The sequence below is a fragment of the Gottfriedia acidiceleris genome (genome assembly GCF_036421055.1).
GTDB classification, from domain to species: Bacteria; Bacillota; Bacilli; order Bacillales; family Bacillaceae_G; genus Gottfriedia; species Gottfriedia acidiceleris_C.
The window spans coordinates 115,344-173,014 of the sequence record NZ_JAZGQS010000005.1 but is presented as its reverse complement, the minus strand read 5'-3'; the positions used below and the strand labels follow the sequence as shown (position 1 = coordinate 173,014).

58 protein-coding genes and 1 other annotated feature (2 of these 59 cut by a window edge) are annotated in these 57,671 nt (G+C 32.4%); of the genes, 18 read left to right on the top strand and 40 right to left on the bottom strand.

Annotated elements, in window-relative coordinates; translation table 11 throughout:
- The 5 genes from putP to RAH41_RS09800 all read right to left on the bottom strand — a co-directional run.
- On the bottom strand, nucleotides 1–486 hold the start of the coding sequence (gene putP / locus RAH41_RS09820; protein WP_331222195.1) for a sodium/proline symporter PutP. Its footprint begins 990 nt before the window's first position; only the first 486 of its 1,476 coding nucleotides appear in the window; the start codon lies at nucleotides 484–486; its stop codon lies beyond the left edge, outside the window.
- Nucleotides 487–531: 45 nt separating this feature from the next.
- On the bottom strand, nucleotides 532–762 hold the full coding sequence (locus RAH41_RS09815; protein WP_331222194.1) for an excisionase family DNA-binding protein: 231 nt from the start codon (nucleotides 760–762) through the stop codon (nucleotides 532–534).
- 84 nt (nucleotides 763–846) lie between these two features.
- Complete coding sequence (locus tag RAH41_RS09810) at nucleotides 847–1,203, bottom strand: DUF4440 domain-containing protein (RefSeq protein ID WP_331222436.1); 357 nt, start codon at nucleotides 1,201–1,203, stop codon at nucleotides 847–849.
- A gap of 25 nt (nucleotides 1,204–1,228) precedes the next feature.
- Nucleotides 1,229–2,662 (bottom strand): proline--tRNA ligase, encoded by a 1,434-nt coding sequence (proS, locus tag RAH41_RS09805; protein WP_331222193.1) that lies wholly within the window; start codon nucleotides 2,660–2,662, stop codon nucleotides 1,229–1,231.
- Between the two features lie 145 nt (nucleotides 2,663–2,807).
- Nucleotides 2,808–3,019 (bottom strand) — a binding site (T-box leader).
- 83 nt (nucleotides 3,020–3,102) lie between these two features.
- Entirely contained in the window at nucleotides 3,103–4,023 is a 921-nt protein-coding gene (locus RAH41_RS09800; protein WP_331222192.1) for a DMT family transporter, read from the bottom strand.
- A gap of 350 nt (nucleotides 4,024–4,373) precedes the next feature.
- Here RAH41_RS09800 and RAH41_RS09795 point away from each other — a divergent pair, with 350 nt between their 5' ends.
- The 5 genes from RAH41_RS09795 to RAH41_RS09775 all read left to right on the top strand — a co-directional run bounded on the left by RAH41_RS09795 (nucleotide 4,374) and on the right by RAH41_RS09775 (nucleotide 9,589).
- Entirely contained in the window at nucleotides 4,374–5,450 is a 1,077-nt protein-coding gene (locus tag RAH41_RS09795; RefSeq protein WP_331222191.1) for a DUF3900 domain-containing protein, read from the top strand.
- Between the two features lie 601 nt (nucleotides 5,451–6,051).
- Nucleotides 6,052–6,630, top strand: a complete 579-nt coding sequence (locus RAH41_RS09790; protein ID WP_331222190.1) for a biotin transporter BioY — start codon at nucleotides 6,052–6,054, stop codon at nucleotides 6,628–6,630.
- Between the two features lie 49 nt (nucleotides 6,631–6,679).
- Nucleotides 6,680–8,146, top strand: a complete 1,467-nt coding sequence (locus RAH41_RS09785; protein ID WP_331222189.1) for an AMP-binding protein — start codon at nucleotides 6,680–6,682, stop codon at nucleotides 8,144–8,146.
- Nucleotides 8,142–9,242: an acetyl-CoA C-acyltransferase gene (locus RAH41_RS09780; RefSeq protein WP_331222435.1), complete on the top strand. Its 1,101-nt coding sequence runs from the start codon at nucleotides 8,142–8,144 to the stop codon at nucleotides 9,240–9,242. Before RAH41_RS09785 ends, RAH41_RS09780 begins: the two co-directional genes overlap by 5 nt.
- Nucleotides 9,243–9,280: 38 nt before the next feature.
- Complete coding sequence (locus RAH41_RS09775; protein ID WP_331222188.1) at nucleotides 9,281–9,589, top strand: CHY zinc finger protein; 309 nt, start codon at nucleotides 9,281–9,283, stop codon at nucleotides 9,587–9,589.
- Between the two features lie 119 nt (nucleotides 9,590–9,708).
- Here the strand turns inward: RAH41_RS09775 and RAH41_RS09770 are convergent, their stop codons facing one another.
- From RAH41_RS09770 to RAH41_RS09755, 4 genes are all read right to left on the bottom strand, one after another.
- Nucleotides 9,709–10,326, bottom strand: a complete 618-nt coding sequence (locus tag RAH41_RS09770) for a LysE family translocator (RefSeq protein WP_331222187.1) — start codon at nucleotides 10,324–10,326, stop codon at nucleotides 9,709–9,711.
- A gap of 134 nt (nucleotides 10,327–10,460) precedes the next feature.
- Complete coding sequence (gene ppsA / locus RAH41_RS09765) at nucleotides 10,461–13,073, bottom strand: phosphoenolpyruvate synthase (protein WP_331222185.1); 2,613 nt, start codon at nucleotides 13,071–13,073, stop codon at nucleotides 10,461–10,463.
- A gap of 187 nt (nucleotides 13,074–13,260) precedes the next feature.
- Nucleotides 13,261–15,099 (bottom strand): ABC transporter ATP-binding protein, encoded by a 1,839-nt coding sequence (locus RAH41_RS09760; RefSeq protein ID WP_331222184.1) that lies wholly within the window; start codon nucleotides 15,097–15,099, stop codon nucleotides 13,261–13,263.
- A 15-nt stretch (nucleotides 15,100–15,114) separates the two neighbouring features.
- Nucleotides 15,115–15,573 (bottom strand): MarR family winged helix-turn-helix transcriptional regulator, encoded by a 459-nt coding sequence (locus RAH41_RS09755; RefSeq protein WP_331222183.1) that lies wholly within the window; start codon nucleotides 15,571–15,573, stop codon nucleotides 15,115–15,117.
- A 238-nt stretch (nucleotides 15,574–15,811) separates the two neighbouring features.
- Between RAH41_RS09755 and RAH41_RS09750 the strand changes: the two genes are divergently transcribed.
- Nucleotides 15,812–16,147, top strand: coding sequence for a YciI family protein (locus RAH41_RS09750; RefSeq protein ID WP_331222182.1), 336 nt, complete (start codon nucleotides 15,812–15,814; stop codon nucleotides 16,145–16,147).
- Nucleotides 16,148–16,270: 123 nt separating this feature from the next.
- On the opposite strand, the gene RAH41_RS09745 is transcribed toward RAH41_RS09750, so the two are convergent.
- Entirely contained in the window at nucleotides 16,271–16,648 is a 378-nt protein-coding gene (locus tag RAH41_RS09745) for a DUF1259 domain-containing protein (RefSeq protein ID WP_331222181.1), read from the bottom strand.
- 266 nt (nucleotides 16,649–16,914) lie between these two features.
- On the opposite strand from RAH41_RS09745, the gene RAH41_RS09740 reads away from it, so the two are divergent.
- Nucleotides 16,915–17,115, top strand: coding sequence for a cold-shock protein (locus RAH41_RS09740; RefSeq protein WP_025568372.1), 201 nt, complete (start codon nucleotides 16,915–16,917; stop codon nucleotides 17,113–17,115).
- A gap of 646 nt (nucleotides 17,116–17,761) precedes the next feature.
- Here the strand turns inward: RAH41_RS09740 and RAH41_RS09735 are convergent.
- Nucleotides 17,762–18,229 (bottom strand): CarD family transcriptional regulator, encoded by a 468-nt coding sequence (locus RAH41_RS09735; protein WP_331222178.1) that lies wholly within the window; start codon nucleotides 18,227–18,229, stop codon nucleotides 17,762–17,764.
- Between the two features lie 280 nt (nucleotides 18,230–18,509).
- Between RAH41_RS09735 and RAH41_RS09730 the strand changes: the two genes are divergently transcribed.
- Nucleotides 18,510–18,710, top strand: a complete 201-nt coding sequence (locus RAH41_RS09730) for a cold-shock protein (RefSeq protein WP_331222177.1) — start codon at nucleotides 18,510–18,512, stop codon at nucleotides 18,708–18,710.
- A gap of 393 nt (nucleotides 18,711–19,103) precedes the next feature.
- On the opposite strand, the gene RAH41_RS09725 is transcribed toward RAH41_RS09730, so the two are convergent.
- From RAH41_RS09725 to RAH41_RS09715, 3 genes are all read right to left on the bottom strand, one after another.
- Nucleotides 19,104–20,348 (bottom strand): MFS transporter, encoded by a 1,245-nt coding sequence (locus tag RAH41_RS09725; RefSeq protein WP_331222176.1) that lies wholly within the window; start codon nucleotides 20,346–20,348, stop codon nucleotides 19,104–19,106.
- A 126-nt stretch (nucleotides 20,349–20,474) separates the two neighbouring features.
- The gene (locus RAH41_RS09720) at nucleotides 20,475–20,852 is read right to left on the bottom strand and encodes a VOC family protein (protein ID WP_331222175.1); all 378 of its coding nucleotides are present in this window, start codon (nucleotides 20,850–20,852) and stop codon (nucleotides 20,475–20,477) included.
- A 74-nt stretch (nucleotides 20,853–20,926) separates the two neighbouring features.
- Nucleotides 20,927–21,949 carry an ROK family protein gene (locus RAH41_RS09715; RefSeq protein ID WP_419471583.1) on the bottom strand — a complete coding sequence of 341 codons (1,023 nt, stop codon included), beginning with the start codon at nucleotides 21,947–21,949 and terminating at the stop codon, nucleotides 20,927–20,929.
- Between the two features lie 281 nt (nucleotides 21,950–22,230).
- Here RAH41_RS09715 and RAH41_RS09710 point away from each other — a divergent pair, with 281 nt between their 5' ends.
- The 4 genes from RAH41_RS09710 (at nucleotide 22,231) to dltD (ending at nucleotide 26,007) form a co-directional block, all read left to right on the top strand.
- Nucleotides 22,231–22,887 (top strand): phosphatase PAP2 family protein, encoded by a 657-nt coding sequence (locus RAH41_RS09710; RefSeq protein WP_331222174.1) that lies wholly within the window; start codon nucleotides 22,231–22,233, stop codon nucleotides 22,885–22,887.
- A gap of 516 nt (nucleotides 22,888–23,403) precedes the next feature.
- Nucleotides 23,404–23,559, top strand: coding sequence for a teichoic acid D-Ala incorporation-associated protein DltX (gene dltX, locus RAH41_RS09705; RefSeq protein ID WP_419471582.1), 156 nt, complete (start codon nucleotides 23,404–23,406; stop codon nucleotides 23,557–23,559).
- Nucleotides 23,560–23,591: 32 nt separating this feature from the next.
- Nucleotides 23,592–24,740, top strand: coding sequence for a D-alanyl-lipoteichoic acid biosynthesis protein DltB (gene dltB / locus RAH41_RS09700; protein WP_331222172.1), 1,149 nt, complete (start codon nucleotides 23,592–23,594; stop codon nucleotides 24,738–24,740).
- A gap of 34 nt (nucleotides 24,741–24,774) precedes the next feature.
- Nucleotides 24,775–26,007 carry a D-alanyl-lipoteichoic acid biosynthesis protein DltD gene (dltD, locus tag RAH41_RS09695; RefSeq protein ID WP_331222171.1) on the top strand — a complete coding sequence of 411 codons (1,233 nt, stop codon included), beginning with the start codon at nucleotides 24,775–24,777 and terminating at the stop codon, nucleotides 26,005–26,007.
- Nucleotides 26,008–26,155: 148 nt separating this feature from the next.
- Here the strand turns inward: dltD and RAH41_RS09690 are convergent, their stop codons facing one another.
- The 3 genes from RAH41_RS09690 to RAH41_RS09680 form a co-directional block, all read right to left on the bottom strand.
- A complete protein-coding gene (locus RAH41_RS09690) occupies nucleotides 26,156–26,635 on the bottom strand; it encodes a PaaI family thioesterase (protein ID WP_331222170.1) in 480 nt (159 codons plus the stop codon).
- 498 nt (nucleotides 26,636–27,133) lie between these two features.
- Nucleotides 27,134–28,156, bottom strand: coding sequence for a low-specificity L-threonine aldolase (ltaE, locus tag RAH41_RS09685; RefSeq protein WP_331222169.1), 1,023 nt, complete (start codon nucleotides 28,154–28,156; stop codon nucleotides 27,134–27,136).
- 115 nt (nucleotides 28,157–28,271) lie between these two features.
- Nucleotides 28,272–29,279: a helix-turn-helix domain-containing protein gene (locus RAH41_RS09680; RefSeq protein WP_331222168.1), complete on the bottom strand. Its 1,008-nt coding sequence runs from the start codon at nucleotides 29,277–29,279 to the stop codon at nucleotides 28,272–28,274.
- Nucleotides 29,280–29,563: 284 nt separating this feature from the next.
- Between RAH41_RS09680 and RAH41_RS09675 the strand changes: the two genes are divergently transcribed.
- Nucleotides 29,564–30,718: a tyrosine-type recombinase/integrase gene (locus tag RAH41_RS09675; RefSeq protein WP_331222167.1), complete on the top strand. Its 1,155-nt coding sequence runs from the start codon at nucleotides 29,564–29,566 to the stop codon at nucleotides 30,716–30,718.
- 124 nt (nucleotides 30,719–30,842) lie between these two features.
- Here RAH41_RS09675 and RAH41_RS09670 read toward each other — a convergent pair whose 3' ends face one another.
- From RAH41_RS09670 to RAH41_RS09635, 8 genes are all read right to left on the bottom strand, one after another.
- Nucleotides 30,843–31,097, bottom strand: coding sequence for a hypothetical protein (locus RAH41_RS09670; RefSeq protein ID WP_331222165.1), 255 nt, complete (start codon nucleotides 31,095–31,097; stop codon nucleotides 30,843–30,845).
- Nucleotides 31,098–31,115: 18 nt separating this feature from the next.
- Nucleotides 31,116–31,502, bottom strand: a complete 387-nt coding sequence (locus RAH41_RS09665) for an SHOCT-like domain-containing protein (RefSeq protein WP_331222163.1) — start codon at nucleotides 31,500–31,502, stop codon at nucleotides 31,116–31,118.
- Nucleotides 31,499–31,873: a DUF2089 domain-containing protein gene (locus tag RAH41_RS09660; protein ID WP_331222161.1), complete on the bottom strand. Its 375-nt coding sequence runs from the start codon at nucleotides 31,871–31,873 to the stop codon at nucleotides 31,499–31,501. Before RAH41_RS09660 ends, RAH41_RS09665 begins: the two co-directional genes overlap by 4 nt.
- Before the next feature lie 277 nt (nucleotides 31,874–32,150).
- Complete coding sequence (locus RAH41_RS09655; RefSeq protein WP_331222159.1) at nucleotides 32,151–32,996, bottom strand: MerR family transcriptional regulator; 846 nt, start codon at nucleotides 32,994–32,996, stop codon at nucleotides 32,151–32,153.
- An 80-nt stretch (nucleotides 32,997–33,076) separates the two neighbouring features.
- Nucleotides 33,077–34,240, bottom strand: coding sequence for an MFS transporter (locus tag RAH41_RS09650; protein ID WP_331222158.1), 1,164 nt, complete (start codon nucleotides 34,238–34,240; stop codon nucleotides 33,077–33,079).
- A 219-nt stretch (nucleotides 34,241–34,459) separates the two neighbouring features.
- On the bottom strand, nucleotides 34,460–34,759 hold the full coding sequence (locus RAH41_RS09645) for a hypothetical protein (protein ID WP_331222157.1): 300 nt from the start codon (nucleotides 34,757–34,759) through the stop codon (nucleotides 34,460–34,462).
- A gap of 138 nt (nucleotides 34,760–34,897) precedes the next feature.
- Nucleotides 34,898–35,284, bottom strand: a complete 387-nt coding sequence (locus tag RAH41_RS09640; RefSeq protein WP_331222156.1) for a cupredoxin domain-containing protein — start codon at nucleotides 35,282–35,284, stop codon at nucleotides 34,898–34,900.
- A gap of 120 nt (nucleotides 35,285–35,404) precedes the next feature.
- On the bottom strand, nucleotides 35,405–36,454 hold the full coding sequence (locus tag RAH41_RS09635; protein WP_331222155.1) for an LLM class flavin-dependent oxidoreductase: 1,050 nt from the start codon (nucleotides 36,452–36,454) through the stop codon (nucleotides 35,405–35,407).
- Between the two features lie 266 nt (nucleotides 36,455–36,720).
- On the opposite strand from RAH41_RS09635, the gene RAH41_RS09630 reads away from it, so the two are divergent.
- From RAH41_RS09630 to RAH41_RS09620, 3 genes are all read left to right on the top strand, one after another.
- Complete coding sequence (locus RAH41_RS09630) at nucleotides 36,721–37,704, top strand: glutathione S-transferase family protein (RefSeq protein ID WP_331222154.1); 984 nt, start codon at nucleotides 36,721–36,723, stop codon at nucleotides 37,702–37,704.
- 22 nt (nucleotides 37,705–37,726) lie between these two features.
- Nucleotides 37,727–38,236: a GNAT family N-acetyltransferase gene (locus RAH41_RS09625; protein ID WP_331222153.1), complete on the top strand. Its 510-nt coding sequence runs from the start codon at nucleotides 37,727–37,729 to the stop codon at nucleotides 38,234–38,236.
- 139 nt (nucleotides 38,237–38,375) lie between these two features.
- Entirely contained in the window at nucleotides 38,376–38,900 is a 525-nt protein-coding gene (locus RAH41_RS09620) for a GNAT family N-acetyltransferase (protein ID WP_331222151.1), read from the top strand.
- 104 nt (nucleotides 38,901–39,004) lie between these two features.
- Here RAH41_RS09620 and RAH41_RS09615 read toward each other — a convergent pair whose 3' ends face one another.
- The 6 genes from RAH41_RS09615 to RAH41_RS09590 all read right to left on the bottom strand — a co-directional run bounded on the left by RAH41_RS09615 (nucleotide 39,005) and on the right by RAH41_RS09590 (nucleotide 43,179).
- Nucleotides 39,005–39,199: a hypothetical protein gene (locus RAH41_RS09615; protein ID WP_025569137.1), complete on the bottom strand. Its 195-nt coding sequence runs from the start codon at nucleotides 39,197–39,199 to the stop codon at nucleotides 39,005–39,007.
- Nucleotides 39,200–39,419: 220 nt separating this feature from the next.
- Nucleotides 39,420–40,115: a helix-turn-helix transcriptional regulator gene (locus RAH41_RS09610; protein WP_331222150.1), complete on the bottom strand. Its 696-nt coding sequence runs from the start codon at nucleotides 40,113–40,115 to the stop codon at nucleotides 39,420–39,422.
- A 350-nt stretch (nucleotides 40,116–40,465) separates the two neighbouring features.
- Nucleotides 40,466–40,981 (bottom strand): YfiT family bacillithiol transferase, encoded by a 516-nt coding sequence (locus RAH41_RS09605; protein WP_331222148.1) that lies wholly within the window; start codon nucleotides 40,979–40,981, stop codon nucleotides 40,466–40,468.
- Between the two features lie 71 nt (nucleotides 40,982–41,052).
- Nucleotides 41,053–41,985: a manganese-dependent inorganic pyrophosphatase gene (locus tag RAH41_RS09600; protein WP_331222147.1), complete on the bottom strand. Its 933-nt coding sequence runs from the start codon at nucleotides 41,983–41,985 to the stop codon at nucleotides 41,053–41,055.
- 260 nt (nucleotides 41,986–42,245) lie between these two features.
- Nucleotides 42,246–42,419 (bottom strand): hypothetical protein, encoded by a 174-nt coding sequence (locus RAH41_RS09595; RefSeq protein ID WP_331222146.1) that lies wholly within the window; start codon nucleotides 42,417–42,419, stop codon nucleotides 42,246–42,248.
- A gap of 67 nt (nucleotides 42,420–42,486) precedes the next feature.
- Nucleotides 42,487–43,179 (bottom strand): SDR family oxidoreductase, encoded by a 693-nt coding sequence (locus RAH41_RS09590; RefSeq protein WP_331222145.1) that lies wholly within the window; start codon nucleotides 43,177–43,179, stop codon nucleotides 42,487–42,489.
- 107 nt (nucleotides 43,180–43,286) lie between these two features.
- Between RAH41_RS09590 and RAH41_RS09585 the strand changes: the two genes are divergently transcribed.
- Entirely contained in the window at nucleotides 43,287–44,636 is a 1,350-nt protein-coding gene (locus tag RAH41_RS09585; protein WP_331222143.1) for an MATE family efflux transporter, read from the top strand.
- Nucleotides 44,637–44,682: 46 nt separating this feature from the next.
- Here the strand turns inward: RAH41_RS09585 and gpmA are convergent, their stop codons facing one another.
- Together gpmA and RAH41_RS09575 are read right to left on the bottom strand one after the other, a co-directional pair.
- Nucleotides 44,683–45,474 carry a 2,3-diphosphoglycerate-dependent phosphoglycerate mutase gene (gpmA, locus tag RAH41_RS09580; RefSeq protein WP_331222141.1) on the bottom strand — a complete coding sequence of 264 codons (792 nt, stop codon included), beginning with the start codon at nucleotides 45,472–45,474 and terminating at the stop codon, nucleotides 44,683–44,685.
- Between the two features lie 171 nt (nucleotides 45,475–45,645).
- A complete protein-coding gene (locus RAH41_RS09575; RefSeq protein ID WP_331222139.1) occupies nucleotides 45,646–46,380 on the bottom strand; it encodes a GntR family transcriptional regulator in 735 nt (244 codons plus the stop codon).
- A gap of 391 nt (nucleotides 46,381–46,771) precedes the next feature.
- On the opposite strand from RAH41_RS09575, the gene deoD reads away from it, so the two are divergent.
- A complete protein-coding gene (gene deoD, locus RAH41_RS09570; RefSeq protein ID WP_331222138.1) occupies nucleotides 46,772–47,482 on the top strand; it encodes a purine-nucleoside phosphorylase in 711 nt (236 codons plus the stop codon).
- A gap of 99 nt (nucleotides 47,483–47,581) precedes the next feature.
- On the opposite strand, the gene RAH41_RS09565 is transcribed toward deoD, so the two are convergent.
- From RAH41_RS09565 to RAH41_RS09535, 7 genes are all read right to left on the bottom strand, one after another.
- The gene (locus RAH41_RS09565; RefSeq protein WP_331222137.1) at nucleotides 47,582–49,027 is read right to left on the bottom strand and encodes a DEAD/DEAH box helicase; all 1,446 of its coding nucleotides are present in this window, start codon (nucleotides 49,025–49,027) and stop codon (nucleotides 47,582–47,584) included.
- Between the two features lie 273 nt (nucleotides 49,028–49,300).
- Nucleotides 49,301–50,827: a DUF4127 family protein gene (locus RAH41_RS09560; protein ID WP_331222136.1), complete on the bottom strand. Its 1,527-nt coding sequence runs from the start codon at nucleotides 50,825–50,827 to the stop codon at nucleotides 49,301–49,303.
- A 34-nt stretch (nucleotides 50,828–50,861) separates the two neighbouring features.
- Nucleotides 50,862–51,815 carry an acetylxylan esterase gene (locus RAH41_RS09555; protein ID WP_331222135.1) on the bottom strand — a complete coding sequence of 318 codons (954 nt, stop codon included), beginning with the start codon at nucleotides 51,813–51,815 and terminating at the stop codon, nucleotides 50,862–50,864.
- A gap of 63 nt (nucleotides 51,816–51,878) precedes the next feature.
- Nucleotides 51,879–53,561 (bottom strand): ROK family protein, encoded by a 1,683-nt coding sequence (locus RAH41_RS09550; RefSeq protein ID WP_331222134.1) that lies wholly within the window; start codon nucleotides 53,559–53,561, stop codon nucleotides 51,879–51,881.
- Nucleotides 53,558–56,143, bottom strand: coding sequence for a glycoside hydrolase family 38 C-terminal domain-containing protein (locus tag RAH41_RS09545; RefSeq protein WP_331222133.1), 2,586 nt, complete (start codon nucleotides 56,141–56,143; stop codon nucleotides 53,558–53,560). The genes RAH41_RS09550 and RAH41_RS09545 overlap by 4 nt, the downstream gene beginning before the upstream one ends.
- Complete coding sequence (locus RAH41_RS09540; protein WP_331222132.1) at nucleotides 56,136–57,497, bottom strand: FAD-dependent oxidoreductase; 1,362 nt, start codon at nucleotides 57,495–57,497, stop codon at nucleotides 56,136–56,138. The genes RAH41_RS09545 and RAH41_RS09540 overlap by 8 nt, the downstream gene beginning before the upstream one ends.
- Before the next feature lie 105 nt (nucleotides 57,498–57,602).
- Nucleotides 57,603–57,671 carry the 3' portion of a carbohydrate ABC transporter permease gene (locus RAH41_RS09535; protein WP_331222131.1) on the bottom strand. 756 nt of this gene lie beyond the right edge of the window, so only the last 69 of its 825 coding nucleotides appear in the window; its start codon lies beyond the right edge, outside the window — the gene reads right to left on this strand; the stop codon is at nucleotides 57,603–57,605.

Genomic DNA, 57,671 nt, shown 5'->3' with positions numbered 1-57,671 from the left:
TCCTACTTTATAATCAATTCCGAAAGCTGACTCGAATAATGTACCACCCGATACAAAACCAGCTGAGCAATAAAGTGTAAAGAAAATGATAATAACAACAGCTGAAGTAATTCTTAAAATTCGAGTTGAATCTTGGAATCTTTTTTCAAAGTAATTTGGTATTGTAATTGAATTATCGGCTACTTCAGTAAACACACGTAGTCGGGGTGCTAAAAGTAAATAGTTTAAATATGCTCCAATCGTTAATCCAATAGCAATCCATGCTGATGAGATACCAGTTGCGTACATTGCACCAGGTAATCCCATTAACATCCATCCGCTCATATCGGCTGCACCAGCTGAAAGAGCAGTAACTGCAGGCCCAAGACCACGATCACCAAGCATATACTCGGATAAACTATCAGTAGATTTTTTATAAGCGTAAAAACCTATAGCTAACATAAAAATAAAGTAAATAGATATTGAAATGAGTACTTGCGAATCCATTTTATCCCTCCGTTATAGCAACCTCTTACAATCTGATTTTTTAGTTTAGTCTTCGTCCTTGACATCTATATCTTCAGGAATTGGTTCGTTATAATAATCAGCAATCATTTTTTTTGCTTTCTCCATTTGTTCTAAGTGGTTGTTAAATTGCTCTTTATAAATTAAATATTGTTCACCATCGTGGACTACTCTAATTTTTTGTTCTTGAATCAATTGTTTAATATAGGATTCATCAAGATCTAAATATTCCGCTGTTTCTTTAATTGTTAAATACATTTGGTTCACCTTACCTACTAATTTCTTACATTATCTTATTATTTATTTGAATCTGATCTTTGTTGGTTATTCTGTAACAATTACTTAAAACTCTGTTAGTGTGCCTTGGTGAAAATACATTTTCCAATGACCATCTTTAAACTTCCAAATTGAACTACGTATGGAATGTTGTTTTTTTATTTCATTAAATATTCGATAGGTTACTAATGTAATTTCGTTTGATAATGGATGAATTTCAAAATCACTTAATGTCATTTTTACGATTTCAATGCCATTTTCTAATTGATCATCTTTATATAAAACTCTACCTGAACTCCCGAATTCAAAAAATTCTTCGGCTAATAGTTTTTTAAGCTCAATTTGAGAGGTGCGAATTTCTGGTTTAAGTAATTTTTTTTCTAACGTACAAAGATGCTCTTTTAAAAAATCTAAACCTTCCATCATTCGTTCACCTTCTTAGTTTTAATTAGTAAGCTTTACCCCAATAGACCATTACATCCGTTTTCTTTCCACAGCATACACACGTATCAGCAATTCTTTCCTGTTCAAATGGAATACATCTTGAAGTTAAACTAGCTTCTTCTTTAATTTGTTCTTCACAAGCTAGATCCTGACACCACATTGCTTTAATAAAGCCTTGTCTTTCTTCACTGATTTGTTTCAGCTCTTCCATTGATTTAGCTTCATATGTTTTTTCTGTTCGATTATTTAATGCTTTTTCGTAAAGAGAGATTTGGATTTCTTCAAGTAATTTTGTAATATTTTCTTCTAAAGCGTCTAATGAAACGATTGTTTTTTCTCTCGTGTCACGTCTTACTAAAACTGCTTGATTCTTTTCAATATCTTTTGGCCCAATTTCAACACGTACTGGAATTCCTTTCATTTCATATTCGTTAAATTTCCAGCCTGGCATTTTATCAGAAGTATCAATTTTTACTCGAGCAATCTTTGAAATACGGTTTTTTAATTCAGTTGCCTTTTGGATAACACCTTCTTTATGTTGAGCAATTGGAATGACCATAACTTGTGTTGGAGCAACTTTTGGAGGTAATACTAACCCGCTGTTATCGCCATGAACCATAATTAAAGCGCCGATTACTCTTGTTGTCATGCCCCAAGAAGTTTGGTGTACATATTGTCTTTTTGAGTTTTTGTCTGTGTACTGAATATCAAATGCTCTTGCAAATCCATCTCCAAAGTTATGAGATGTACCACTTTGTAATGCTTTCCCATCATGCATTAAGCTTTCAATTGTATAAGTAGCTTTTGCACCTGCGAATTTTTCTTTTTCTGTTTTTTGCCCTTTAATAACAGGAATTGCTAAGAAGTCTTCTAAGAAATTAGCATAAACATTTAGCATTTGAATGGTTTCATTTTGTGCTTCTTCAGCGGTTGCATGTGCTGTATGACCTTCTTGCCATAAAAATTCAGTCGTTCTTAAAAATGGCCTTGTTGTTTTTTCCCAACGAACAACTGAGCACCATTGATTATATAATTTAGGTAAGTCATTATAGCTTTCAACTGTTTTTGAAAAATGCTCACAAAATAGTGTTTCTGAGGTAGGACGAACTGCTAATGGTTCTGCTAATTCATCATGCCCACCATGCGTTACCCAAGCAACTTCAGGAGCAAATCCTTCTACATGATCAGCTTCTTTTTGTAATAAAGATTTAGGGATAAACAATGGCATATAGACATTTTCATGTTCTGTTTGTTTAAATTGAAAATCTAATTCTTTTTGGATATTTTCCCATAATGCATAACCATAAGGTCTTAAAATCATACAACCTTTTACACTTGAGTAATCGACTAATTCTGCTTTTTTTACGATATCTGTATACCATTGTGCAAAATCAACATCCATATCTGTAATTGCTTCAACAAATTTTTTTGTAGTCATTTTCTCTACTCCTAATTAATTTTTTAGAAAATAAAAAAACGCGCGAGAATAATCTGTAAGGGACCATTCTCGGCGTTACCACCCTAATTACTATATAGAAAATACGAAATAAGCGGATGAAAAACAAAAAACGCCATGAATGATCAAAAGGGACCATTCATGGCGTTACCACCCTACTTATTATGTAAAAATTCTACATAATCTCTTAACATCTTTAACGGGAAAACCGCTGTAGCCTACTATTCTTTCGGTACAGAGACTCCAAGGCTGGTTCAGAATACTTGCTTTAGGAATTTGCACCGACCATTCCCTCTCTAAAAAGCTTATAAACCTACTATTCCTTTTCTAAGTCGTATATTAATTTAAAGTTATAATACGTGAACAAATTGTATCTGTCAATGTGTATTATATCCATTTTTTAAAATTTCTTACATTTCTTACTATATTGCCTCATTTTTTATTTCTTTTGTTCGTTTTTTTGGTAAAGGTACTTCAGATAACAACATGCCACCTACAATAAAGGTCCCACCGATAATTGTTTGGAAAGATAATGTTTCATTTGCAAAAAGTACTGCTGTAAATGCTGCAAAAACAGGTTCAAAAATAAAAATTAATGCTGCTTTTGTTGAAGAAATATGTTGTTGAGCAAACATTTGGACCCAAAATGCGATACTCGTACAGAATATTGCAGTCACAATCACTGCAAAAATAAATGTCGGGTTGACCCAAAGTTCCTTCGAAAATGAAACGGAAGTATCTTCAAATATTAGTGAGAAAATCGTACTACTAATGCCAACTGTTGCAAGTTGAATCGTTGTAAATGTGATTGGATCCATTTGCTTCGTATACTTTCCTGATAAAATAATATGGAAAGCAAATGCAACCGACCCAATAAGTGTCAGTACATCTCCAAGATTTACAGAAAATGAATCACCTAAAGTTAAGAAACTTAATCCTAGTAATGCAATTAAACATGCGATTACTGTAGACCAGTTGGACCGTTCTTTATAGACTAAATATAAAAGAACAGGTACTAATACAACACATAGACCAGTTATAAAACCTGATTTTGATGAAGTTGTATACTTCAATCCAAATGTTTGAAGTAAATACCCTAAAAACAACATGAATCCAATACCACTAGTTATAACGATTTGTTTAACCGTTAATTTCGTTTTTTGTCTTCTTTTTACTAAAAATGGCAAAAGGACCAAAGTTGCGAGGATAAATCGAAATGCGTTAAATGCAAACGGTTCAACGTATGCAATCGCATTTTGGACTACTACAAATGTTGTGCCCCAAAGTAATGTTACGATAATTAATGAGATGGTAGCTATTTTATCTATTCTCAGGTCTCTCATCCCCTCTCCATATAGTTGGTCCCATAAAACTGCAAGTAAAGAAAACTCGTTGATTGACGAGGCTAAATGGCGACTACGTTGAAATCACTACATTTCTGCCCATTTATTCCCACTTAACGAAAAAAAGATGTGAAATTACCACATCCAAGTACTTTAAATTTTATTGGTTCCACATTAAATTATATCTTTATTTTATCATAGTGTGTAATGAATTTGTCTCATAACTGTAAAATTTTCTATCTTATGATAATTTAGATGGAAATTTTACCCAAAACTTGATTTCTTTATAATTGACTCAACGAATCCTCATCCATATACTTAAATACAGGAAAATAGGAAAAGGTGATTGGATGGATTTTGAAATTACATATTTATCGTTTTATGTTGTTACTGTTGAAGGTAAAGGCGAACAATCCGATAAAAGATATAAACATTTTCAAACATTAGACGAATCAATGTTTGAAGAAAGCGAATTGAAAGGTTTTTTAGAAGGTGAACTTGAAAGAATTGTAAATCGAAAAGTTGAAAAACATCCAAAATCTGATTCTGTACCTACAAAATTAGGTCACTTTATCGTCGAAGAAGGCCACTCTTTAGACTCAAACCCAAATTATAATTTATTCCAGCGAATACGTGATGCGAAATCAATTGAAGATTTTAAAGCTGAAAATGAAACTTTAGTCATTAATTACATTGAAACTAGTGCAGTTCGCGGTGGAGCGTTTTTAGTTATTCAAGCGAAACTAAGAAAATATTTTGATGATCCATTCTTATTTGTACTAAAATGTGATTTTGAACCAAAAGTAGCCTCCATTTCAGATGAATCTACTCTCATAAAAACGGTTGAAATGGCAATAACAACGAAGAATATGAAATCGATTCAATACCCTTATATGGAAGAATTAGGGATGATCTCAGAAAGTGAATTAAAAATCCATCAAGCATCTCACGCCAGATATTTTGAAGACTTTTTAAAATTTGTTTCCTATTCAGAATCAATGCCTGAAATTGTAAAATCTCAAGTAATGGAAATGGTTTATGACAAAATTGAAGACGTTTTTGAAGAGGAAAGTGTTGAAAGACAACAATTTGATGCAGCAATGGAAGTGTGGGCAGCAAGTCCAAAACGTGAAATTCAAGAGCATTTTACACCCAATGAAGTAATCGAAGCAGCGGCACAAATCGTGGAACATACACCAGAAATTGAATTATCATTTAAAGCGGATCACTTTTCTATTAAAGGCTTACTAGCAGATTTCGGTGATAACCTCCATATTGCGAAAGTAAACGGTCGATATGTTGTCATTTTGGAAGCTGATACATTGCAATTTGAAAAGGGATTTTCTCCGATTGAGTTTTTGAAGCCGGACGAATTAGATGATGTAATTGAACGAATTGGTCAGAAAGTAAATATTCCAGGATATTGAACAATCGAAAAATTAAATGAATGTAATAAAAAATTAAGACAGTTGGCTATTACAAGCTTGCTGTCTTTTCTATTTCAACTAAATTGCTTTATAAAGTCAACAACTAAGTAAACGCCTTAGAATGCTAATAAAAAGGAAGTCCGAAACCAAATGGTAAAGTCATCAAAACATTCAGTAAAGAAGTCTCAAAGTCTTCATTGTAAGATTTATGAGAGTAACAAATTTAGATTTATTGATAGATCTAGCCCGATTATACTCCTGTATGTTTGAGATACTTAGATTGGAAATTGAGTATATTTTATAACATGGAACCTAAACTTCAAGCAAAAGTAGATTTACTCGCACCACCTGTACCAATCACACGATTTTCCTCATGAAAGTACTCCGTAAACACTTTTTTAATCAATAAATTTAACACAGTCCAACCATACATAAAATCTTGCCATTCCTACGTTTATCTTTAAATCTGTCTTCATAGATTTTCCTAGTTTTCTATCTTACTATAATATATGTTAACCAACCGAAATATTTAGTTGACATATATTTTAAGTTTCATTAATATGAAAGAAGTTATTAGAAAATTGACATTAGGAGAATTAAAATGAAAATCAAAGAAATTACATTTGTAGCAATGTTTGCAGCAGTTATGGGTGTCCTTGGACAAGTTCCTCCGATTATGTTATCCTTTACACCAGTTCCAATTACGTTACAAACTCTTGGTGTTCTTCTTACTGGTGGTGTTTTAGGTGCTAGATTAGGTGCACTAAGCCAAACGATTTTTTTATTACTAGTTGCAGTTGGAATGCCACTTTTATCTGGTGGTCGTGGTGGTTTTAGTGTATTTGCAGGACCAAGTGTTGGGTATTTAATTTCATGGCCAATTACTGCTTTTGTAATTGGGTATTTATTATCTCGTTTTAAAACGTTAAAATTAAAACATGTCTTACTGATTAACTTGACTGTTGGAATCCTATTAATCTACTTAATCGGTATCCCAATGCAAGCAGTTATGATGGGGATTCCAGTTATGACAGCGGTAAAATTAAGTTTAGTTTATATTCCAGGAGATGTAATAAAAGCGATTCTTGCTTCAATTTTAGTATTCAAACTTAGACAGCAACCAGTTTTTTCAAGCACATTGACAAAAAACTATTCGAATCAATCAACAGAAAATATGTAAAATTTTGGGACACTCTCGTTGTGTCTCTTTTTTATAGAGGTGATTTAAAATGGCAAATATTACAGAAACTTATCAGAAAAACGCTACAATATCGCCTGACAAAATTGCGATACATACGAGTAATCAACAAATCAATTATAAGGAATGGAATCAATTAATTCATCAAACGGCTAATTGGCTACACTCTTTCCGATCAAATTCGAAAACAATTGGAATTCTTTTACCGAATGGAATCTCGTTCTTGCAGATGTTTGCAGGAGCATCCAAAGCGGGTTGGATTGCTGTTCCCTTTGATATGAAATGGAATCAAGCAGATTTGGAAAAAAGGGTAAAGCTTTCGAATCCTTCTATCATTGTTACAACAAAAGAAATGTACAATAAGATTCATTCTCTCCTTCCGAATGTAAAGGTTTTGGATGAAATCTTACTACAAATTGCTCAATTTGATTCCTTTTCTTCAATGGAAATAAATGAGAACCTCCCTTTCTATGTCGGATTTACATCAGGAACAACTGGCAGCCCGAAAGCATTTATCCGTTCGCAAGATTCATGGGTTGCAAGCTTTGATTGCAATCGCTTTGACTTTGGATTAGATGAAACGGATTTAACTCTTATACCTGGAGCTTTGATCCATTCTCATTTTTTATATGGTGCAATCAGTACTTTATATTTAGGAGGAACAGTTATTCTTTTAGAAAAGTTTTCTCCTATCAATGTAATCTCACGAGTCAATTCTTTTCCTATTACGACAATTTATGTTGTTCCGACAATGATTGAAGCATTAATAAAAGAACGGATTCATGTCAATCAAGCGATGAAAATACTTTCGTCAGGTGCAAAGTGGACTGAAAAATCTAAAATTGAATTTCTTCATTTGTTTCCAGCCATGACGATCTACGAATTTTTTGGTGCAAGTGAACTAAGCTTCATAACCGTTTTGTCGGATAAAGATGGGATCCATAAGGCAAAAACAGTAGGGAAACCTTGTTATGGTGTGGAGTTACAAATTCGTCGACCAGACCAAGAGATAGCTAAACAAAATGAAACTGGAAAAATATATGTGAAGAGTAACTATTTAATAAATGGATATTTCGAGGAAAATGATAGGACCATCCATTCAATTCAAGATGATGACGGATGGGCTACTGTTCATGATATGGGCTTTATAGATGAAGACGGTTTTTTAACAATTAACGGACGAGAAAAAAACATGATTCTATACGGCGGTATCAATCTATTTCCTGAAGAAATCGAAAAAGTTATTTCTCTTCATCCAGATGTTGAGGAAGTTGCAGTCGTTGGTCTTTCAAACCCGTACTGGGGTCAGATTGTTGCTGCAGTGGTCAAAGGGAATTGTAATTCTTTTGAGTTAAAAAGATTTTGTAAGACACACTTATCAGCATATAAAATACCTCGAAAATGGTTTTTTCAAAATGAAATGCCGTATACGAGTAGCGGAAAGATCGCACGTGCAGAGCTAATTAAACAAATCGAAATGCAGGTGACTAAAAATTAAAAGAGCTGTCATTGTCAAAGCAAAGAGAACACCTATCGGAAAAAAAGGTGGAATTTTACGAGATTTTCAACCACATCAGCTTGCTGCCCCATTGCTCAAGTATTTGGCAGATGGATTAGATGAAAAGATTGATGACATCATTTTAGGAAATGTTGTTGGTCCAGGGGGAAATGTCGCAAGAGTTTCTGCATTGGAAGCGGATCTTTCTCTTACAGTCCCGGGGATCACAATCGATCGTCAATGTAGTGCAGGATTAGAAGCGATTCGAATGGCTTGTTACTTAGTACAAGGTGGTGCCGGAAGTTGCTATCTTGCTGGAGGAGTTGAAAGTACTAGTACATCCCCATTTCCTGCTAGAGCTAGATTTGCACCTGACAAAATTGGTGATCCTGATATGGGGATTGCAGCGGAAAATGTAGCTGAAAAATACAGTATCTCAAAAGAAGCTCAAGATCAATATGCATTATTAAGTTATACAAGAAGTTGGGATTCCCATCATAATGGATCCTTCAATGAGGAGATTATTCAAGTTGGTAATTTCGATCATGATGAAGTATTTTTCAAAAAAAGAAAAATGGAAGAACTTTTAAAAAGAGCAAAACCTGTATTTAGAAAGAATGGTACAGTCACAGCTGCAAATAGTTGTGGAATTCATGATGGTGCCTCCGCTGTTCTAATCATGGAAGAAAATGAAGCAATAAAAAACGGTTTTAAACCAGTTTTACGATTTGTGGATAGTCAAGTTTCGGGTGTTCATCCTAATTATCCAGGTGCAGCACCGATTCCTGCTATTTTAGATTTATTAAGTAGAAATAAATTAACAGTTGCAGATATTGAAGTATTTGAAATAAATGAAGCTTTTTCTTCAAAAGTATTAGCCTGTTCAAAGGAACTTTCCATCCCTATTTCTAAGTTAAATTGTTGTGGTGGAGCATTAACAATCGGTCACCCATACGGGGCTTCTGGAAGCATCATGGTCACGAGACTTTTTTATGAAGTACAAAGAAGAAAAAATCTAGAATCAAATTATGTAGTCGCGGCAATTGGAAGTGGTGGTGGAATCGGATTAGCTGTCTTATTCGAAATCGTAAAATAAAATTAAAAAACCATAGAAGTATAAAGAGAGGTAAATATATGAAAGTAATCGGTTCAATTGATCTACATACACGCTGTAAACATTACCATACAGCAAGAGATATTATTGCCATCAAATTCAAGTGTTGTGAAAAGTACTATGGGTGTTATTTTTGCCATCAGGAAAGCGCAAATCATGAACCAAAAACATGGAATAAAGACGAGTGGCAAATAAAAGCAATTCTTTGTGGTAACTGTCATAAGGAATTAACAATAGAGGAATATCAAGATTGTAACTACAAATGCCCTAAATGTGAATCTGATTTTAATCCTGGTTGCAAAAACCATTACCATTTGTATTTTGAGTGAATTTAAATACCTCTCTAATTTATGTTTATGGAGCTGAATAATTAGCTCCTTATTTGTTTGTATTGCTAAAGAAAAAGGATGCCAGTTGGCCTCCTTTTCTTATTGAAAAGTATTAAATGTTATGATTGTGTTTGAAGAGCAACCCTTAAACCTAAGCCAATATAGACGAACCCAATCGCTTTTCCCATCCATTTTGGTCCTTTTGTTTGTTTACGAAAGATTTTTTTACCGATGACACTTGATAAAAGCACTAGCAAAGTTGTGTACAAAATACTAAGTAATACAAATGTCAAACCAAGTGTTAAAAGTTGAATGAATACCGGATGTCCATTATGTTGAACAAATTGAGGTAAAAGAGCAAAGAAAAATAGAGCTGTTTTAGGATTTAATACTTCAATTAACACTGCTTGACGAAACGAAATTTTACTATTTACTTCTTTTTGTTCAGTCGTTTTTTTACTGTTTTTCGATTTTTTAATGATTGCAGTAATTCCTAAATAAAATAAATAGGCTGCACCTAAATATTTTACGATTTCAAAAGCAAATGCAGAAGTCATTAAAATTGCAGATAGTCCAAATACGGATGCACAAGTATGAATTAAATCACCGACAGCAATCCCTACGCCTGTTAAGATGCCATTCCATTTTCCACCTTTCATTGTTTGGGATAATGTTAAAAGTACAGCCGGTCCTGGTATTAAAAATAGCATTAATACAACTAAAATAAATGAAAGCATGATGATGATCTCCTCTCGTTAATTTATATTTAGATTATTATACAACAAAATTTTGCAGTAATTGCCTAAATTGTCATTTCTTTCAATAAAATAGGCCGTTTTCCACATTAGAAAACGACCGATGTATTTAACAATTAGACTATTTCAATATATCCTTCTGTTCCGTGAACCCGTATTCTTTGCCCGTCTTTTATCAATTTGGTAGCATTGTCTACACCTACCACTGCTGGTAAGCCATATTCTCTTGCAATGACCGCTCCGTGTGTCATTAACCCACCGACTTCAGTGACCAGTCCTTTTATTGCTACAAATAATGGTGTCCAACTTGGATCAGTAAATGAAGTAACTAATATGTCACCTTCTTCTAGATTTGCATCTTCCATATTTAAAATAACACGTGCTCTTCCTTCAATTACACCTGAAGAAACAGCCAAGCCTACGATTGCTTCAGTTGGAAGATTTTCTCGTTTGTATTCACCTACAATGATTTCACCATCAGATGTTATAACACGTGGAGGAGTTAGTTTATGAAATAATTTGTACTCGTCTTTTCGTTTATTAATAATTTGGAAATCTAGTTTTTTTGTGCGAACGACTTCGTGGAGTTCTTCAAATGTGAGATAGAGTATATCTTCAACTTCAGTAATGACATTCGCTTTAACGAGTTGTTCAGCTTCTTTTAATAAAGCTAACTTATACACAAAATAGCGACTAATCATTCCATACTTTGGATATTCACGATAGCCTATGAAATTCCTGATTAGACTAATAACTTCCCTTACCTCTACCGCTTTTTCTTTACCGTCTGGTAATTCCATTAATCGTTCTACAAGCTCTTGTTCTTTTTTCAATGCTTTTTCTAGCCCTTGCTCGAATTTCCGTCTACTTGCATGCGGCTCAAAGTTTTTGATGTTACTAAGTATCATTGGTATGAGTGTAGATGGTTTTTCGCACCAACGAGTTCTAGTAAGATCAATTTCACCAGTACATCGCATTCCAAATTTTCTTAAATAATCATCAATTGCATCTTTTGTTTCCTGTCCACCTTCAAATTTAGTCAATTCATCCAAAAAGTTATCGTTTTCTACATGTTGCAAATAGTCGATTACTTCCGGATAAGGACGAATTACATCGGCGACATCCATTAGTGCTAGACCCATTTCTGAAGTAATATTATTCGGTACAGATTGCGTAATGGTATCTCCTACATTCTTTTCATCTAACCACTCGTAGATTTTTTCATTAAGCCATTCTGTAGCATTCATAGCAGACATAAACACTGCTGAACTTTGTGGGTCAAATAATAACTCTCGTAATTTCTGAAGATCTTCTAAAATAAAATCCATTAAATCTGATCCTGATTTCATTTGAATGTTTTGTTTTAATTCTTCGATTGATGTTTCATTTTTCTTAATCAAATTAGTTACAATTGTTGGATCGTTTTCGATTAGTGGTTTAAAACTCGACGACGATTGTACCTGAATATTTCGATTTGCAGGCGGTGCTTGATTAGCAAGTGATGCTTCTATAAAATCTTCTCGTCCTACAACCTTTAATAAAGCGTCCTTTAAAAGCGGATCGGATTTTCCAATAGCCTCTATAAACATTTTTCTTCTATTAGGTGAAGCAAGATTTTGTGAAATATCAACAAATAATCTACCTCCAGCTTTTCGCATAGGTGCCCTAGATGTTAACATCCAAAACGACAATCCCAAAGGTTTAATTGGATCAGTCATCATTTGTTGATGGCCGACAGATAGATAGACGTGCTCTTCTTGATCTTCCACTTCTGGAATCGGATAAAGTGTTGTGATTGGACGACTTTGAACAATATAAAATGTATCTTCTACTAAACACCATTCAATATCTTGTGGACAACGGAAATAAGCTTCTATCTGTCTACCGATTTGTGCTAGTTGTAAAATTTGTTGTTCAGTAAGTGTTTGAGTGATTTGTTTTTGAGAATCAATTTCCTGGGTCTCTGTTCCGCCTTCTTTTCGACCATAAATAGCCAATTTTTTTGTTGCGATTCTCTTATCGAGTATTTTATTATCTTTTACCTTATAACAATCGGCCGATACGATACCAGAAACTAACGCTTCTCCAAGTCCAAAACTTGCATCAATTGATAGTACCTTTCGATTAGAAGTAATGGGATCAGCAGTAAATAATATTCCTGAAGCCTGCGGGAAAACCATTTTTTGAATTACAACAGAAATAGAAACTTGATTGTGGTCAAATTGATTTTGCATACGGTAAATTACCGCACGATCTGTAAATAAAGAAGCCCAACATTTACACATATGTTTTAGAATATTTTCTTTACCAATAATATTTAAAAAAGTGTCTTGTTGGCCAGCAAAAGAGGCATGTGGCAAATCTTCAGCTGTTGCACTAGAACGGACAGCATATGGAAATTCATTGCCGAATTTAGAGAGATAGTTAGAAACTGCATTTACAACATCGGAAGGGATTTCTACATCCAAAATAATGTCTCGAATCTTCCTGCTAATCTCACGAATTTGATCTCGATCTTTTACATTTAGCATTGTTAGTTGATTCAATAAAGCATAATAAGATTGATTTTGTTCGATGGCTTTTTGAAACGCCTCAGTTGTAATACAAAATCCCTCTGGTACTTTTATATCTTGAATTTTTGATAATTCCCCTAAATTTAATCCTTTTCCACCAACGAGTAAAAGTTGGTTTTTATCAATCTCCTGGAAATCGAGAACTAACGAATGCATACCACATCTCTCCTAACCTTTAATGTCTATTGATTTTATCAGTAGAAAATAAGAAGATAAAGTCTATTATGGCCATTTTTTTTATGGTATAATTAAAGTAGGAAGAGTATGTAATAAAAATGAATCACAAAAAATGAATGAAATACTATACATAATAAAAAAGCACAGAAATAATCTGTGCTTTTTTCTATTCAATTGTTGCAATTGCTTTTCGACCAAACTGTTTTTTGTACAATTCTTTATATAATCCATCTTGCATTAACAACTCTTCATTTTTGCCTTCCTCAACAATTTGACCATCCTTTAAAACAATGATGTGATCCGCTGCCATAATGGTTGAAAGTCGATGAGCAATAACAATGGACGTTTTATTTTTTAATAATCCTTGTATTGCACTTTGAATATAATATTCAGATAAAGTATCTAATGAAGAAGTGGCTTCATCTAGAATAATAATTTCAGGATTTTTTAATAAAACACGAGCGATTGATATTCTTTGTTTTTCTCCTCCAGAAAGTTTAATTCCTCGATTTCCAACAATTGTCTCATAACCATTTGGTAAATCCATTATGAAATCATGAATATATGCTGCCTTACATGCATTCTGAATTTCTTCATCTGTTGCATCAGGGCTTGCATATAATAAATTTTCTTTAATCGTTCCATTAAATAAATAACTATCTTGTGTAACAAGTCCAATATGAGACCGTAATGATTCTAGCGTGAATTCTCGAATATCACGACCGCCAATTTTGATTGAACCTGATGTATGATCATACAAACGAGGAATTAAATTGGTAATTGTTGTTTTACCAGCACCACTAGGTCCAACTAAAGCAGTCATTGTACCGGATGGAGCAATAAAAGAAATATTATGCAAAGCAGTTTTATCTTCCTGATAAGAAAATGATACATCTTCAAATTCAATATCTAAATTCGTAACATTCATTTCAGTCGCATCTTCACGATCTTTAATCGTTAATTTCATATCGAAATATTCAAAAATACGTTCAAATAACGCGATCGAGCTTGTAATATTTACATAAAGATTTGTCAGTTGTCCAACAGGTCCGTATAAACGACCAAGTAAAGCAACAAAGCTAATAATAGCCCCTATAGTAATCTGATCGTGAATAAATAAATATCCACCATATAAATAGATGAGCATTGGGCCGATGCTAGTAAAGGTTGATAAAATCATCATAAACCAGCGACCTGCCATAGATTCCTTTATTTTAAGATTAGTAGCCTGTACATTAATATCATCAAAATTTTTAAATTCCTTTTGTTCCTTTGTAAAAAGTTTCATTAATAAATAACCACTAATATTTAATGTTTCTTGTATAATATGATTTTGCTCACTTGTTTTTTCCTGTGTCTGTTTTGCAATACTCCAACGAACTTTCCCCATTTTACGAGTAGGTAGAATAAATAATGGTACTATGATTAATCCTAGTATTCCAAGCCTCCAGTTGACTATTAACAATGTGGTAGCAGTAGAAATAAGAATGAATAGATTATTAGCGAAACTCACAATGGTACTATCAAATACAGCTTTAACACCAGAAATATCAGCCGTCATTCGAGTAATCACTTCACCTTGCTTTACGTTCGAATAAAATTGGTATGGCATTTGTTGTAAATGAACATACATTTGGTTTCTCATATCGTAAATTATTTTTTGGGCAACATATGCATTTAAATAATTTTGCCATACACCCAATAACTCTGAAATAATCGTAGTACTAAGTGAGGCAAGTACGAGATAGATTAGAAGACTTAAATCTTTATTTGGTAAGGCTGTGTCCACAATATGTTGAATGATGATAGGCGGTAAAATGCCTAGTACTGAAGTTACTAATAAAATAAGCACAACAAGTGTTGTTTGCTTCCAATACGGAATAAAATATTTTGCAATTCTAAGTAGTATTGCCTTTGATATATTTGGTTTTTGTGCGTTTTTATCATATTTCATTCGCCCAAAACCATGAGGACCCATCGGAGGTCCACCACCCCATCCTGACATAATTAAACGTCCTCCTTATTTCGAACAATTCGATTGTTCATTTAATAAATCAGTTAAAATTTTTTTTTGCATGTCTATAAGTATATTAAGCTCATCCTGTGAAAATTGTTCCAGTGAATTTGATAAACTCTTATATGCTTCTGATTCTTCTCGATAGCGTTGACATAATTCTTCACCATCAGGTGTTAAAAATAATTGAGTTTCTCGGCGATCAATAGCTGACGTTTCTCTTTTTACAAAATTTTTTTTCTCTAACTCATCAATACTAAGACTTACTCTGCTTTTAGCAGTTCTAATTCGTTCAGTAAGTTCTTTTTGTGATAGTCCTTCATTATTTCGAATTGAATTAAGGATGATTAATTGTTGGAAGGTTAACCCAAGTTTGGTTGCAGTTTGTAAGTTAATTCTCTTTAGCTGGCGTGCAATTGAAACAAACGAGTTGGTTAAATCGATTGCTTGTTGGAAATCTTGCATCATATCACCTCTCATATTAGTTTACTATATTAACTGTTTACTTTGTAAACTAATAATAAATCTTTATTGTCCATTTGTACAATTAAATATTATTAATAAAAATAAAAAAGATTTATTTGAAGCATTTCTTAAATTATTCAAGTTTTTGATAGATCTGAAATTGAAACGGGTATTTCAAAAGTGATTTGTGAAATAATTGAAGGGAAAGATGATCAGATTGAATGGAGGTATAATAAGCATGGCAGAAAACAAACCAATTATTGATTCAATAAAAATACACTTTATGCTAAAATCTATTCCAAAAAGAACAACCTTTCAACAGGACATGTCAGATGAAGAACTCAATATTATGGGAAAACATATTGCTTATTGGACGGACAAACAAAGTCAAGGTATTGCTCTAATTTTTGGACCGGTTCGAAATCCTTCTTCACCTCATGGAATTGCAATAATTGAAGTTGAAAATGAAGCTCAAGTCCCAAAACTTATCGAAGAAGATCCAGCTGTGATTGCTGGCATCATGACAACGGAATATTATCCGATGCTTGCTGTACTACCTAAAAAAAATTCGTAACCAGTTTTTGAAAAAATGAATGAATATAAAAAAACAAACGGATCAGTGTTGAGCTGTCCGTTTGCTTTTTTTTGATTGATTGTTTATTTACTCTAAATAAATTTTAGTTTCAAGTAAGTATCTTTAAAATAGACCTGCTTCTTTTGCTGCTTCAAAACTAACTCTTGTAAATTCATCTGGGTCCAAATTAACATTTTCCCAATGCATATACATTAAACGTGGTTTATCAAATAGCCAATGGTTATGAACTGCTGTCACGATAATTCCTCTTTTTCGCAATGCTGTCATTAATGGGTTAATCTCCTTCTGACGAACAACAGATTCTCCAAGATTTAAACCATTATCTTCAAAAGATAACATGAATGGAAGTGCTAATGGAGAACGAGTCCTACGACCTAAAATAGTCGCATTAATATCACGAAGTCGCATTATGACGCATACAGGTGTAGCTTGAACAACTTCTCCCCCAATCATATCCGCAAGTCTTTGACATGTTGACATATTTATCACTCTCTTCATTCTTTTATTTTTTTCTCTGTATCATATGAAGAAAATGAAGGGCTGGTGCCTATCATTATCATTAATTAAACATCATGAATAACTACTAATTTCCAATGATTTCTAAAAGAAAGTAAATAAAATCCTTTAATTTCCAATTTAATATGTGGAAAGTCCTATTTTTTTTAGTAAGACAATTTGCTTATCTTAATTTAAATTGCTATTATATAAACATTAAATGTGTTCAAGCACATAAGGAGGAAACAAAAATGGAACATGGTAAAGTAAAATGGTTTAATGCAGAAAAAGGTTTTGGATTCATTGAGCGTGAAAATGGTGATGATGTATTCGTTCATTTTTCAGCAATTCAATCTGAAGGATTCAAATCATTAGATGAAGGTCAAGCAGTTACATTTGATGTAGAACAAGGTCAACGCGGACCACAAGCGACTAACGTTAAAAAAGCATAATTAAAAAAGTTAAAAAGTCAGATTCTATTTGTAGAATCTGACTTTTTTATCTAATAAAATTAAAAACCCCCTATTCATAGAATAAGGGGAATTTCAAACGTGGAGACCGGAAAAAGAAATGGTTTAAAGTATTATAGCTTATAAAAAATGAATATACAACATTCATTTAATTCCTTCATTAAGTTAATTTTTTACAATACTGTGTATTTGTTTATTGACCGTTAATCTATTAAAGAACCTTCGACTTGCAACAAGAGGAAATTTCTTTATAATCGAGATTAAAAATTAATTGGAAAATGATAAAAATCAAATTAAAAACTAGCTAAGGAACTAGAACTAGATGAATTAATAAAATTAAAAGAGTGCACACAGTGAGAAGATTCACTCTTTTTAAGCCGAATACTTAAATATGCATTTTTTTTATCGTTTAACAAGATAATATGAAATAGTTACACGATTTCAGTTATTCAATATATAATGGATTAATTTTTAAATTACCAACATTATATTCTAAATGGAATTAAAAAGAAGGAACACTAGCATAAATTGAACAGGGCTAATGTCTTATAAAAGGGGTTTCGCTACATACACGATTTGAAAATTTGGAATTCTCTAATCAACTCTTGGAAGTTGAGTTAAAGATTTTTTACCCGAATAATAGTTCTTTGGCTTCGCTTTCTGATAGCCCTTTAACTAATTCAAGTTCGCTTATAAAAATTTTACTTGCATTACCTAACATTTGTTTTTCACTTGAATTAAGAGATTTTTCTTTATCGATACGCATTAAATCACGTACTACTTCTGCGCCTTCTTCAATATTACCTGTTTTCATTTTCTCAGTATTTAGCTTAAATCTTTGTTTGTATGATAGAGAACGATCAGATTCTCCGTTATGAAAATTTATTAAAATATTGTCGAGTGTATTTGAATCAACGACCATTCGTATTCTTGAATTACTCATTTTTGAAATTGGAATCATTACTTCCATCTTATTCATTATTAATCTTATTATAAAGTACTGCTGTATTTCACCTTGTACTTCTTTTTCTTGAATAGATTCGATTACACCTGCTCCTTGCATTGGATAAAAGATGTTATCACCAACTTCAAACATTAACTACACCCCCATTTAATTATGAACCTATTTAAGCATAACATTTATTGTTTTTTTGTCAAAACAAATATTTTACCAGTGTTAAATAATGTATGTCAATATGTAAATTAATTTTTTTTAAAGTGTTTTTAATTTAAAATTAATGTCTAAAAAATAAATAAAAATTGATTATAAAAAATATGTGTTTTTACCAATATTTAGGTGGATTTGATTATCTTTCCATAAAATGTTAAGATTGAATTATAACAACGTGTGTAAAGCACACTAGGAGGAAACAAAAATGGAAAATGGTAAAGTAAAATGGTTTAATGCAGAAAAAGGTTTTGGATTCATCGAGCGTGAAAATGGTGATGATGTGTTTGTTCACTTCTCAGCAATTCAAACTGACGGATTTAAATCATTGGATGAAGGTCAAGCAGTTACATTTGATGTAGAACAAGGTCAACGCGGACCACAAGCGACTAACGTTAAAAAAGCATAATTTAAAAATTAAAAAGTCGGATTCTAATAATGAATCTGACTTTTTTTGTCTAATAAAAATAAAAACCCCCTATTCATTTAAGAATAGCGGGAAATTTAAACGTGGAGCTCAGGTAAAGAAATGGTTTAAAGTATTATAGCCTATAATAAATGGATATACAAATTACTGCTAAAGGAAAATCGTTAGTAAACTAATAAGTATATTTATTTTTTAATCATTATCTAATTTTTTCTTGTATTTTAAGATGATATTAAGAATTAAAAATTGAGCAGCTGAAATATTTTGTTCATAGTCAGTTGTGGTGATTAGAATGAAAATAGCGGATAATCGTATAAAGATTATCCGCTATTCGTTGTTAAACTATGTTCAGACTCCAGGAACATTACTATCAAATTACGATTTTAAGGAATTAGATACTTTTGAATCAATACCCAAATTATTTTGTTTACCAATTGGTTTCGCAGCTTTTGAAAGCAGACCAGAGATCGTTACAGCAATAAGTACGAAAATCAGAGCGCGAAGTAGTCCTACGTGTTCACCAATCATTCCTAAAAATGGTGGTCCTACTAGGAATGCTAGGTAACCAGCCGTTGATACTGCACTTACTCTTGCAGCTACTCTATGGGGATAATCACCTGCAGCGGATAACCCAACTGGAAAACCAAATGCCGCCCCAAGTCCCCAGAAAATAATACCAATCGTTGCTACCACGAAACTATGACTCATTATAACAATAATCAGTCCAACAAACGCCAAAAGTGCTGATGCACGCAAAACAAAAACTCGACCGAAATGGTCTAATATTTTATCACCTATGGCACGTCCAAAAGTCATTGAACTGACAAAAATACCATATGCAACAGAACCAATAGCTGGCGTAACATGGTAGCCATCAACCATAATAAGTGGTAGCCAGTCATTAGCAGAACCTTCAACAAAAGCCATACCAAGTACTATGATACCAATCATTACTGTGCGTCGCTCTTTCCATACGGCCAAATATTCATTCTTTCTGTTTATCTTAACAGAGTTACTAGCAACTTCTTTACCAGTGTCGGCAGGAATGTAACGATACAGATACAAAACTGTTAGAACGATCACCAAGGCGATCAGTGACATGTGAATAGGTACTGAGATTCCCGATTTAGTCATTGCCGAGCCAAGCAATGCTCCAAGAAGTGTACCCAAGCTAAACGCTGCATGGAAACCGGTTAAGAGAGACTTTTGTGCAGCTCTCTCTACTGCGGTCCCCTCTACATTCATTGCTACATCACATATTCCTTGCCCAAAACCAAACACGACTAGCCCTAAAAAGACTATTATACTATTTGGCATCCATGATCCTCCACTTATTCCAACAATTAAAAGTCCAATCGAAACTACTGATAGACCAAAAAGCATGACAAAACGTCCGCCTTTATGAGAAATAAGAATACTGGCACTTGTCAGCCCGACGATCGATCCGACAGAAAGCCCAAATATGATTACACCCATCTCTGCTGTTGTCGAACCTAGAGCATCCCTAATTGCAGGTGTGCGAGATACCCATGATGCGAATGCAAATCCGGTCAGTGCAAAAATAAAATAAATGGCAACCCGCCATAATTGAATTTGGCGACTAGTTAATGAACTATCCATACTTAACCTCCTAATGATAATGTTATTACACTTATTAAACATGTTTAATAAGTATAAAAAAAAGCAAACTTATTAAACATATTTAAAAAGTACCGAATCAAATACTAATTTAACATCTTTAATAAATTAAACAGTCAACTCAATCAGATTACCTTCAGGATCTTTAATAACACTCTCATAGTACCCATCGCCAGTCTTACGAGGACTATCAAGAAGATAACCGCTATTTTTAAATTTGGCACTCATCTGATTAACAGCGTCTTCGCTTCCTAAGGAAATTGCAATATGAGCCCAACCAATATGATCATTAGGAGTTGTTTTAACAATTCCTTCCTTACGCATAATTTCTAATCGTGCACCAGATTCAAAAATAAGAAAATAAGATTCAAATTTCTTTTCACTGTTATGATATTTATTGCTTGACTTACAGTGAAAAAAAGTTTCGTAAAACTCCCGCATACCTTCTAAATCCTTTACCCAAATAGCAACATGTTCAATTTTCATTTAGTTATCACTCCCCAGTATTATTTTTTTAGAATTAAATGAGTCACCACCTTGATTGACTATTTTTTACATATTCAATCGATCATAAGTTTAAGACAAAGACTCTGTAAGCCAAATAAATAGTCTTGTTTCCAATCACTCGTCGTTAGTACTGGAATATGTTCGGACGGGATATACTTTGAGCTAGTCTTTCTAATTTTATCTACTATTACGTTATCTACTTCATCCTTACAAAAAATGATAATATGAGGGTTAATAATCGCTACAAATGAAGCTACTAGCCTACTTATTGCATCAATTTCATTCTCTTCACTTATAATTAGGTTTTTAACTTTCTTACCATTTACTAATGCCTGCCCAAAATTACTTTCATCATACTGAGGTACAAATGAAACCTCTCCTGAGAAAAAAGTACTACCTCTAACAACATCACCATTTACGATAATTCCCGCACCTGGACCATTTTGTCCTGAATATAGATAAACAATAGATTGTTTATCCTTTAACACTCTATTATTGTAGAAGCCCAAAACAGCTGCATTCATATCGTTCTCTACTATGACAGGAATCGAAAAATGTTCTTCATAATATTCTTTTAAATTAATGTTTTGAAACTGTTCATATCCTGGTATATAAAACATTTTCCCATTATTAACCGCTGCTGGAACTCCTATCGACATTGAACTAATTTTTGGATATTTACTGATTAGATTTTTAATGGTCATTGTTAAAGAATGAAAATTATTATCTATTAAAGCACTTTGCAGTTCACCTTGTTCCTTTATTTCACCGACACAATTAAAAATTTTATAATTCGTTTCTGTTTTTTCTAAGAAAATAACTAATCCTAACATATGTTCAGTATTGTAAGTATATCTTTTTGCCCTTCTACCACCACTAGAGTTATCTAACCCAACTAAAAGTACTTCTCCTTCCTTTTCCATTTCAGATAGAAACTTACTAATAGTTGGAAAACTAATTTCTAGCCTTTGACATAATTCAACTTTAGTTGCACTTCCTAGCTTTAAAAGTGTAGTACGAATACCACGAAGAACCATTTTCTTCATTGTACTTGGAGTTGCTAAAAATTCATTCACTAAATTCACCACCTTATAAAACTTATTAAACGACTTTAATAAGTTAATGACCTTAATTTACCATATACGCTTTATTAAAACAAATAAAATTGAACTGAAAACCTATACCAATATTTACAGTAAATGCAATGACTAATAAAACCCAGTACATTTAATATCTCATTTTGGTTAACCTAAATATAGGATATTCACGGACTTTAGTTTATAGCTTAACCATACTAATATAGTTGGAATAAAAATGAGAATGCTTGTAATCCAAAACAAAATTAGAGGTATTTTAAATGAATTTAAAGTATTTTTTGTCGATTGCTTTTTTAATTAGTCTTTTTTCACTCTTTGGTTTCGGACTCATGTCATTACTAGTGAGCAATCATAGTATATATCATTTTGATAATACCGTTATTAACTTTATACAAGGGTTTGAATCACCCATCATGACAACTTTTATGAAATTAATAACTTTTCTAGGTTCAAGCGTATTTATAATTCTACTTTCTATTAGTATTCTATATTTTCTTTATAAAGTTTTAGATCACCGTTCTGAATTAATATTATTTATTGCCGCTCTTATTGGCTCAAATATTCTTTGTATTTTTTTAAAACTTTTCTTTCATAGGACGAGACCTGATTTACACCGTTTAATTGAAATAAGTGGATTTAGTTTTCCGAGTGGGCATGCCACTAACGCTATGACAGTTTATGGAATCTTAGCATTTATATTGTGGAGAAATATTCGTACAAAATCTGGGCGTTCTCTATTGATATTTATAAGTTTAATAATGATTCTGTTAATTGGTATAAGCAGAATATATTTAGGAGTTCATTTTCCAAGCGATGTAATTGCTGGCTACTTTACTGGAGGATTTTGGATTAGTATTGCAATTTGGTATTATCAGCTTTATAAAGAAAAGCAATATGAACGAAAACAATATGATTGAAGGTTTTATTACTTATAGTATAAAAATAAATTTTATATTTGTTCGGATTGATGAGAGAAGCCTTTCATTATCGAAACAATAAAAGAGAGAGTACAGTTACTCTCTCTTTTCATGCTGTTGAAAAACTATCTTGTCAATTAATTATCAAATTTTCGTAAAGGAGTAAAGTGATGTTGATTTCCACTACAGGATGCTCGCTTTCCATGGGGCGAGACCTGAGCCTCCTCGACCTGTTGCCTTATTATGTTAAATTTCGCAGATTCTATTATGAAAATTCACTATAAATTTCATTAAAACAATTTAATTATTAACCAATTATACAATCAAAAAAATGCCTAAAAAAAAACAATAATGAATTTTATAACCAATCATTAAATTATAGTGAATTTGATTAAAAAAATATAATCTATTTTGCTTTTTTACTGTGCTATTATATAGCAATGCTATACATTTCACGTACTTATAAACCAAATAAACATTCAATTTTAAACTTAGAAATTAAAGGGAGAATTAACTATGAAAGAAAAGAAAACAAAGATAGTTTTTAAAAATGCAATGATTTTTCAATGGTTTTTAAAAACTAGTTATTATTTGATGATCATCATATTGCTAATATATTTTTACATTTGTAATTCCTCTGGCTCATCAACATTTATTTATAATGAATTTTAATTTTATTAACTATTATTTATAGAGGTATTCAAATGACACCATACGAAAATTTACTATATTTTTTATTATTGATGCTATTATTCTTACCAATTGTTATTTATGGGTTAAGAGGAAAAAAGATAACATTTTACAATTCGCTTGTTGGCTGGACACTTATTTTACTTATTTTTAAAGACGATATAAAACAGTTATTATTTTTTATATGTTTTACTATTTTCCAATCAGTATTGGTCATTAACTATAGAAGATATCGTGAGAAATACAATAATCCTCGTGTTTTTTATTTTTTAATAGTATTAACGTTATTTCCGTTAATTTTAACTAAGGTTCAGCCACTTTTAATTCCAAATTCAATTATTGGATTTTTGGGTATTTCCTATGTAACTTTCAAATCAATCCAATTATTAATCGAAATAAGGGATGGATTAATCAAATCGTTAACAGTAATTGATTTTCTACAGTTCTTTTTATTCTTCCCAACTTTTACGTCTGGTCCGATTGATCGATATCGAAGATTTGAGAAGGATTTCAAGAATAGCTTTGAACCTGGGGAATATAAAGTTCTTTTATTTAATGGTATTAACTTAATTTTTCGAGGGTTTCTTTATAAGTATATTATTGCCCACGCTATCAATTTGTATATTATTTCAAATGTCTATTTACATGAAGACCTATTTGTCTTAAAACTTCTATACATGTATGCATACAGTTTTTATTTGTTCTTTGATTTTGCAGGTTATAGTGCTTTTGCAGTCGGGGTTAGCTATTTATTAGGTGTTCAAACACCACAGAACTTTAATAAACCATTTTTAAGTAGAAATATTAAAGATTTTTGGAATCGTTGGCATATGACATTGTCTTTTTGGTTTAGAGATTATGTTTATATGAGGCTAGTTTTTTTCTTACAAAAAAAGAAACTAATAAAAAATCGATATGTTATTTCGTATATTTCTTACTTTACCTTATTTTTTTTAATGGGTCTTTGGCATGGACTTGCGTTGCATTTCATTGTTTATGGTATTTACCATGCTATTTTAATTATTTGTTATGATCTATTTGAAAGGAAAAATAAAGAAAAGAAATTAATTCCGCGAACAAAATTCACTGATATACTTTCAATCATTATTACATTTCACTTTATTTGTTTTGGTTTTTTAATTTTTTCAGGAACATTATTCTAAAACAAATAATTAGACATCAAATGAGGGATTAGATATGAAAAAAACTACTTTCGGTCCAATGTTTTTGGCTGTTATACTTGTTATATTAATAATTTCCATTCCAAATCAATGGTTAACTCCACTAGTTACAAAGCAAACAACTAGGCATCAATCTAGTTCACTTAGTCCTGCTATCTTCCAAGGTATTACAGTACAAAGACAAGTTATGAAAGATCCTACTATTATACCAATCTATGGTTCGTCGGAACTCTCAAGATTTGATCAGTTTCATCCGTCATTTTTTTTTAAGGCATATGATCCAAAATATATACCTTTCCTAATTGGAAGAGGAGGAACTCAATCTTTAATACATTTCCTTAGTTTATCTGCTAACTATTCAAGTTTAAAAGGGAAAAAGATAATTTTTATAATTTCACCCCAATGGTTTAATAAAAGAGGATTAGATGAACAACGTTTTGACCCGAATTTTTCGAAGTTACAAGCAATTGAATTTGCAAAAAATAAAGAAATCCCTATGGATATAAAAGAAAGAGCAATTAATCGATTACTTGATTATTCAATAGTAAGAAATGATAAAATGCTTGCGACTTTGATGAGGCAGGCACTTGGAATGAAGACAGAAAAACTAACTAATAAACTAATTACTAATAATTTAGTCAATCCTTATTTATCAATTATAAATAAACAAGATGTGCTTACATCAAAATTTAATTTTATCAGTAATATTAAAATAAATAATTACTCAACTTCAAAAAATAAATCATATAAAGAGCTGATGGCAATTGCAGAAAAAGAAGGAAAGAAAACAGCAACCAATAATCCATTTTATATTAGAAACAGTATTTATACATTGCATTTTGCTAATAAAATTAATCAATTAAAGAACTCTAGATCCACAGCTTCTTATAAAGAATCACCTGAATATAAAGACCTACAACTGGAATTAGATTTATTAAAAAGTGCTGGCGCAAAACCACTTTTCATATCTATTCCAGTAAATGGGTACTTTTATGATTACGTTGGTTTTAAAAAAGAAGAGCGTTCTTTATACTATAAAAAAGTATCTAAAGAAATTCGGGATTCTGGTTTCGAAGTTGAAGACTTATCGAACCATGAATATGATAAATATTTCTTCAGAGATTCGCTTCATTTAAGTTTAAAGGGATGGGTTTATGTGGATCAAGCAATGGAATCTTTCTTGCATAATAAAGAAAAAGTTAATAAAAAATCTCAAAACTTAGTGGTTAACAGATTGACCACCAGGTAAATATATAGATAAAATTGAATATAGGACATAGAAAAAAGCTTCTGAACACAACATTTTAGTGTTCAGAAGCTTTTTCTAAAATTTTTCATCTACAAAAAAGGGCTAAGAAATTTACTCCTAGACTTGGAACGATATTTATTTAAAGATTTTATTTTAAAAATGTGCTAGGCATTACAACAAGAACTACCTCTCCGCGCGCACAAAGAATATCATTTGCAAATAATTCTGTATGAACTTTCCATTTTTTAGGATGGATTTCTTCAACAGTGCCAATTGCTTTTAGTGGTACATCTTGTGGAGTTGGTTTTAAATACTCAACATTGAGGGAAGCGGTTACAAATCTTGGTGGAACTGAACCATCTCCTATCTCGTTCCCATTCTTACGGTGTAAAGCAAGTGAGGCAGAACCTGTCCCATGACAATCAATTAACGAAGCGATTAATCCACCATAAATAAAACCCGGAATTCCCATGTACTTTGATTCCGGTGTAAAAATCGTAACGGTTTTATCACCTTGCCAACCAGTGCGAAGATGATGACCATCTTTATTTAATCGACCACATCCATAACACCAAGCGAAATCATCTGGGTAGATATCTTGAATTGCTTTTTCAATTACTTCTTCCATCATTCATCCTCCTTAATCAGTTTTTAATTAAAATTCATCCTAATATGAGCTTTTGTTCAGTCATATTGTACTTTAAATATATACAAGGTCTTACTTATGTACAATAGTTTCCTGATAATTCCGTTAATATTTACTATTCTTTTATAGTAGAGTAATATTTTTCAAGTTTACAATTAACTAAAGTTGAAAAATGAAGAATAGTTTACAAGTAGAACTTCTAGCGGTAGAACATCATTTATACAAATATTAGTCGAACAATTTCATTACTTTTTCATTTGTATCTTCATAGTTCAAATTATTATAAAATTCATTATCTAATTCATTAAGTTCCTTTAACTACTACATAAGAAGTTGAGAACAAAGTTAAAAGAGATCATAACATAAGAAAATTTTAAAAAAGAGGAATTTTCCTCTTTTTTACTTTGGGACTTTTACGGTTAATATTAACCCTTTTATTCAATTAGTTTCTATTTAGTTAAATATCGATACGTGTGGATCTTATATTGTCTTCATCACATCAATTACTTTATCAATATCATTTTTTGTTATCCAGTAATGTGTAGCAAAACGCATCATACCATATTCATCCGGGGCAAAAGTAATAATTCCGTTTTCTTTAAAAATTTCTTCAATTTCCTCTGGACTTCTTTTCATATCAGACATTTGGAAGAATACTAAATTTATATGAAGTTGAGAAGTGTCAACATTAATTCCTGGGATTTCAGTTAGTTTATTAGCTAAATATTGAGCATTTTCATGATCTTCATGTAATCGTTTCGTCATTTTTTCTAATGCGATGATACCAGCGGCTGCTAAAAATCCAGATTGTCTCCAGCCACCACCTAGTAATTTGCGTTTCTTTTTCGCTTTTTCAATAAATTCTTTACTTCCAGCAAGTATTGAACCTACAGGTGAACAAAGTCCTTTTGATAAACAAAACATTACTGAATCACTATATTGAGATAATTCTTTAACATCTGTTTTTAAATAAGTTGCAGCATTGAAAATTCTTGCACCATCTAAATGCACAGGAATATTTGCATCTTTAGCTATGCTATAAACTTGCTTCATATAGTCGATATCAACAACAGAACCATTTGAATAGGCATTTTCTAAACAAATTAGTGAAGTTTCTGGATAATGCATGTCATCAGGTCGGATCGAATGTTTGATTCGTTTAATATCCATTTTTCCATGAGTTGTTTGTAATGTTCTTAAGTGAACCCCGGCAATAATTGAAGCAGCGCCAACTTCATGTTCGAAAATATGACAATCCTCACCAAGAATGACTTCAGTACCACGATCACAATGTGTAAACAAAGCAAGCTGGTTACCAAATGTTCCACTCGGTACAAATAATGCTGCTTCTTTCCCAACCATAGAAGCAGCTAGACTTTCTAATTTTTGTACAGTTGGATCATCCCCATACACATCATCACCAACTTCGGCTAAAAACATGGCTTGTCTCATTTCATCTGTAGGATTTGTTACAGTGTCACTTCTTAAATCGATAAACTTCATTTTTTATTCCCCTTATTATTTGTTTTCAGAATTATCTAAATTGGTTTGATAGACGCATCGAGATTTGATTTCTAAGATAAGTATCCATCTCATTGTCGGAAATTGGCGGGTAAATTTAGTCATTAAAGGAGTTGTTTTTTTCAAATTCCTTTAAACCCATAAGCAAAAGCTTTTCAGTAATATCCTCAATTCCAGTGTGATGATTTAATGCAATTTGTTTAATGTTTTCTTTTATTGAATCTTTCACAAAAATAGTTAGTTGTTCTTGATTACTCGTAAACACAATAAAACCTGGTCTAGTAGAAAGCTTACCATCAATTAAACAGTTTTGTAAAATTTCAAAATCTTGTTCAATTTGTACATCAAGATAAGGTAGTTTAATCGGTTTTATTTCAACCTTAATTGCGTTGTTCATAATAAATAGATTCATATTTTGATGTCCAATGTGTTTATAAAATGAATCGATAATTCCAAAAATCGGGGCATTAATTGACAGAGGTATTGGAAATTGAAACGAGATTATGCCTCTTTTCGTACTATGACTGGTATTTTTCATTTCATAAGCTTTTCTAAACCCACGATTTGTAAGTTCTTCTTTGTCTAAAAGTTCACCCATATTCGTTTTTGCTACAATTTCAGAGGTTTCATTAAGCTCTATGATTCGGGCTTTTTCGTTTGAGTTTGGAATTTCATATAAGCCGAATAAGTAAAATTCTAAGTCTTTTGTATAAAAAGATTTTTTTCTTGATGCATTTTTATGTGAGAATTTTAGCTTTTCAATTTCTTCTTCTGGAATAAATACAGTTAGTCTACCTTTAAAATTTACTTTACTTGCATTAATTTTCCCAGCTTTTATATATTGATGGATTGTTGCTTTCGATACTCCTAATAAATTAGCTGTTTCAAGTACAGTTAGCCCTACCGGTTTTACAGTTTGAGATTTTAATCGATTAAGGTCCTCTAAATAAAATCTCATTGTCCCATCGATTTGCCAATCCTCATAAACAAGATTTAGTTTTCCAGCCTTTACATAATTATAAATCGTTTGTTTCGATACACCTAACAGTTCGACAGCCTCATTTGTTGAAACAATCTCTTTCATTTTTTGATCTTGTTCTAACATTTGAACTCTTCCTTTTCATTGTTTTATACACTAATTATATCATAATTATTTCCAACAAATTGTTAAAAACTAACAAAAGAGATAAAATTAAATCTAGTTATTTATAAATAATTAATTATACATATTTTGTCTTAAGTAGAATAATAGTGTATTTTTCTATTTTTATCCTATAATGTCGTTTATAATTTATAAAATAAGGAAGAAAATTATTTAACTGGAAAAAATTTACGATTTTATACTATATATACAATAATTTTTGTATAATTGATTATGAGGTGAGTAAGATGTTAGTAAAATCAAGCCTACTTATTACAAAATCAATGCATTTACCAGCTACGAATTATTATGAATCTAACTTAATTGAGCATTTAATAGATGAAACATACTTTCCAATTCTTCTACAAACAAAGTTTGACAATGAAAAAAATCATAAAATGATTTATGAAGGTTTTTCTGATTTGGATATGATTTACTACTTTGTCCATCAGAGAAAAGATATTCAAAAATCGAAACAACGTAAAGATAGTACAAAGATAGAATACATACGAGAGTTAATGCAGTTTTTTCGATACTTGATGAAGAGTGAAGAGTTTTTGCGGCATGACGTAGAATCTTATATAGAAACTTCATTTTTCAAAAATTTAAAACAAAGACATATCGATTCATATCAACAATGGTTATCAACATATCAGTATGGTCCAAACAAACAACAATATCGTGTTACAACCCTTTCAAGAAAACTTGTCATCTTAAAAAGCTTTTTCAAATTTTTATTTGATAGTCATTATGTTCAAGTACCTTTATATACTCGGATATTGAATGCCAAAATCACAAAGGATGATCTACCAAATCGTGATTTAGAAGAAAGTGAAGTTAAAGCATTATTGAATTTTTATAATGGAAATATATTAAAAACAACTATAATCAAATTATTAGCAACAACTGGTATGCGAATTCGGGAACTAGCAGAGGCAAATTGGGGGAACGTTACAAAGGATTCAAACGGTTATTGGCTTGAAATTGTTGGAAAAGGAAATAAAAAACGTGAAGTTAAATTATTACATCATGTATTTGTAGATTTATGTAAACTAAGGAGTCGACGTGGTTTATCAAATCTCATTTCAAAAACAGATTCAAGTCCATTCTTTCCAAATAAACGAAATCAGCATTATTCGTTTAAATATTTATCAAAATATGTAATTGAAATGATAAAAGATTCTGAGTTACCTTTTGTAAAAGAACATAATCGATCAAGTAATATTAGTCCTCACTTCTTTCGACATCATTATGCATGTCGTTCAATTGAAAAAGGTGCGAGCATTTATCAAGTTAGTCGAAGTTTAGGTCATGAAAGTATTCAAACGACGGAACTTTATTTAGCAAAAATGATGAATCGAACTCAAAATGCAAGTAATGTTTGGGATGATGAAGATTATTAATGTGAAAAACCCCATTTTTTAAATGGGGTTTCTTTTTAATGCAAACTTGTTTACATAATATTATTATAAGTAAGTTTAAAAAACATTTTGCGAGAATATAAATTAGTATTTAAAGGATCAAATTTTAAAGCTTTACTACTACCTCTGTTCCATCTTTTAATTTTGTTTCTACAAGGATTAATCCACTATTTTTTGAAAGTCCCTGTAGTAAAGGCTTCAAATCTTTTCTATCAATTTCAGGGAATTTGAATTGACTGCCGTTTTTATTCATTGCTTTATTTATTAAACGGTTAAGTAATTTTGATGTGATGATCACACTAGCTAAATTTAAAACTACATAAGGAACAGGAATGGAAAATCGCTTTCCTTCTATTTTCAACTTGACCTTCATCATATTCTACTCAATCACAACAAAAACTTTATCACCGTTTGATGAAGTGATGTCAACAATCTGTCCGACCATTTCGTTTTCGATTGCTTCGATTAGTAGATCAACATTAATGTCTTTTACATATTTTTCAGCTTCAGGAATTTTTTCAGCAATATTTGTACCTACTTTTAAAACGGCCTTCACAAGATTAATCGGCACATTAACGTTAACATTATCTCCTACTTGAGAGTTCACACGAATTTTTAAAATTTTATTTCCATATGGTTCTTTTATTAATGATACGCGTTCCGGTTGATCTTTCTCTTGTAAAATATTAATTAATTCACTAGCTTTATCCTTATCTATCTTTCCTTCTTCCACCAACGTTAGAATTCTTGAAATCTCGTCTTTCATTTTAAGTCCCCCTCTTTTAATAATTGAATGGCTTTCTCAGCCGTAATTTCGCCTTTTTCTAATAATGTTACAATTTTTGATTTATCTATTTCTGGTTTCTTTTGAGTGGAATACCCAAGAGTAGTGATAATTTCATCTAATTTTCCTCTGACGGTTGGATAAGAAATTCCTAATTCCTTTTCGACCTCTTTAATATTTCCACGACATTTAAGAAAAATCTCAATAAAATGAAGTTGTTCTTGACCTAGAGCAGCTAATTTTGATACTTCAAATTCATTTTCGATTGTTGTCTGACAATGATTACAATGTAGTTTCGTAATTTTTAGTGACTTGCTACAAACAGGACAATTTGTGAGTAAAGGATACGACATACTGTTCTCCTTTCTTTTATTTAATCATATCATACACTATAAATTTAATTTTTCAAACAAGAATTTAAAATTATTTATAAAAAATTGTAATTTAATTAAATTATTAAATGTTTATATTAAATAAATTGATTAACCGATCAAAAAAATTTAATTTTTATATAAATGTTTATCTTTTTATTCAATAATTCAATTTTTATATTAAATAAATTTATTTATAGATGATAAAAGTAAAAAAGACCCTTACTTAAGGAGTCTTTGTAAAATTTTTTTAATCTATTCACTTTTCATCATCAACTAATACTCTCATTTCAATCAAAAATTCTTCTTTTTGGTTCGGTGAATAATTATTATGTATTAATGACTCATATATATCACTTTTAACCTTTATTTGATGTTTGTCTATATACTTAATAAGTCTTTGTAAGTTAGTAAAATAATCATCAGATGATACGCTTTTATAAGTAATGCATATGTATTTTCCTTCGGGGATGGTTGAAACCTCGGTATCTGGTAATAGTAATGTAGTTTGTTTTTTTGTTAAAACGGGTGTAAATAAATATTGATATGTTACTTCACTAACATGTGTATAAGACTTATATGGCACAATGGCTCCATAACCATTGTTCCTAAAACCTTCTGTAGAAGCAGCAAATTTCTTCAATTTACTGTATGATGCATTTAAAATATTTTTCGGGTCAATTCCATAAGCTTTCGTCTGAATGATTTGCATTTCTTCTTCATACGAAAAGAACACTTCACCAAATTGTGGATAATCCTTTTGTTTTTGCAATCCCTTCTTTGCATTTGCGATTATTTTTTCAATTTCAATTAATGAATCTATTTTTTCTCTTACAATCTTTTCTTGTTCTGTTAAAAACGAGAAAAATTCATCTCTCTGTAGCCCCTGTACTTCTTTCATCTCTTCTAATGGAGTACCAATATATTTGAGTGATTTGATTAAATCAAGAAGATGAATTTGTGAGTCTTTGTAATATCGATAATTCGTATCTGGATCGACATACGCTGGTTTAAATAAGTTGATTTTATCATAATATCGGAGTGCTTTAATCGAAATATTAACTAATTTGGATACCTCACCTATTGTATAAAGTTTTTCCTTCACTTTAATCACCTCCACAATCTTATTTTAGCAAAAGAAGCATATTCTTTATTCGTAAAGATAGAATACGCTTTTTTGATTTTTTATGCTGTTCGATATACTGGCATTTTCCAAGCAATTGTTAAACCAACACCACTTGCTAATAAGACTGTTGCAAAATAAAATGGATAGTTTAAGTCTATATCAAATAGGATTCCACCTATTATTGGTCCTATTACATTCCCAAAACTAGTAAACATAGAATTCATTCCACCTACAAAGCCTTGTTCATTTCCAGCAATCTTAGATAAATAAGTTGTAACAGCTGGACGCATTAAATCAAACCCTAAAAATACTGTAAACGTCACTAGTAAAATCATAAAATATGAGTTCACAATTGTCATCATAAATACTAGTATTGTTGAAAGGATCAAACTATATCGAATTAATCGAATTTCTCCCATCCATTTTGTTAATCGATCAAATAATGCTACTTGTGCAATCGCACCAACAATTCCGCCGCCAGTAATCATGATTGCTATATCTTTCGGTGTAAAACTAAATTTATGATTTGTGAACAATGAAAATAATGATTCAAATGCAGACAAGCCAAATTGTGAAATCAAAATAACCATAAACGATATAAAATACATCGGAGCAAAAATACGTTTAAATCCTGGTTTTTGTCCTTGCTCTTCAATACTGTCTTGATTTCGTTCTGGCTCAGGAAGGACTGAAATAGATAAAACGCCTGCGAAAATTGCCAATCCTGCTGCAGAGAAAAATGGTATGCGTGGGCCAAATTCTGCTAAAAAACCTCCAACACCTGGCCCAACAATAAAACCTGTTGAAATTGCAGCTGACATATACCCGAGTGCTTTTGCTCTTGTACTCACAGTAGTAACATCTGCGATAAATGCTGTTACAGCAGGCATTATAAATGCTGCACTTATTCCGCCTAGCATACGTGAAATAAAAAGAACCTCAATCGTTTTCCCCATTCCGAATAAAAACTCTGAGATACTAAAGATTAATAGTCCCGTTATAATCATTTTTTTACGTCCGAACTGATCTACCCAGCGACCTGCAATTGGTGAAAAAAATAATTGTGTAATAGCAAATGCAGCTACCATATAGCCCACAATTGTACCAGATATATTTAACTCATTCATAATTGAAGGTGTGACTGGAATAACTAATCCTATTCCTAAAAAAATAATAAATAAATTCATTAATACTAAAAATAACATGATGTTTTGTTTTTTCATTTTAACTCAACTCCTTTAAAAGCTCTACAAAACATAATGTAAAGCCTCCTCCGAGGGGAGAGTCAATTGGTTTTTTTATTCTTTTTTTATAAATCGCTTTCATTTCTTTGAAATAAAAAAAGGAGCCTCTTTTAAGAGAGTTCCTAGTTGTTTGTACATTCTATTCATCTATTTAAAATCATTGAAGCCATTTATCTGTTCATTAATCTAATGGTAATCTTATTTAGCGTGACGAGTTTTTTGAAACATTCCAAGAATGCTCGATGTGACTAAACCAAGGATTAGCGCGAAGGTTATATGTTGGTACAGTCCAACAGTACCCGTTGCTCCCATACGATGCCAAATATCGTTTGGGAGTGTTTTCCAAATATACCACAAGCATGATGTTACGATAACTGTAATAATTGGTATAGTGAGGCGTTTCCTAAGTGATGAGGCAATAAACATCATTAAAGCTAAACCAAGAATGGGTGTACTACCAAAAAACCATTGAAGTATATGAAAATCGATGTTCTCCATCCATATCCCTCCTCATTCTAATTGTATGAGGAGAATTTATTAAAAAGTAATGTTATAAGATAGAATTTCCAATGACATTTCATTACTGTAGTAAATTCACAATAAATAAATAAAAATCAAGGCCAAACGGCCTTGATTTTATTTTACGATTACTTTACCTACCATACCTACATTAAAATGGTACTTACAAGTTAGATCATATGTATTTGCTTGTTTTGGTAATACTGAAATAGTTTTTTCAGTTCTTGGTTGAACTTCTACATCAATATTGAGCATTTTCACAGTAAAAGTATGTGGTTTACTTCCTTTATTTCTCAATAATAAAGTTGTCTTTGTACGATTTGGAATTATAATGTTTTTCGGATTAAAGTAATCATCATTTAACTCTACTACGATTGTTTGTGCACGATTATTTGCATCTGAAACACCAGATTCAGCAAAAGCTTTGAATTTAGCTGGTGTTGCCAGTAATACAATCGTTGCTAAAAAAACAATTAGACCTGATAGCCAATTTTTTATTACCACTCGGATTCCCTCCTTTCTTATGCAATATTCTTTTCCAATTGATGGAATATTATCACGTTTTTTATTATAACGATAAAAAAACTGTTCTCTTATAGAAAACAGCTTTTCATTTATTTCAAATTAAAGATTTGCTTCCCACTTTGTGATTTCTTCTCTAACAATTGGTGCAACTTCCTTACCTAATAGTTCAATTGCTTTCATTACGTCTGCATGAGGCATTGAACCAACTGGTAAATGAAGCATAAATCTTGTAATACCTACATTTTTTCGAAGGTGGATGATTTTTTGTGCTACAGTTTCAGCATTACCAACATAAAGTGCACCTTCAAAGCTCCGTGCTGTATCGAATGCATCTCGGTCATAAGTACCCCAACCTCGTTCTTTTCCGAGCTTATTCATGACCTGCTGTGTAGAAGGGAAAAATTTATCAGCAGCAGTCATTGTATCCTCTGCGATGAACCCATGTGAATGGGATGCAATCTGTAGTTTGTTTACATCATGACCGGCATGAGCTGCTGCTTTTTTATAAAGCTCAACAAGTGGTGCAAATTGAATTGGTCGACCACCTATAATTGCAAGTACTAGTGGAAGCCCCAAAAGTCCAGCTCGAACGACTGACTCACTGTTTCCGCCACTTCCAATCCAAATTGGTAGGGGCTGCTGAACTGGTCGAGGATAAATTCCTATATTGTTAATAGCTGGTCGATGTTTTCCACTCCATGTTACGAATTCAGACTTTTGTATGGTTAACAGTAAATCTAGTTTTTCTTCAAAAAGTTCATCATAGTCCTTTAAATTATAGCCGAATAGTGGAAATGATTCGATAAATGAACCACGTCCCGCCATGATTTCCGCTCGCCCATTCGATATACCATCAAGCGTAGCAAAATCTTGAAAAACTCGTACTGGATCTGCTGATGAAAGTACAGTTACGGCACTTGTTAGTCGAATACGATTTGTTTGTGATGCAGCAGCAGCTAGTACGACTGCTGGGGATGATGCTGCAAAATCATTACGATGATGTTCCCCAACTCCAAATACATCTAATCCTACTTGATCTGCCAGTATAATCTCCTCAACCACTTCACGTAAACGTTCTGCATGGCTTATTACATTACCTGTCTTTGCATCAGGCGTTGTTTCCACAAAAGTACTAATTCCTATTTCCATAAAACGATTCCTCCGAAGCTTTTAGATTAATAATGTTCTGCTGCTAAATTTATTAAGTAATTTAAATATACCTCAAATTCGAGATAAATTCTAACAAAGTAATAGAAAGAATTAAATAGTTCATATGGTCATCTTTCGTATGACTAGAAAAAATACATTTTCTGAATTTTAAGAGTATAATAGAGTATTAGAATTACTTCTATGTTCACTTTCAAAATTTCTAATAAAAAAAGATTATCCAAAGAAGTGAGAAAGGAAGTTTAAGTATGAATAAAACTAATCCAACTGAAGTAACCGTTGATGGTTTCTTTAGACGTCAATTAAATCGTTTTTCTACACCATTTGGAAATAAACCAGGAGAACTTCCAGTTGAAGCAGGTCGATATCGTCTCATTTGGTCAGCTGCTTGTCCATGGGCTCATCGATCTGTTATTGTACGAAAAATTTTAGGCTTAGAAAATGCTATCAGTTTAGGAACCGTCAGTCCAGTTCGTCCAAGATTGCCTCACGTGGATTGGGAATTTTCTTTGGATTCAGGAGGAGTTGATCCAATTATAGGCGTTCAATACATGAGTGAAATCTATTATAAATCAGATCAAAACTATTCAGGACGCCCGACAGTTCCTGCAATGATCGATATTAGCACTAGTAAGGTTGTAAATAATGACTATTTTAGGCTAACAAATTATTTCGAAACTGTTTGGAAGCCGTACCATAAAAAGAACGCACCAGATTTATACCCAGTTTCCATGCGACAAGATATTGATGCCCTAAACGAAATCATCTTCAATGATGTAAATAATGGTGTATACAAATGTGGTTTTGCACAATCTCAGAAAGCTTATGAAGATGCTTATGTAACGTTATTTAATCGATTAGATGAACTAGAGAAACGCTTATCTAACCAACGGTTTTTATTTGGTGATAAAATTACTGATACTGATGTTAGGTTATTTACAACACTTGTACGGTTCGATACGGCTTACTTTACAGCCTTTAATACGAATCGAAATTTAATACGCGAGTTTAAAAATTTATGGGGCTATGTACGAGATTTATATCAAACACCAGGGTTTGGGGATACAACTGATTTTGATGCGATTAAACGACATTACCATTTATCGATTACCATTTCACCCGATAAAGAAGAACCAAAAATCTTACCAAAAGGTCCAGACCTTACCATTTGGGATTCGAAACACAATCGCGAAGAGTTAAGTAGACAAAAAGAAAAGTTCCTCATTCATTAACGCAAAAGGAGATACGATTTTAATGGTAAAAATAGAAATTTGTAATGCTGAAAAAAAGATGTTTGGGTCAATTCGAGAACAAAGAATTAACGCTTATTATGAATACGTCAACTTGTTATCAGATCAACATTGGAATGCTTTAAAGAAGTCCCTCTCATCGACTGTTGATGAACAAGAAGGTGTGGAAATAATTGTTGCCACGGCCTTAGGAAAAATTGTAGGTAGCGTCGCTTTATTCCCAGCCAAAATAAATGCTTATGGAGACTATATTGACGAACTTGATTATCCAGAAATCCGAATGCTTGCTGTAGAGTCAGACTACCGAGGACAAGGAATTGCATCTGCACTAATTTCAGAATGTATTAATCGCACGAAGGAAAAAGGATTCGATGCGATTGGATTACATACTGGTGAATTTATGGAAAATGCCATATGTTTATATGAAAAAATAGGATTTAAAAGATTGTCAAAGTTTGACTTTGAACCAGCGAATGATGGGATTATCGTTAGAGCTTACCTGATGAGAATTTAAACCTTATTGATAATTTGAAGATTATGTTGATAAGAATCCCACCTATTTAATTTGTGTTGTTTAATTAGAGACATCATCATCACTTCAGAATAAATTATCTTATTATGATTCTTTTTAATACAAATTTGGAGTGTATTAATTGTCAAAAATAGATGAATCAAACATAGTAATCGAGCCATGGAACGAAGCAGACCTTAATTTACTTCTATCATCCAATACGAATAGTATGATGAAATATCTTGGAGGACTTGAAAGTTTCAAAGAAATTATGAGTCGGCACAAGCATTACCTTGAAATGAGTCGAATAGGTACAGGACAAATGTTTGTAATTTTTTTGCTACCGTGTAGAACAAAAATAGGAACTGTCGGCTATTGGGATCGCATATGGGATGGTAAACATGTTTATGAAATTGGTTGGAGTATTTTACCACAATTTCAACGAAAAGGTATAGCAACAATCGCTGTAAAAAAAGCGATTAAGAAGGCCCAAAAAGAATCGAAGCATAAATACATTCACGCTTTTCCTTCAACTAATAACATTCCATCTAATAAAATATGTGAAAAATTAAATTTCAAGTTTATTCAAAAATGTAATTTTGAATATCCAATTGGTAAATTTATGGTATGTAATAATTGGCGATTAAAGACAAAGAAGAAAAAATGAAGTTAAGTCTAAATGACTTAACTTCATTTTTTAAACCTAATTCCGACGTTTATTTACATTTAAAAAGGAGATACCAATAGATATGGCTCAGCTTCATGTAGATTTTATTCAAAATAAAATAATGAATCGTGAGAAGTATTTGTCTGATAGTAATTTACTAAATCCTCTACAGAGATTCCTCTAATTTCAGCGATATCATTAAAACTCATATCATAATGATATGACAGTTCATGTAAAGATAATGCTGGATTATTCGCTAATAATTCATAATCAGGTAAATTGTCAAATTGTTGTGACATACTCTTCACTTCCTTTTACAGTTTCTTACTATCCTTTCCTAAAATTTACAAATATAGTCAAGATTCGTAAAAAGAATTGAAATGGACATAAAATGATTAGTTAGGTCGGCTATTATCATTTGGTATATTGTATTTACATAATTAAAGGCATAGTCAAAGAATAAAAAATGCAGGTTAGAGGAGTAATTCTGAATCCTGCATTTTTATTTATTCTATATCGTTAAAAAAAGTGAACAGAAGACAATGTTAGATAAGCTTCTATTATCTTTAATAATTTCTCTTTTTCTTCATTGTTTAACATTGAATTAGCTTTACGAATTAGGTTCATACCATCTATCCAATCGTTTTCTTCAATTGGTACATATCCTGCTAATTGAAGCATCTGAATAACAGGAACTCCGAGTGGTTCTGCCAACTTTCGTATAATTTCTGTTGACGGAATACCTCTTTTGCCATTTTCAATTAGTGAAATATATGAATGGGATACATTTGCTTTTCTTGCAAGGCATTTTATTGATAGATTTTTACGTAATCGTGACCGTCTAATAAATTCAGCAAATATTTTTGAACGATCCTCAACGTTTTGCGCGTTATAGACGACATCAAATATAAGATTACTATTCATATCTATTTGTGCAAGATTAAATACTTCTTCGGATATATTTCGTAAAGGAGTTTTCAATTTTTCAGGTGCATTATTAATATAAGCACACCAAATTAAATCTTCAGCATTTCCACCAGTCACTTTTGCAATCGCTCTAGTTAATTTTTCTTCAGGTGGAGTCAATTTCGCATTTTGTAATTTGCTTAAATAGCTCTTGTCTTTTGAAAATCCCAACTTATTTAATTCTCTGGCTATCTCAGTCAAACTTAAATTTGAATTTTTAATATATAGCTTTAGTAATTTGTAGTACATGCTCACACCTTTTTCTTATTTTGCTCTACTTTTATTTTTATGTGTACAACATGGACTTTGACACCGTTGTAAATTGGGTTATTTTGGAAATATTTAAATTTTTGAGGAAATACTTATAATCTAAACAAGGTAAAATGAACTAAACCCACTCTTTAGCTGAGTGGGTTCCTTAAAACTTTAAAATTCTTTTCACTTCTTGCCCATGTACCCGAAATTATTTCGAATACTCTATTCTGGGAATTTCGATTAATTCTTCTTCCATAAATTGATAATCGTCAGCTATATCTAGAATGACAATCTTTTTTTTGCTACATATAAATAATCATTTGATTGGTATTCACACCTTACTATTAACTGTTTTTCACTAAATAAATATGAGCCAAATGATGTTCGCTATGCCAAGCGTATAAAGCTAAAATGAAATCTATACTAATATTAATTTTAAGTTCAGGATGATAACACGTTCGTTTAAACTCTTCCTCTGTTAGTGATTCAAGTAAAACAACATAACGTTCGTGAATACCTTCGATTATTTTTAAAGAACTATAAAAGTCAAAATTTGAATCACTTAATGAAATCCATGCATTTTCATCATAGGCTTTAATTGTAGGATTTTCTTCAGTTAAAGCTAGTTTAACCCTCATAAGACTATTCATATGGCTATCAGCAACATGATGAATAACTTGTTTTGGTGTCCAACCACCTTCACGATAAGGTGCGTTTAATTGTTCTTCTGTAAGCGATGTGATTGCTTCCTTAAATTTAATTGGAGCATCTTTTAGTACGTTAATAAATTCTTTACGTTGTTGATGAGTGTAGCTTGATGGTATGTTAAATCTGCCAATCGGATATTTTAAATTTTCCATTTCAAATCCCCCATTTATTAGCTATTAAAAAACAACAAAGCCTTTCAAAGACTTTGTTGTTAAATTACGAATTAAAGTGTATTAAATGTTTCAGTTAATACTGGAACGATTTGTTTTTTACGAGATACTACACCTTTTAATAAAGCTGTGTTGTTTTCTAACGTTACATTATATGCTTTTTCAACTGCATTAGTAGCATTTCCTTTTGCAACTGCGATTGAGTCATTTGTTAAAATATCCGTTACAACGAATAAGAATAAGTCTAAGCCTTTATTAGCAACGATGCCTTCAAGTACATTTTCTAATTCAGCTTGACGAGAAAGTACGTCATTTGTATCAACTGCGTTTACTTGTGCGATTTCTACTTTATAGTTACCCATTTGGAATTCTTTAGCATCAAGTGAAACTAAAGTCTCAATTGATTTATCAGCTAAGTTTGCACCTGCTTTTAACATTTCTAGACCATATTCCTCTGCATTTACACCAGCGATTTCTGCAAGTTCTTTTGCAGCAGTAACATCTTGATTAGTACAAGTTGGAGATTTGAATAATAATGTATCAGATATAATTGCAGAAAGCATTAAACCAGCAACTTCTTTTTTAATTTCGATATTATTTTCTTTATATAATTTGTTTAAGATTGTAGCAGTACATCCAACTGGCTCACAACGGTAGTATAAAGGATCGCTAGTTTCAAAATTAGCAATACGGTGGTGATCAATAACTTCAAGTACACGAACTTGTTCGATATCATCAGCACTTTGTTGACGCTCATTATGGTCAACTAAAATTACATTCTTTGTTTCAGCTGCAACTTTTTCTACTAAACGAGGTGCTTCAGATTTAAATGTATCAAGTGCAAATTGTGTTTCTGCACTTACGTCACCTAAACGAATTGCTTCAGCATTTTCACCTAATGCCTTTTTTAATTCTGCATATGCAATTGCAGAGCAAATTGTATCTGTATCTGGGTTCTTGTGACCAAAAACTAGTATTTTTTCCATCAATAATTCTCCTAACTATATCTTGTTTTTCATTTTTTTTATGTATTTTAATGCCAGGAATTGGCTTTAATATAAAACGCTTCAATAATAATACCATATCAAAATAAAAAAAAATAGCCAAAATGGCTATTCTTTACAGTTTGCGGACAAAGTCAATAAAACATGCCATTATGACTAATTAAAAACGCTTAAATTTCAGGTTACTATGCCTATTCATCCAATTGCAAACAACCAACAAGTCTATTTAAACTACAATTTAATTAATCTTCACCATTTTTATATGACATTGTTTCCGTAATTGGTTCGCTTTTTGGTAACCAATCAATTGGAATATCATCTGCAGTTTTTTGATCTTGAAGTAATAATTCATCAAAATCATTTTCATTTTGATTTTGATTTGATTCCATTGATTTGTTCTTTTTTGATTTGCTCATCTTTTATACCCCACTTAGTTCTTAATGATTTGACTTTAGTTTGTGTAAAAGACAGAGTGGTTAATACTTATTTTATGTTTTTTATGATAATTTCAGGTATGGATATATTTTTACGTGGTTTTATATTTTCAATAATGATTTCAGCTATATCGTCAGGATTCATCATTTTTGAAGTTTTATCTTCATCAAAAATACCGGCCCAAAAGTCTGTATTCATTCCACCCATATAGGCTGCAAAGACCGAAATTGGGGTTCCTGTTAATTCAACAACCAAACTTTCAGTAAAGCCTTTAACTCCGAACTTACTTGCGCAATAAACTGATTCTGTTGCTTTTCCAATTAGACCTGCAGTAGAAACAATATTAACGATTGTACCACTATCTTGTTTTTTCATTTGTTTTAAAACTTCTTGTGAACAGAAAATAGTTCCCTTTAGGTTAATATCGATCATATTATGTACAGCTTCTTCATTTAGTTCTTCGGCAAGATCAAAAATTCCAACACCAGCATTATTAAATAATAAATCAACTTTTCCATATGTTTGAATGATTGTATCAAAAACTCTTGTTACATCTCCATGATCTGAAACATCTACAGTATGTATTGAATAATTATTAGGTAATTGTTTACCAATTTCTCTAAGTTTATTTTCAGTTCTTCCTAACAAACAAATGTGAGCTCCGTTTTCAGAATACTTTTTAGCTAATGACGCTCCTAACCCACTTCCAGCGCCTGTTATTATAACAACTTGATTACCCAATCTAAGACCAACTTTCTTTATAAAATATTTATCCGAATAATTTCATTATAGCTATTAAACCAAAACATGATACAATTGTAAAAGTGTTTGTTTAGGAGGTTGATAAATTGAATACTACTAAAAAGGATAAAATATCACGCTTTTTTAAACTACTACTTCCGATTTTAATCACTCAAGTGACATTATTTTCAATGTCATTTTTTGATACGATCATGTCTGGTAATAGTAGTCCAGGGGATTTAGCAGGGGTTGCAATTGGTGTTAGTATTTGGACTCCAATCAGTACAGGGTTAACTGGCATTTTAGTCGCAATTACAACAATGGTTGCCAATTTAAATGGCGCAAAACAAGATGAAAAAATAACACCTCTTGTTACACAGGCACTTTATTTGGCCGGGATTATTGCAATAGTCATTATTATTATTGGTATATTTTCAATTCATCCAATCTTAAATCATATGAATCTGGATCCGAAAGTTCATCGTGTTGCTCTTCATTTCTTATTCGCTTTATCATTTGGCATTTTACCTTTATTTCTGTATACAGTCATTCGTCAGTTTATTGATGGTTTAGGTAAAACAAGAACTACAATGATCATTACAGTTATTTCAGTACCAGTTAATGTAATTTTGAACTATTTTCTTATATTCGGTAAAGCTGGTCTTCCGCGTTTAGGTGGCGTAGGTTCTGGTGTAGCATCTGCAATAACGTATTGGATTATTTTTGGAATTGCTTTATATATTATTAAAACTAAAAACCCATTTAGCAGCTTCAATCTATTTAAAAAACTTCCTCCGATTTCGTTTGCAACTTGGAAAAGTATTTTAAAATTAGGAGTCCCAATTGGGCTTAGTATCTTTTTTGAAGTAAGTGTATTTTCGGTCGTTACATTATTATTAAGTGAGTTTGATACCGAAACGATTGCTGCACATACAGTGGCAATGAATTTTGCTAGTCTACTCTATATGGTTCCATTAAGTATTTCGATGGCTTTAACAATTGCTGTTGGCTATGAAGTAGGTGCGAAAGAGTTTCAAAATGCAAAAGAATATAGCAAAATTGGCTTAGTAATGGCAGTTTCAATTGCCTCATTTTTTGGGATCATCATCTATTTATTCCGATATGATGTAGCCGGATGGTATACAAATGACCCATCTGTACAAATTTTGGCAGGCGGTTTCTTAATCTTTGCAGTCATGTTCCAACTATTTGATGCAATTGCAGCGCCAATACAAGGTGCCTTAAGAGGCTATAAAGATGTGAATGCTACGTTAATTATGATGATTTTAGCTTATTGGGTAATAGCTTTACCTGTCGGGTATGCACTTTCTAATACGAATCTTGGTGCAAAAGGATATTGGGTTGGTTTAATCGTCGGTTTAGGAGTGTCTGCACTAACATTATCCTTCCGATTAGTACAATTACAAATAAAAAAAATAAAGTTATCTCAAGCATAATGATAAGGATGGGAAGCACGATTGCTAAACCCATCCTTTTTCTATTTTACTCATCTTGAATTGTGATATTTGGATGATCATCATCAAATTGGTCTAGTAATTCGCTTGGGATATGTTTTGGAATTACATCGGGTGGAAGTTCTCCATCCATACCTAAATAGTAATGCCGAATAGGCTTCAGTTCGTCATTTAATTCATAAACTAAAGGAATACTTGTTGGTATGTTAAGTGAAGCAATTCCATCAGCTGAGACTTGATCTAAATATTGCACAATCCCCCTCAACGTATTTCCGTGTGCAGATATAATAACCTTTTTACCTGCTTTTAATGCTGGTGCAATTTCTTCATTCCAATATTTTAATACTCTTTTTTCTGTATCCTCCAGATTTTCAGTAAGCGGGAATTCATTTTTTGACAAGTTTTTATAACGAGGTTCATTTATTTCATATCTTGGATCATCCGGTTTTAAAGCGGGTGGTCTAACATTCATAGATCTTCGCCAAATATTAACCTGTTCTTCACCATATTTTTGAGCTGTTTCAGATTTATTCAGACCTTGGAGTGAACCGTAATGTCGTTCATTTAATCTCCATGTTTTATGTACTGGAATCCACATCATATCAATCTCATTTAATATAATCCATAATGTACGGATTGCTCTTTTAAGAACTGAAGTATAGGCAACATCAAATGTAAATCCGTTTTTCCTTAAAATGATTCCAGCTTCTCTTGCCTCAGAAAGTCCGCTCTTCGTTAAATCAACATCAGTCCAACCTGTGAACCGATTTTCAACATTCCATAAACTTTGCCCGTGTCTGATTAATACAAGTTTAATCATATTGCTCTCCTTTAAAAATCAATTAAATATGATTTAGTTTGCTGAAATGTACATAATTTGATTCACCTTTGATTGGAAGTGCAAAATCTTATGTAATGGTATTTCTCAACTATTAAATGTCATACTTCACCTATGTAGCATTTCTTTCATTTTACATTCACTCTTTTAACACTATTTGTTTATTCGATTTATTTTAATTGAACTAAGTTCGATTGGAATATAAATTTTATTTTTAAGTACAATATTCCCCATTGAGTCAAATAGATTTTCAATTAATAATACGAATAAATTATTCGTTGAACGTAATTCATGGTTTGAAGAAGGAAGGACTGATTCTGTAAATTTTATTTCGATTGTTGATGAATGGATTAACTGATAAATATCTTCTTCAAGTATTTTTAGTACACTCTGCTGGTCGCCTAGGTTCATTTGGTATAGGGAAGCTGTTTCACTTGGGAACATTGTATAAGCGTGGGCGACAATTTTATTTTTAGCTTTGTACCATCTATTAAACCGAATCAACACTGCCGAATCTTGATTAAAAATCTTTTTAACATATTCATAATCATCTGAAAAACTAATTTCTAAATAAGCATCTACATCATCAATAGGTTCTGTACAGCATTGATAAACTGTATTATCTATTTTTTCTAATCCAACGCTTCTTAAATTATTATTTTGTTTTATGAAGTTACCTTGTCCATGGATCGTTTCAATATAACCGTCCTCTTTTAGTAAACCCAATCCTTGTCTTAAGGTCATTCTACTAACATTCATTAGCTTAGAAAGTTCTGGTTCAGAAGGAAGCTTACTTCCAATTGGATAGACTCCCTCATTAATTAATTTAAATAATTTTTCATAAACCCCAACGTATAGAGGTAATTTTTTTTTATTTTCTACGGACATAACAACACTCCTTATCATTATTATATCGAGTTATGGATTATTCGCAAACTTCTATTAAAAGTCAAAACGGCAAAGCAAATTATGTTCTTCTAAATAAAGTTCCTAAAAAATTTTATAAGTTTAAATAATGAGTGACTTTAAGTTGCTATTGATTTATCTATTCTGTTGAAATATAATTTAGTTGAAACTAAATAGACAACTAACTATACAACTATACTTCGTAGTATTAATTAACTTTTTTTGAATTTGTTTTTTTGTTTTATTTTGTAAACGGAAACATTTTAGGAAAGAATGATAAAGTTAAGATCAATTAACATGTCAAATCAGTAAGAATGTAAGTTGTATGGATTAGTTAAATAAATTATTAGTATAGAAATGGAGAAAAAATAATATGACAACGCCACATAATACAGCCAAATCAGGAGAAATTGCAAAAACAGTTTTAATGCCAGGAGATCCATTACGTGCAAAATATATTGCAGAAACTTATTTAGAAAATCCAGTGCAATTTAATACAGTACGTAATATGTTTGGCTTTACAGGAACATACAAAGGAAAACAAATATCTGTAATGGGATCTGGTATGGGTATGCCAAGTATTGGAATTTATTCATACGAATTATATAAATTTTATGATGTAGACAATATTATCCGAGTTGGTAGTGCAGGAGCTTATACAGATGAACTAAATATACACGATATTGTGCTTGTTGATAGTGCTTGGAGTCAATCTACATTTGCAAAGACTCAAGCAGGTGTAGAAGGTGACATTCAGTATCCTTGTGAATCATTAACAAATAAAATTGAAGAAACAGCAAAGCAGATAAATACTCCTATTGTTAAAGGAAGAATACATTCTAGCGATGTATTTTATTATGAAAGTTCAGTTCCAAATTTTGTTAATTTTTATAAAGAACATAATTGTATTTGTACAGAAATGGAAAGTTATGCACTATTCCATAATGCGAAAGTATTAGGAAAGAATGCGGCTTGTTTACTTACTATTTCAGATTCTTTAGTTACTCATGAGGAAATTAGTGCTGAAGCAAGACAAACTTCATTCGATAAAATGATGAAACTTGCATTAGAAGCTTGTTTGTAAAATTTATCCCAAATTATTAAATAGAAATATAGAACAAAAAGTCGATTTCCGTTTGTACGAAAATCGACTTTTTTAATGTAAACGTAGGCAAATCATTCCTTATTTAATTGCTTTACTCACTTTTAATTTTTTTCCTTTGACTGTCACATTCTCCATAGCTTGTAAAACTAGTGATCCTTTTCCATTCAGAATATCAACATATGACATCTGATCATGAATGGTTATTATACCAATATCATCTACCGACACTCCAGGGATTTTTGCGATTGTTCCAACAAAATCAACAGCACGAATTTTCTTCTTTTTCCCGCCACTGAAATGAAGTTTCATAATATCTTGGTTAATTCGGGCTGTTTTATTATTTCTTACAATTCGCCTGCTGTTAAGTTTTTCTTCGAAGATTGCTTTGCGACTAATAACCTCTTGTTGACTAGGAGCTTCAATAGTAGGTATTTCAAAGCCGATGTAATTTTCAATTGCTTTAACGAACTTTCCTTCATACTGTGTAGAAAACGTAATTGCTTTACCTTTATTTCCGGCACGGCCGGTTCTGCCAGTACGGTGAACATAGCTTTCTTTTTCCATAGGAACGTCATAATTGATGACTAATGTTACATTATCAATATCAATCCCTCTGGCAGCTACATCGGTTGCTACTAGATAACGGAAGTTCCCTATTTTAAATCCATCCATTACAGCAAACCGGTCTTCTTGTTCTAGTCCTCCATGGAGTCTTTCACATGAATAATTAGCTTTTTCCAGTTCACTATACACAGTATCAACGTGTTCTTTCGTGCGACAAAAAATTAGGCAGCTATCAGGGTTTTCTACAACCGTGACGTCTTTAAGTAGTGAAACTTTTTCTTCCTCTTTCACTTCTATTAAATAATGTTCAATTGTATTTGCCGTTACACCTGTTGATTCAATCTCAATATGAATTGGATTTTTCATATATTCATGGCAGAGATTTTCAACATCTTTAGGTAAAGTTGCAGAAAAAACCATCGTTACTCGGTTTAAAGGTAGCTGCTTGATGATCGCTTCTACTTCATCGATAAATCCCCTATTAAGCATCTCATCAGCTTCATCTATGATAAGATATTTAATTTGATCTAGATCGAGGGTCTCTCGTTCAAGATGATCTAAAACCCTTCCAGGTGTTCCAACTACAACATGTGTTTTTTGTTCCAATTCTACCTTTTGTTTAGTAAACGGTTCTTTACCATATACAGCTACCGCTTTTATACGTTTAAATCTTCCAATATTCGTAATATCTTCACGGACTTGAGCCGCAAGCTCTCTAGTTGGAGTTAGTATTAAAACCTGTGGTTTTTTTTCCTCCCATTCGATCATTTCACAAACAGGAATACTATAAGAGGCCGTTTTGCCGCTTCCTGTTTGGGATTTTACGACTAAATCTTGATTTTCCATTGCCAGTGGAATAACTTCACTCTGTACTTCAGTTGGAGTTTTGTATTTTAATACAGCAAGTGCTCTTTTAATTTCATCACTTAGATGGTAGTCCGCATAACTTCTTTTCGTCATTTCTTAACCTCGTTTTGTTTTTTTTCGATATATGGATAGATTTCTCCCTAAAAAAAATCATATTCATTCATTGAATATGATTCATTATACTTGAAATTAGTAAGGCAAAACCAATTTTTATTTTTATTTTAAAAAGTAACCGATCGAATTGTAGGAAAGTTATGGATTATTTTTTTTGAGAATGACTTTGTTTAATTAAATGTTTGTATACAACAAATGGTGTTATCAATAATAAAAATTAAAGTTAATTGCCTTGAGTTGTGTCAATAACTATTACACTTCTTTTGTTTTATAATTTATTACGATTCCGCACTCAAACATTCGATTCCATGGAGCATATGTAGCAATATTTTCAACTTTGATATTTTTAAAGCTAAATAAAATTAGATTATTAAATCTGTTTAAAAGCCTCTTGTCTCGCTCTTGATTAACTAGATGAGCTAACCTACTTATGTCAAAATAAGATAAATTATATTTAGGAAGGAAATCAGCAACCATTTCCATTCGAATTTCTGCCTGGTAGAAGTAATCATCTAGGAGATGATAAATTAAATTTTTCTTAATGATTAAAGGGTCACCTTCCATGCCCAATACACCCTGGCAAATTGTTGTACCAAGAGAATTGCAATTAGTATTCCACCCTTTGTATGAGACAAGTTTGTCTAAAATTTTCTCCTCATCTAACAGCGTAATTAATTCGCGATCTCCGCCATTTGCAAAAGCTGAATCTGCTAATATCACTTTTTTTCCAGATAAAATAAAAGATTTTATTTTATCTACAAACGACAACATATTTCGAAAGCTTGTATAAGTAATATCCTTTGTATTTTGTTCCCACGATTCCTGCATTACACGACCTGGGGTATTATAGGCAAGAATAAGATCTGCACTCTCAGCCGTATCAACTAATTGACAACCAGATGCTAATATATGTGCTTTTAAGCTTTCAGCAAAAGGTCGGTCCTCGTACATCGGAATTAACTGCGGCCCAAGTGTACTGCTCCATACGGGAAAAATCTTTGGACGCAGATTCTTCCAAGCATTGTATGCTCTAGATAGCAAAGTTGCTCCTACTTCATCAGCACCAGGATACATATGTACTTTACTATATAAACGTAGCTCTTCACGCTTACGGACTACACAGCTTTGATCCATAGCTGTATAACCAAACTCAGCACTATCATCTTGCGGAATAGATAAAAACGTCAATACTCCTTCATGTACAAGCTCGAGCATCTGAAGATTAATGGCCAAGTTAAATTGACGTCTAGTTTCATAATCTTTTATATATTCTTCAGGGAGTATCTCAATCATATTGTTTAACTGTTTTTGCTCGTCCTGTGATAGCTCTTCACGCTTTTGCTTATCTATTAAATAAGCACGTAAAAAAATTTCTCTTCCCCAATGCTCGTAATATTCAGGTTCCTCGTCACTTGAACTATACTTCGGAGTGCGCATGATTAAATTGGAAGCATAAATTTCAAGTTTTGGATAATCCCTGCGAAGAGCACGTAAACGTTCCGCCCATACTACCCTTATATTTTCTTCTAAGTAATGCAATCTCGAAGGAAGTAAGCCACCATAAATTAACATATCAATGCTTAATATGATTGCGTCTACTTCACTAGAAATACCTTTAACCCAAGTCCAAAGTCCCTCTGTATCTCCTGATTCCTTTTTATTTCCAAGTAATTCTAAATTAGGCATAATTAATTCAACATCTGTCGAAGAGCTTGCAATTTTTTGGACATAAGAAACATTACATGGACGTTCGTCGATTGGTATATATGCAATTTTCATGGTTTACTTCCTTTCTATTAATCTATTCATTATTTCAAACCGAATGGATCGCAACAAATTTTAATTTTTCCTCTTCATGAACTGGATGCAAACTATGTTCGTGCTCTGGATACGCCATTATTTCTTTGATTCCACCTAAGTGATGATATAAAGCATATCCACTAGAAGGAGGACAAACACGATCTTCTAAACCTACTCCAACTAGCACGGGACATACTACCCAATCTGCTAAATTCATACAATCAAAATAGCTTAATGTTTCATAAACAAGTTGATTTGTCTTATGTAATGGATCATGTACTTTAAAATAATGATAAATTTCATTATATGGCCCCTCAGTTGATAGGCGAATCGAACGTTCAAAATGTGTTAAAAATGGCACATCAGATAAAGCTAGTAATATATCATTTTGTAAGGCTGCTACTGCAATGGCTAGAGCCCCACCTTGACTTCCACCCTCTACAAATACAGACTTCTTGCCTGAAATCTCTCTAACAACATCTACACTTCGGAAACAATCCATATAGACATAGGCGTAATAATAATGATCTGGATTCTCAATGCCCAGCGTCATCCATCCAGTTGCACCACCATGTCTATAATGATTATGATCAGGGGATTTAAGATTTTGCCCCCGCACCCCAACCATTAACACTGGAATCCCTTGAGCTACATACTTAAGGGCATAATGTGGTTGTAGCGTATTCCAATTATAGCCATGAAAAATAACTGATGCTGGTGCACTAGGTTTCTCATTTTCAGGGCATATAAAAACGCCATGAATACGAGAATTACGAAACCCGTCAAAGTAGACATCATACACATGAACCCCTGGGACATAATAAGCTCTTTTCTTTATTTCTATATTTAATGCATAGCTTTTATTTTCTGCTATCTTGTTTTCCCAAAAAGCGGTAAAACCGGCCATCTTCGTCTGTTTCGGTTTATAAGTCTGCAGTTTACCCAGCGGCAGATCAAAAAGGTTCATCTTCTCACTCCCTATCTAACTAAAAAAGTGAAAGGGATACCTATAATAAGCATCCCATCTAAATTAAAACGAATTACTGATTTTCTGTTCGATATACTGCTTAATCTGTAATTCTTTTAGAATTATATCTAATAAGAAATAGACAGAGACCTCTCTAATTAAACTACTTTCCCCTTCAATCACTTGTGTAGCTGGAATCATCAATTTTATATCAGGTACAAGTGATAAAGGAGAATCTTGTTGGCTTGTGATCCCGATAGTAGGACAGCCAACCTTTTTAGCGATATCTATAATTTTTACGATTTCTGGTGAATACCCGGATACACTCATTCCAATTACGACAGTATCCTTTGTTAACGAATTCGTGGACATTTCCAATTGATAACTTGAAATAAATGAATTTACTGAAATTCCAAGTTTCATCAACTTAAATTTTAATTGTTCTGCAATTAAAGCCATTTCATTCAATCCGTATAAATATATTTGCTTGGATTGAACCATTTTTCCGATCGATTTTTGAATATCCTTTACTTGATGTAGTGAGTTAAATTTATCTAGCATATCTATATAAGTTTGTTTAAGTTCTGTCAGGCTTGTTAGGTCTGATTGTTCATGAATACGGGTGCTCACAGAGGCTTCTTTTGCCAACAAACGCAAGTTATTGTAAGAACCAAACTCTAGCTTTTGACAGAATCTCGTAATTGTTGCTTCCGAAACTTTAATTTGTCTAGATAGCTCAGAAATCGTCTTGTTTGGAACGCTCTCTAAATTGGAAATAATATACTTTGCAATGATTTGCTCCCGCTTAGTTAACTGAGACTGGTTTGATTCAATAATTGTAGTGATGCTTTTTAAAGGTTGCAAAGATTCCTGAAGCAAAAAGTGGCGCAGTGCTCCAATCATTCCAGCATTGTTAAGGTTTTGTGCAATTTTAATTTTTGTTTTTTCTAAAACCTTAGGGATAATATCCTTTTCAAGTTGCTTCATTATTAATGGATAAAGATAATCTTTTTGTGCAGTAATTCCCCCGCCGATAATAATCATTTCCGGATTCATGATATATGTAATTGTGGCGATACCTTTCGATAAATAATAAACTAAGCGATCGATCTCTTCTATACAAATCTGATCTTTTTGTATTGCTAGCTCAAAAATCTCTTTACCGTTTAAATCACTTTCAGGAATACCTTTTCGTTTTGTTACATTCTTAATCAAAATTCTTGTCGAAGCTAATTCTTCAAATTGACTTCCTTCTATCGGGATATAGCCAATTTCCCCCCCACTGAAGCTGTGCCCAGTATGGAGTTTATTATCAACGATATAACTTCCGCCAATTCCAGTGCCGATTGTCAAGCAGAATAAGCTCTTGGCATCCTTGCCTGTTCCAATCCATGACTCTGCCAATCCAGCACAGTTCACATCATTTTCCACTTCAACAGGTAATCCAAAAAAATCTTCCAATTCTCGCTTTAGCTGTGTACCTGTATAATGAGGTATAAGCGGTGATGCATATAAGATAATTCCTTCTTTGGAATCTACTTGTCCTGCAGAGCTAATACAGACCCCACTTATATCATGCTGTTTTATTAAGATCTGACCAAATTCCTTTACTTTTTTTAAGATGGCTGTCCCCCCGAGATGTGCCTCAGTTGGAGATTCATATTTTTCAATGAATGTTCCGTTCTCGAAAAGAACACCATATTTTATTAAAGTTCCACCTATATCAAATGCTAAAAACTTTCTCATAATTGTACACCTTCATTTCTATGGGTAAAACAATGACTTTTTCTTCTTACGCGAATTGTTTTGATTTCTTTTGGTTTAAAGGTAAAGGTCATTTGTTGTAATGCGTTATAATTTGTTAGTATTTTGCCAGTAAAATCTACTTCTAATAATTCAACCGGTTCAAATCCAAAACAAAGTTCAGTCTTTTGTTCTCCATTAGTTGGATTGAACATACGAATATCAAATGTATTTTGTTCCTTCTGAATAGTAGATGAAAAGGCAATGACCGATGATGATTGTTTGAATAACTTCTGTTCTTTTTTCAATTTGAACGATTGCTGACACAAAATCTTTTGCCTTAGCATCTTTTGCTGATTTAAAGACATATTTTTCTTGCCTAAAATTAGTCCATATTCAAATGTATAAGTCCCTATGCATTGTGCATCTGGTGTTTCAAATCCTGGTCCTGCGCCATTTCCACGTGTACGTAGATCTCGTCTTGATAACCAGCCTACACTTCTTATTATGGTTAGTAAAGCAAAATCATTACCATCAATTTCATCTACTTCATATTCTTGCAAACCGCGATGAACAAGTTGATGTTGATTGGCTATGACTGTGGAATTGGTTGGGTATTGGTTCATAACGGCTTCCTTATTTTTGGGCATATCCCAAATCTTTTGGCGGATAGTGGGACGTTCTATTATGTCAAAGGCAGTATCAGCATGACTTACATTACATTTTGCTCCTAAATCAAAACCAACACGTAGTTTCTGATCTTTTGCAACATTATCAACTTTTGTTTTAAAATATATCAATCTCTTTCCATGATAGAGGGTAACGTTTGTAATTAGTTTATTTATTACATACTCATCACTTGGTCCTGTTCTATTATCGTTTAATGAAGCGGGTAGTTTCATTTCATATTGCAATGTCACAGATTGAAACGTTTTTCCTATATTCAAATCACACACACCAGTTATTTTGGCTTTACTAATGATGTCATTAATTGGTGGCGAATAGTTATAGGTGTCTCCAGCATCTAATGAAGAAAAAAACTGATGTTGATTTTTATACGTGATATTTCGTTCCTTATCCAAAATTTGAAGACCTTGGTCATTCCAAGTAATCTCGTAAAATTCATTTTCAATAAGATTTTGTTCGCTAGGTAATTCGAACGCTTTTGCTTCCTGCAATCGTTCAATTCGCACTTTTTTAATCTCTACACCATCGAATGCCATTGTAAACTTTACATGATAAATTACATACTCAGTATAATGCGGTTCAGCTAAAATATGTCGAAGGAACTCTTCACTTTTTTCCCGACTCACCACATCAAAAGGAATTGGTTTATCTTCATAATAAAGTGTAATGGCACCTAAGTCCTCATCAACGGGTATAAAAATGGTAGCCTCTACAGGATACACATCTAAAAATGGGGTATTATTAATTAAATATAAATAGGTATTATTCTTTGAGCTATCTAAGAATTCAAAAGGGAATTGATCGTTTAAAATATCCTTGGCAAATTGGCTTATCGCACTTATCACCTTTTGTGATCTTGTTTCCATTTCTTTATGCACTTCATCAATACTACAACCACAAATACTGTCATGTGGTTGATTTTTTAAAAGTAATTTCCATACATACTCTATAAATTTTTTTGAGTCAGTACTTCCGTTGGTCCATACGTTCAAAGCCTCCATAACTCCGATGGCTAAATCTTCACACTGTTGATTTTTATTTTTCAAATACGTTCGGGTGGACAACACTCCGGGCAGAATAAAGATTTTGGAAGGATTACGTTGCTCACCTTTAATGGTTCTTAAAGCTTCCTTTCCCTCAAATGCCTCAATATACTGAGACATTAAAGATTGTTTAAATTCAATCTTTGGGAAATTCATTTTTAATTGTTCTATTTTATGATTGACATCAGAACTTGTAAAAGTATGGTCTGCACCGTTCATAATCAATGCTTTTCCATATGATAAAAATGGAGCACTTGATTCCAAGTATTTTCTTGTTTCCTCTTGATATGTATTGTGTTTTAAAAAGGTTTGATAATATCCCTCAAAAAGTGGTAAAACAAACGTAAATACCCTACTCCCGTCTGCCCCTTCCCAAATATTTTCAAATTGTTCAGATATTGCTCCTCGAAAAAGTAGTGCATTATCAATATGAAAACCCTTTAGGATTTGCGGTATTTGGCTAACATGACCAAAGGTATCTGGCAAGTACCCTATATTATGTGATGAACCAAATGATTTAGCCATTTTTATACCTATCTCTAAATTTTTTATCATCGATTCACCAGAAACAAGAAATTCGTCGGCGAGCAAATACCATGGTCCAACTTCAATTTTTCCATGCAGAATAAATGAAACAAATCTTTCATATTCTTCCTTACTCACAACTTCTTTGTAATCATCAATTACGATGGTCTGGCCATCGAAAAAAAAATTATCTATTTTTCCGCTCGTTAATAACTCTTGGACATATCGGATACCGTTTCTAAGTTTATATCGAAATTCTTCAAAGCTCTCATACCACTCTCGGTCCCAATGCGTATGATTTAATATGTGTACTTCTTTTATGTTATCCATATGATTCCTCCAACTTAAGCTGTCGTTTAATATGGGAGCCATCTATTTGATTAAGATCAATATTTTGTCTCACCGAAATCGCACATGCAATCCCTGCAGCTTCACCTATATCTCTGACAGTAGGCTGAATCCGTAGGGATGCTTGCATTAAAAAGGTACAAGAAATATGTCTGCCGACAACAATTAGATTACTTACTGTATCCGTTATCAGGCAGCGATATGGAATTTCATAATATTCACCTCTAGAAAGTTTCGCTTCCTCGACTTGATCTTTCGCTACACTGTGAACATCAATATACCAGTCACCTCTAGCAATTCCATCCTCAAATTTTGCACGGTCTATATAATCTTTCTCGGTTAACATGTATTTACCAACAATTCGATATGATTCACGAATTCCAAGTTGATTGGCTTCTTTTAATAAAAATGCCTGTTCAAAACCTGGTACATACTTAGGTAAAAAACGTGAAAGTCTTCGAATCATTTGTCGTCCCTTTATGACTGCTTTAGAGCGAAGAATTGGATCTGTTGTTTGAAATACCCCTGGAATATGTGGGCAATTAAAAGACATGACAGTAGGCTTTCCTGGTTGGGTAAATGCTTGAAAATAACGAAGGTCCTCTTCTTGTAAATCTCCATTTTCAAGTCCCTTTAAAAATATGGGCTCCAATACATGTCCTTTGCCTGGAACCATAGCGATTTCAAAAAAGTCGGGATTTTCTATCTTACAAAATGTCTCGTTCTGCGAGAGAATAAATTCGCGTAGTCGTGCAACGTCAATACCACCCATTTCAAAACGAAATGAGATTTGCTGGTTTTGCCCTTTTTTATCACCAGATTCTACGGAAACTCCGGCTGTACGAGAAAGGGAGGCATCGGCCGTAGCATCAACAAAAGTCTTTCCCTTAATGGCTACTAATCCATTACACGTATTTACAATTATATAAGTGATTTTATTTCGATCCTTTATGCAATCAATGTAATTTGCATCATACAAGATTTGACCTTGACGTTCGATAATTAATTGTTCGAGCACATAGAGTAGGGTTTCAACATTAAACCAGCTGCAATTTGTCGTTCCGTCATTTGTTATAATCTTTTGCTCATTCAATCGATCAATAATTAATTGGTTTACACGCTGTGATTTTACGTATGTTGGCATCATCGGAGAAACGAGAGAATTAGTCTGGGTACCTCCAAGAGAGATGGTCTTCTCTACAATCAATGTTGAAATATTCTCCTCTAAAGACGAGATGGCAGCTGCAACTCCCGCTGTACCCCCACCGACAACAACACAGTCTACATCATAAATGACTGGTAACTCCCGTCCAAAGAAATTTATTGTCGTACTCATTTCATTCACCCACCTAAGGTTTGTTATTAAAACTGGCAGTCCTTTCGATACAAACTATTTTTGTCTAACTTGATTATCTTAAAAAACCCAACTATCCTAAAGGTTTTATCCTTTTACTGCTCCATCTGTTGCTCCTGAGATAAAATACTTTTGAAGCCAGATAAAAACTAGTAA

Coding starts and splice junctions, on each gene's coding strand:
- RAH41_RS09540 (WP_331222132.1), bottom strand. CDS start 57,497: ATGAGTACGACAATAAATTTCTTTGGACGGGAGTTACCAGTCATTTAT.
- RAH41_RS09675 (WP_331222167.1), top strand. CDS start 29,564: ATGTTAGTAAAATCAAGCCTACTTATTACAAAATCAATGCATTTACCA.
- RAH41_RS09725 (WP_331222176.1), bottom strand. CDS start 20,348: ATGGATAGTTCATTAACTAGTCGCCAAATTCAATTATGGCGGGTTGCC.
- gpmA (WP_331222141.1), bottom strand. CDS start 45,474: ATGATTAAACTTGTATTAATCAGACACGGGCAAAGTTTATGGAATGTT.
- RAH41_RS09740 (WP_025568372.1), top strand. CDS start 16,915: ATGGAACATGGTAAAGTAAAATGGTTTAATGCAGAAAAAGGTTTTGGA.
- RAH41_RS09575 (WP_331222139.1), bottom strand. CDS start 46,380: ATGTCCGTAGAAAATAAAAAAAAATTACCTCTATACGTTGGGGTTTAT.
- RAH41_RS09720 (WP_331222175.1), bottom strand. CDS start 20,852: ATGAAAATTGAACATGTTGCTATTTGGGTAAAGGATTTAGAAGGTATG.
- RAH41_RS09605 (WP_331222148.1), bottom strand. CDS start 40,981: ATGGAAAATTTAAAATATCCGATTGGCAGATTTAACATACCATCAAGC.
- RAH41_RS09710 (WP_331222174.1), top strand. CDS start 22,231: ATGAATTTAAAGTATTTTTTGTCGATTGCTTTTTTAATTAGTCTTTTT.
- RAH41_RS09610 (WP_331222150.1), bottom strand. CDS start 40,115: ATGTACTACAAATTACTAAAGCTATATATTAAAAATTCAAATTTAAGT.
- proS (WP_331222193.1), bottom strand. CDS start 2,662: ATGACTACAAAAAAATTTGTTGAAGCAATTACAGATATGGATGTTGAT.
- RAH41_RS09745 (WP_331222181.1), bottom strand. CDS start 16,648: ATGTCAACATGTCAAAGACTTGCGGATATGATTGGGGGAGAAGTTGTT.
- RAH41_RS09760 (WP_331222184.1), bottom strand. CDS start 15,099: ATGTCAGGATGGGGTGGTGGACCTCCGATGGGTCCTCATGGTTTTGGG.
- RAH41_RS09775 (WP_331222188.1), top strand. CDS start 9,281: ATGAAAGTAATCGGTTCAATTGATCTACATACACGCTGTAAACATTAC.
- RAH41_RS09785 (WP_331222189.1), top strand. CDS start 6,680: ATGGCAAATATTACAGAAACTTATCAGAAAAACGCTACAATATCGCCT.
- RAH41_RS09545 (WP_331222133.1), bottom strand. CDS start 56,143: ATGGATAACATAAAAGAAGTACACATATTAAATCATACGCATTGGGAC.
- RAH41_RS09665 (WP_331222163.1), bottom strand. CDS start 31,502: ATGAAAGACGAGATTTCAAGAATTCTAACGTTGGTGGAAGAAGGAAAG.
- dltX (WP_419471582.1), top strand. CDS start 23,404: ATGAAAGAAAAGAAAACAAAGATAGTTTTTAAAAATGCAATGATTTTT.
- RAH41_RS09630 (WP_331222154.1), top strand. CDS start 36,721: ATGAATAAAACTAATCCAACTGAAGTAACCGTTGATGGTTTCTTTAGA.
- ppsA (WP_331222185.1), bottom strand. CDS start 13,073: ATGCATTCGTTAGTTCTCGATTTCCAGGAGATTGATAAAAACCAACTT.
- RAH41_RS09650 (WP_331222158.1), bottom strand. CDS start 34,240: ATGAAAAAACAAAACATCATGTTATTTTTAGTATTAATGAATTTATTT.
- RAH41_RS09560 (WP_331222136.1), bottom strand. CDS start 50,827: ATGAAAATTGCATATATACCAATCGACGAACGTCCATGTAATGTTTCT.
- dltD (WP_331222171.1), top strand. CDS start 24,775: ATGAAAAAAACTACTTTCGGTCCAATGTTTTTGGCTGTTATACTTGTT.
- RAH41_RS09800 (WP_331222192.1), bottom strand. CDS start 4,023: ATGAGAGACCTGAGAATAGATAAAATAGCTACCATCTCATTAATTATC.
- ltaE (WP_331222169.1), bottom strand. CDS start 28,156: ATGAAGTTTATCGATTTAAGAAGTGACACTGTAACAAATCCTACAGAT.
- RAH41_RS09795 (WP_331222191.1), top strand. CDS start 4,374: ATGGATTTTGAAATTACATATTTATCGTTTTATGTTGTTACTGTTGAA.
- RAH41_RS09810 (WP_331222436.1), bottom strand. CDS start 1,203: ATGGAAGGTTTAGATTTTTTAAAAGAGCATCTTTGTACGTTAGAAAAA.
- RAH41_RS09815 (WP_331222194.1), bottom strand. CDS start 762: ATGTATTTAACAATTAAAGAAACAGCGGAATATTTAGATCTTGATGAA.
- RAH41_RS09735 (WP_331222178.1), bottom strand. CDS start 18,229: ATGTTTGAAGTTGGTGATAACATCTTTTATCCAATGCAAGGAGCAGGT.
- RAH41_RS09790 (WP_331222190.1), top strand. CDS start 6,052: ATGAAAATCAAAGAAATTACATTTGTAGCAATGTTTGCAGCAGTTATG.
- RAH41_RS09660 (WP_331222161.1), bottom strand. CDS start 31,873: ATGTCGTATCCTTTACTCACAAATTGTCCTGTTTGTAGCAAGTCACTA.
- RAH41_RS09730 (WP_331222177.1), top strand. CDS start 18,510: ATGGAAAATGGTAAAGTAAAATGGTTTAATGCAGAAAAAGGTTTTGGA.
- RAH41_RS09565 (WP_331222137.1), bottom strand. CDS start 49,027: ATGACGAAAAGAAGTTATGCGGACTACCATCTAAGTGATGAAATTAAA.
- RAH41_RS09600 (WP_331222147.1), bottom strand. CDS start 41,985: ATGGAAAAAATACTAGTTTTTGGTCACAAGAACCCAGATACAGATACA.
- RAH41_RS09645 (WP_331222157.1), bottom strand. CDS start 34,759: ATGGAGAACATCGATTTTCATATACTTCAATGGTTTTTTGGTAGTACA.
- RAH41_RS09625 (WP_331222153.1), top strand. CDS start 37,727: ATGGTAAAAATAGAAATTTGTAATGCTGAAAAAAAGATGTTTGGGTCA.
- RAH41_RS09755 (WP_331222183.1), bottom strand. CDS start 15,573: ATGCAAGATTTCCAACAAGCAATCGATTTAACCAACTCGTTTGTTTCA.
- RAH41_RS09555 (WP_331222135.1), bottom strand. CDS start 51,815: ATGAACCTTTTTGATCTGCCGCTGGGTAAACTGCAGACTTATAAACCG.
- RAH41_RS09595 (WP_331222146.1), bottom strand. CDS start 42,419: ATGAGCAAATCAAAAAAGAACAAATCAATGGAATCAAATCAAAATCAA.
- RAH41_RS09680 (WP_331222168.1), bottom strand. CDS start 29,279: ATGTTAGAACAAGATCAAAAAATGAAAGAGATTGTTTCAACAAATGAG.
- RAH41_RS09550 (WP_331222134.1), bottom strand. CDS start 53,561: ATGAGAAAGTTTTTAGCATTTGATATAGGTGGAACTTTAATAAAATAT.
- dltB (WP_331222172.1), top strand. CDS start 23,592: ATGACACCATACGAAAATTTACTATATTTTTTATTATTGATGCTATTA.
- RAH41_RS09690 (WP_331222170.1), bottom strand. CDS start 26,635: ATGGAAGAAGTAATTGAAAAAGCAATTCAAGATATCTACCCAGATGAT.
- RAH41_RS09770 (WP_331222187.1), bottom strand. CDS start 10,326: ATGCTTTCATTTATTTTAGTTGTATTAATGCTATTTTTAATACCAGGA.
- deoD (WP_331222138.1), top strand. CDS start 46,772: ATGACAACGCCACATAATACAGCCAAATCAGGAGAAATTGCAAAAACA.
- RAH41_RS09750 (WP_331222182.1), top strand. CDS start 15,812: ATGGCAGAAAACAAACCAATTATTGATTCAATAAAAATACACTTTATG.
- RAH41_RS09615 (WP_025569137.1), bottom strand. CDS start 39,199: ATGTCACAACAATTTGACAATTTACCTGATTATGAATTATTAGCGAAT.
- RAH41_RS09635 (WP_331222155.1), bottom strand. CDS start 36,454: ATGGAAATAGGAATTAGTACTTTTGTGGAAACAACGCCTGATGCAAAG.